This is a genomic window from Micromonospora zhanjiangensis (assembly GCF_042650605.1).
Taxonomy (GTDB): Bacteria; Actinomycetota; Actinomycetes; order Mycobacteriales; family Micromonosporaceae; genus Micromonospora_J; species Micromonospora_J zhanjiangensis.
This window is the reverse complement of the sequence record NZ_JBHSBN010000007.1, coordinates 114,396-170,807: the sequence shown is the minus strand read 5'-3', so window position 1 is coordinate 170,807 and position 56,412 is coordinate 114,396. Positions and strand designations below refer to the sequence as shown.

55 protein-coding genes and 4 pseudogenes (2 of these 59 running past the window's edge) are annotated in these 56,412 nt (G+C 71.7%); 31 read left to right on the top strand and 28 right to left on the bottom strand.

The window, feature by feature from the left end:
- From ACFOX0_RS13110 to ACFOX0_RS13080, 7 genes and pseudogenes are all read left to right on the top strand, one after another.
- Positions 1-175, top strand: partial view of a Uma2 family endonuclease gene (locus ACFOX0_RS13110; RefSeq protein ID WP_377545181.1) — the 3' portion only. Its footprint begins 380 nt before the window's first position; 175 of the gene's 555 nt are visible here — the last part of the coding sequence; its start codon lies beyond the left edge, outside the window; its stop codon occupies positions 173-175.
- A gap of 105 nt (positions 176-280) precedes the next feature.
- On the top strand, positions 281-1,717 hold the full coding sequence (locus ACFOX0_RS13105; RefSeq protein ID WP_377545179.1) for a TldD/PmbA family protein: 1,437 nt from the start codon (positions 281-283) through the stop codon (positions 1,715-1,717).
- Positions 1,714-3,099, top strand: coding sequence for a TldD/PmbA family protein (locus ACFOX0_RS13100; RefSeq protein ID WP_377545177.1), 1,386 nt, complete (start codon positions 1,714-1,716; stop codon positions 3,097-3,099). The genes ACFOX0_RS13105 and ACFOX0_RS13100 overlap by 4 nt, the downstream gene beginning before the upstream one ends.
- A gap of 298 nt (positions 3,100-3,397) precedes the next feature.
- Positions 3,398-4,219, top strand: a complete 822-nt coding sequence (locus ACFOX0_RS13095; protein WP_377545175.1) for a hypothetical protein — start codon at positions 3,398-3,400, stop codon at positions 4,217-4,219.
- A 14-nt stretch (positions 4,220-4,233) separates the two neighbouring features.
- Positions 4,234-6,159, top strand: coding sequence for a fumarate reductase/succinate dehydrogenase flavoprotein subunit (locus ACFOX0_RS13090; RefSeq protein WP_377545173.1), 1,926 nt, complete (start codon positions 4,234-4,236; stop codon positions 6,157-6,159).
- Positions 6,159-6,911: pseudogene (locus ACFOX0_RS13085) on the top strand (succinate dehydrogenase/fumarate reductase iron-sulfur subunit); the annotation flags it as partial. The gene ACFOX0_RS13090 and the pseudogene ACFOX0_RS13085, both read left to right, overlap by 1 nt.
- A 75-nt stretch (positions 6,912-6,986) precedes the next feature.
- Positions 6,987-7,217 (top strand): annotated as a pseudogene (locus ACFOX0_RS13080) (succinate dehydrogenase/fumarate reductase iron-sulfur subunit); the annotation flags it as partial.
- Between the two features lie 70 nt (positions 7,218-7,287).
- Here the strand turns inward: ACFOX0_RS13080 and ACFOX0_RS13075 are convergent.
- Positions 7,288-7,704, bottom strand: coding sequence for a (deoxy)nucleoside triphosphate pyrophosphohydrolase (locus tag ACFOX0_RS13075; RefSeq protein ID WP_377545454.1), 417 nt, complete (start codon positions 7,702-7,704; stop codon positions 7,288-7,290).
- Positions 7,705-7,949: 245 nt separating this feature from the next.
- Here ACFOX0_RS13075 and ACFOX0_RS13070 point away from each other — a divergent pair, with 245 nt between their 5' ends.
- Positions 7,950-8,264: a 4a-hydroxytetrahydrobiopterin dehydratase gene (locus ACFOX0_RS13070; protein ID WP_377545171.1), complete on the top strand. Its 315-nt coding sequence runs from the start codon at positions 7,950-7,952 to the stop codon at positions 8,262-8,264.
- A 68-nt stretch (positions 8,265-8,332) separates the two neighbouring features.
- Positions 8,333-8,695 carry a PH domain-containing protein gene (locus ACFOX0_RS13065; RefSeq protein ID WP_377545169.1) on the top strand — a complete coding sequence of 121 codons (363 nt, stop codon included), beginning with the start codon at positions 8,333-8,335 and terminating at the stop codon, positions 8,693-8,695.
- A gap of 55 nt (positions 8,696-8,750) precedes the next feature.
- Here the strand turns inward: ACFOX0_RS13065 and ACFOX0_RS13060 are convergent, their stop codons facing one another.
- A complete protein-coding gene (locus tag ACFOX0_RS13060; RefSeq protein WP_377545167.1) occupies positions 8,751-9,491 on the bottom strand; it encodes a Type 1 glutamine amidotransferase-like domain-containing protein in 741 nt (246 codons plus the stop codon).
- A gap of 53 nt (positions 9,492-9,544) precedes the next feature.
- Positions 9,545-11,308, bottom strand: coding sequence for a sulfatase (locus ACFOX0_RS13055; RefSeq protein WP_377545165.1), 1,764 nt, complete (start codon positions 11,306-11,308; stop codon positions 9,545-9,547).
- Positions 11,309-11,757: 449 nt separating this feature from the next.
- On the opposite strand from ACFOX0_RS13055, the gene ACFOX0_RS13050 reads away from it, so the two are divergent.
- The 3 genes from ACFOX0_RS13050 to ACFOX0_RS13040 all read left to right on the top strand — a co-directional run bounded on the left by ACFOX0_RS13050 (position 11,758) and on the right by ACFOX0_RS13040 (position 14,108).
- Complete coding sequence (locus ACFOX0_RS13050) at positions 11,758-12,528, top strand: class I SAM-dependent methyltransferase (RefSeq protein ID WP_377545163.1); 771 nt, start codon at positions 11,758-11,760, stop codon at positions 12,526-12,528.
- A gap of 52 nt (positions 12,529-12,580) precedes the next feature.
- Positions 12,581-12,742 (top strand): DUF1877 family protein, encoded by a 162-nt coding sequence (locus tag ACFOX0_RS13045; protein WP_377545161.1) that lies wholly within the window; start codon positions 12,581-12,583, stop codon positions 12,740-12,742.
- A 157-nt stretch (positions 12,743-12,899) separates the two neighbouring features.
- Positions 12,900-14,108: a PP2C family protein-serine/threonine phosphatase gene (locus ACFOX0_RS13040; protein WP_377545159.1), complete on the top strand. Its 1,209-nt coding sequence runs from the start codon at positions 12,900-12,902 to the stop codon at positions 14,106-14,108.
- A 68-nt stretch (positions 14,109-14,176) separates the two neighbouring features.
- Here the strand turns inward: ACFOX0_RS13040 and ACFOX0_RS13035 are convergent, their stop codons facing one another.
- Entirely contained in the window at positions 14,177-14,704 is a 528-nt protein-coding gene (locus ACFOX0_RS13035; protein WP_377545157.1) for a GNAT family N-acetyltransferase, read from the bottom strand.
- 103 nt (positions 14,705-14,807) lie between these two features.
- On the opposite strand from ACFOX0_RS13035, the gene ACFOX0_RS13030 reads away from it, so the two are divergent.
- Both ACFOX0_RS13030 and ACFOX0_RS13025 read left to right on the top strand, forming a co-directional pair.
- Entirely contained in the window at positions 14,808-15,326 is a 519-nt protein-coding gene (locus tag ACFOX0_RS13030) for a GNAT family N-acetyltransferase (protein ID WP_377545155.1), read from the top strand.
- A gap of 65 nt (positions 15,327-15,391) precedes the next feature.
- Positions 15,392-15,973, top strand: a complete 582-nt coding sequence (locus ACFOX0_RS13025; protein WP_377545153.1) for a Uma2 family endonuclease — start codon at positions 15,392-15,394, stop codon at positions 15,971-15,973.
- 10 nt (positions 15,974-15,983) lie between these two features.
- On the opposite strand, the gene ACFOX0_RS13020 is transcribed toward ACFOX0_RS13025, so the two are convergent.
- Positions 15,984-16,289 carry a GntR family transcriptional regulator gene (locus ACFOX0_RS13020; protein WP_377545151.1) on the bottom strand — a complete coding sequence of 102 codons (306 nt, stop codon included), beginning with the start codon at positions 16,287-16,289 and terminating at the stop codon, positions 15,984-15,986.
- 174 nt (positions 16,290-16,463) lie between these two features.
- On the opposite strand from ACFOX0_RS13020, the gene ACFOX0_RS13015 reads away from it, so the two are divergent.
- Positions 16,464-17,318, top strand: a complete 855-nt coding sequence (locus ACFOX0_RS13015) for a hypothetical protein (RefSeq protein WP_377545149.1) — start codon at positions 16,464-16,466, stop codon at positions 17,316-17,318.
- A gap of 153 nt (positions 17,319-17,471) precedes the next feature.
- Here ACFOX0_RS13015 and ACFOX0_RS13010 read toward each other — a convergent pair whose 3' ends face one another.
- The 6 genes and pseudogenes from ACFOX0_RS13010 to ychF all read right to left on the bottom strand — a co-directional run bounded on the left by ACFOX0_RS13010 (position 17,472) and on the right by ychF (position 20,260).
- Positions 17,472-17,867, bottom strand: a complete 396-nt coding sequence (locus tag ACFOX0_RS13010; protein ID WP_377545147.1) for a PIN domain-containing protein — start codon at positions 17,865-17,867, stop codon at positions 17,472-17,474.
- Positions 17,864-18,049, bottom strand: coding sequence for a hypothetical protein (locus tag ACFOX0_RS13005; RefSeq protein WP_377545476.1), 186 nt, complete (start codon positions 18,047-18,049; stop codon positions 17,864-17,866). The genes ACFOX0_RS13010 and ACFOX0_RS13005 overlap by 4 nt, the downstream gene beginning before the upstream one ends.
- Positions 18,050-18,143: 94 nt before the next feature.
- Positions 18,144-18,425, bottom strand: a pseudogene (locus tag ACFOX0_RS13000) (DUF933 domain-containing protein); the annotation flags it as partial.
- Between the two features lies 1 nt (position 18,426).
- Positions 18,427-18,720: a HigA family addiction module antitoxin gene (locus ACFOX0_RS12995; RefSeq protein ID WP_377545144.1), complete on the bottom strand. Its 294-nt coding sequence runs from the start codon at positions 18,718-18,720 to the stop codon at positions 18,427-18,429.
- 13 nt (positions 18,721-18,733) lie between these two features.
- Positions 18,734-19,015, bottom strand: coding sequence for a type II toxin-antitoxin system RelE/ParE family toxin (locus ACFOX0_RS12990; RefSeq protein ID WP_377545142.1), 282 nt, complete (start codon positions 19,013-19,015; stop codon positions 18,734-18,736).
- A gap of 159 nt (positions 19,016-19,174) precedes the next feature.
- The gene (gene ychF / locus ACFOX0_RS12985; protein ID WP_377545140.1) at positions 19,175-20,260 is read right to left on the bottom strand and encodes a redox-regulated ATPase YchF; all 1,086 of its coding nucleotides are present in this window, start codon (positions 20,258-20,260) and stop codon (positions 19,175-19,177) included.
- A gap of 135 nt (positions 20,261-20,395) precedes the next feature.
- Between ychF and ACFOX0_RS12980 the strand changes: the two genes are divergently transcribed.
- Genes ACFOX0_RS12980 through valS form a run of 5 tightly spaced genes read left to right on the top strand, consistent with a single transcriptional unit; the run spans position 20,396 to position 28,971 of the window.
- The gene (locus ACFOX0_RS12980; protein WP_377545138.1) at positions 20,396-21,886 is read left to right on the top strand and encodes an AlkA N-terminal domain-containing protein; all 1,491 of its coding nucleotides are present in this window, start codon (positions 20,396-20,398) and stop codon (positions 21,884-21,886) included.
- Between the two features lie 55 nt (positions 21,887-21,941).
- On the top strand, positions 21,942-22,454 hold the full coding sequence (locus tag ACFOX0_RS12975; RefSeq protein WP_377545136.1) for a methylated-DNA--[protein]-cysteine S-methyltransferase: 513 nt from the start codon (positions 21,942-21,944) through the stop codon (positions 22,452-22,454).
- Between the two features lie 37 nt (positions 22,455-22,491).
- Entirely contained in the window at positions 22,492-24,354 is a 1,863-nt protein-coding gene (locus tag ACFOX0_RS12970; protein WP_377545134.1) for an ABC transporter ATP-binding protein, read from the top strand.
- Positions 24,351-26,273 (top strand): ABC transporter ATP-binding protein, encoded by a 1,923-nt coding sequence (locus ACFOX0_RS12965; protein ID WP_377545132.1) that lies wholly within the window; start codon positions 24,351-24,353, stop codon positions 26,271-26,273. The genes ACFOX0_RS12970 and ACFOX0_RS12965 overlap by 4 nt, the downstream gene beginning before the upstream one ends.
- A 52-nt stretch (positions 26,274-26,325) precedes the next feature.
- Positions 26,326-28,971, top strand: coding sequence for a valine--tRNA ligase (valS, locus tag ACFOX0_RS12960; RefSeq protein WP_377545130.1), 2,646 nt, complete (start codon positions 26,326-26,328; stop codon positions 28,969-28,971).
- Between the two features lie 8 nt (positions 28,972-28,979).
- Here valS and ACFOX0_RS12955 read toward each other — a convergent pair whose 3' ends face one another.
- Positions 28,980-29,648 carry a hypothetical protein gene (locus tag ACFOX0_RS12955; protein ID WP_377545128.1) on the bottom strand — a complete coding sequence of 223 codons (669 nt, stop codon included), beginning with the start codon at positions 29,646-29,648 and terminating at the stop codon, positions 28,980-28,982.
- Between the two features lie 220 nt (positions 29,649-29,868).
- Positions 29,869-30,624: a hypothetical protein gene (locus ACFOX0_RS12950; RefSeq protein WP_377545452.1), complete on the bottom strand. Its 756-nt coding sequence runs from the start codon at positions 30,622-30,624 to the stop codon at positions 29,869-29,871.
- Between the two features lie 128 nt (positions 30,625-30,752).
- Between ACFOX0_RS12950 and ACFOX0_RS12945 the strand changes: the two genes are divergently transcribed.
- Positions 30,753-31,964, top strand: coding sequence for a DNA recombination protein RmuC (locus tag ACFOX0_RS12945; RefSeq protein WP_377545126.1), 1,212 nt, complete (start codon positions 30,753-30,755; stop codon positions 31,962-31,964).
- Between the two features lie 159 nt (positions 31,965-32,123).
- A complete protein-coding gene (locus ACFOX0_RS12940) occupies positions 32,124-35,414 on the top strand; it encodes a S8 family serine peptidase (protein WP_377545124.1) in 3,291 nt (1,096 codons plus the stop codon).
- A 100-nt stretch (positions 35,415-35,514) separates the two neighbouring features.
- Here ACFOX0_RS12940 and ACFOX0_RS12935 read toward each other — a convergent pair whose 3' ends face one another.
- Positions 35,515-35,955: a hypothetical protein gene (locus ACFOX0_RS12935; RefSeq protein WP_377545122.1), complete on the bottom strand. Its 441-nt coding sequence runs from the start codon at positions 35,953-35,955 to the stop codon at positions 35,515-35,517.
- A 90-nt stretch (positions 35,956-36,045) separates the two neighbouring features.
- Positions 36,046-37,077, bottom strand: coding sequence for a 4-hydroxy-3-methylbut-2-enyl diphosphate reductase (locus tag ACFOX0_RS12930; protein WP_377545450.1), 1,032 nt, complete (start codon positions 37,075-37,077; stop codon positions 36,046-36,048).
- A 105-nt stretch (positions 37,078-37,182) separates the two neighbouring features.
- Between ACFOX0_RS12930 and xseA the strand changes: the two genes are divergently transcribed.
- Complete coding sequence (gene xseA, locus ACFOX0_RS12925) at positions 37,183-38,466, top strand: exodeoxyribonuclease VII large subunit (RefSeq protein WP_377545120.1); 1,284 nt, start codon at positions 37,183-37,185, stop codon at positions 38,464-38,466.
- 31 nt (positions 38,467-38,497) lie between these two features.
- Complete coding sequence (locus ACFOX0_RS12920) at positions 38,498-38,758, top strand: exodeoxyribonuclease VII small subunit (RefSeq protein ID WP_377545118.1); 261 nt, start codon at positions 38,498-38,500, stop codon at positions 38,756-38,758.
- Positions 38,759-38,814: 56 nt separating this feature from the next.
- Here ACFOX0_RS12920 and ACFOX0_RS12915 read toward each other — a convergent pair whose 3' ends face one another.
- Positions 38,815-39,636 carry a hypothetical protein gene (locus ACFOX0_RS12915; RefSeq protein ID WP_377545116.1) on the bottom strand — a complete coding sequence of 274 codons (822 nt, stop codon included), beginning with the start codon at positions 39,634-39,636 and terminating at the stop codon, positions 38,815-38,817.
- Positions 39,637-39,731: 95 nt separating this feature from the next.
- Positions 39,732-40,340 carry a DUF4245 domain-containing protein gene (locus ACFOX0_RS12910; protein WP_377545115.1) on the bottom strand — a complete coding sequence of 203 codons (609 nt, stop codon included), beginning with the start codon at positions 40,338-40,340 and terminating at the stop codon, positions 39,732-39,734.
- A gap of 184 nt (positions 40,341-40,524) precedes the next feature.
- Between ACFOX0_RS12910 and glpX the strand changes: the two genes are divergently transcribed.
- Both glpX and ACFOX0_RS12900 read left to right on the top strand, forming a co-directional pair.
- Positions 40,525-41,556, top strand: a complete 1,032-nt coding sequence (glpX, locus tag ACFOX0_RS12905; RefSeq protein ID WP_377545114.1) for a class II fructose-bisphosphatase — start codon at positions 40,525-40,527, stop codon at positions 41,554-41,556.
- Positions 41,553-42,530 carry a DMT family transporter gene (locus ACFOX0_RS12900; RefSeq protein ID WP_377545112.1) on the top strand — a complete coding sequence of 326 codons (978 nt, stop codon included), beginning with the start codon at positions 41,553-41,555 and terminating at the stop codon, positions 42,528-42,530. Before glpX ends, ACFOX0_RS12900 begins: the two co-directional genes overlap by 4 nt.
- Positions 42,531-42,655: 125 nt before the next feature.
- On the opposite strand, the gene ACFOX0_RS12895 is transcribed toward ACFOX0_RS12900, so the two are convergent.
- The 6 genes from ACFOX0_RS12895 to ACFOX0_RS12870 form a co-directional block, all read right to left on the bottom strand.
- On the bottom strand, positions 42,656-43,624 hold the full coding sequence (locus ACFOX0_RS12895; protein ID WP_377545110.1) for an NAD(P)/FAD-dependent oxidoreductase: 969 nt from the start codon (positions 43,622-43,624) through the stop codon (positions 42,656-42,658).
- Between the two features lie 123 nt (positions 43,625-43,747).
- Positions 43,748-44,404 carry a rhomboid family intramembrane serine protease gene (locus ACFOX0_RS12890; RefSeq protein ID WP_377545108.1) on the bottom strand — a complete coding sequence of 219 codons (657 nt, stop codon included), beginning with the start codon at positions 44,402-44,404 and terminating at the stop codon, positions 43,748-43,750.
- A 127-nt stretch (positions 44,405-44,531) separates the two neighbouring features.
- Positions 44,532-45,209 (bottom strand): aggregation-promoting factor C-terminal-like domain-containing protein, encoded by a 678-nt coding sequence (locus ACFOX0_RS12885; RefSeq protein WP_377545107.1) that lies wholly within the window; start codon positions 45,207-45,209, stop codon positions 44,532-44,534.
- A 290-nt stretch (positions 45,210-45,499) separates the two neighbouring features.
- Positions 45,500-46,939, bottom strand: a complete 1,440-nt coding sequence (locus tag ACFOX0_RS12880) for a PhoH family protein (protein ID WP_377545105.1) — start codon at positions 46,937-46,939, stop codon at positions 45,500-45,502.
- Between the two features lie 363 nt (positions 46,940-47,302).
- A complete protein-coding gene (locus tag ACFOX0_RS12875; protein WP_377545103.1) occupies positions 47,303-47,629 on the bottom strand; it encodes a hypothetical protein in 327 nt (108 codons plus the stop codon).
- The gene (locus tag ACFOX0_RS12870) at positions 47,626-47,970 is read right to left on the bottom strand and encodes a hypothetical protein (RefSeq protein WP_377545101.1); all 345 of its coding nucleotides are present in this window, start codon (positions 47,968-47,970) and stop codon (positions 47,626-47,628) included. The genes ACFOX0_RS12875 and ACFOX0_RS12870 overlap by 4 nt, the downstream gene beginning before the upstream one ends.
- A gap of 202 nt (positions 47,971-48,172) precedes the next feature.
- On the opposite strand from ACFOX0_RS12870, the gene ACFOX0_RS12865 reads away from it, so the two are divergent.
- From ACFOX0_RS12865 to otsB, 3 genes are all read left to right on the top strand, one after another.
- Positions 48,173-48,676 (top strand): helix-turn-helix domain-containing protein, encoded by a 504-nt coding sequence (locus ACFOX0_RS12865; RefSeq protein ID WP_377545099.1) that lies wholly within the window; start codon positions 48,173-48,175, stop codon positions 48,674-48,676.
- A 160-nt stretch (positions 48,677-48,836) separates the two neighbouring features.
- A complete protein-coding gene (locus ACFOX0_RS12860; RefSeq protein ID WP_377545097.1) occupies positions 48,837-49,205 on the top strand; it encodes a hypothetical protein in 369 nt (122 codons plus the stop codon).
- Positions 49,206-49,256: 51 nt separating this feature from the next.
- On the top strand, positions 49,257-50,081 hold the full coding sequence (gene otsB / locus ACFOX0_RS12855) for a trehalose-phosphatase (RefSeq protein ID WP_377545095.1): 825 nt from the start codon (positions 49,257-49,259) through the stop codon (positions 50,079-50,081).
- A 31-nt stretch (positions 50,082-50,112) separates the two neighbouring features.
- On the opposite strand, the gene ACFOX0_RS12850 is transcribed toward otsB, so the two are convergent.
- From ACFOX0_RS12850 to ACFOX0_RS12840, 3 genes are all read right to left on the bottom strand, one after another.
- Entirely contained in the window at positions 50,113-50,883 is a 771-nt protein-coding gene (locus ACFOX0_RS12850; RefSeq protein WP_377545093.1) for an isoprenyl transferase, read from the bottom strand.
- Positions 50,884-50,918: 35 nt separating this feature from the next.
- Positions 50,919-51,809 (bottom strand): hypothetical protein, encoded by an 891-nt coding sequence (locus tag ACFOX0_RS12845; RefSeq protein ID WP_377545091.1) that lies wholly within the window; start codon positions 51,807-51,809, stop codon positions 50,919-50,921.
- A 70-nt stretch (positions 51,810-51,879) separates the two neighbouring features.
- The gene (locus ACFOX0_RS12840; protein ID WP_377545089.1) at positions 51,880-53,757 is read right to left on the bottom strand and encodes a phosphoenolpyruvate carboxykinase (GTP); all 1,878 of its coding nucleotides are present in this window, start codon (positions 53,755-53,757) and stop codon (positions 51,880-51,882) included.
- 392 nt (positions 53,758-54,149) lie between these two features.
- On the opposite strand from ACFOX0_RS12840, the gene ACFOX0_RS12835 reads away from it, so the two are divergent.
- Positions 54,150-54,689: a GtrA family protein gene (locus tag ACFOX0_RS12835; protein ID WP_377545087.1), complete on the top strand. Its 540-nt coding sequence runs from the start codon at positions 54,150-54,152 to the stop codon at positions 54,687-54,689.
- A gap of 70 nt (positions 54,690-54,759) precedes the next feature.
- Positions 54,760-55,206, top strand: a pseudogene (locus tag ACFOX0_RS12830) (GtrA family protein); the annotation flags it as partial.
- Positions 55,207-55,487: 281 nt separating this feature from the next.
- Here ACFOX0_RS12830 and ACFOX0_RS12825 read toward each other — a convergent pair.
- Together ACFOX0_RS12825 and ACFOX0_RS12820 are read right to left on the bottom strand one after the other, a co-directional pair.
- Entirely contained in the window at positions 55,488-56,060 is a 573-nt protein-coding gene (locus ACFOX0_RS12825) for a PH domain-containing protein (RefSeq protein WP_377545085.1), read from the bottom strand.
- 178 nt (positions 56,061-56,238) lie between these two features.
- Positions 56,239-56,412 carry the end of a biotin--[acetyl-CoA-carboxylase] ligase gene (locus tag ACFOX0_RS12820; RefSeq protein WP_377545083.1) on the bottom strand. It continues 774 nt past the right edge of the window, so the window shows 174 of its 948 coding nt (coding positions 775-948); its start codon lies beyond the right edge, outside the window; the stop codon is at positions 56,239-56,241.

Sequence of the window (56,412 nt, the reverse complement as noted above, 5' to 3'; positions counted from 1 at the left end):
CGCCGGCATCCCGTGGTACCTGCTGGTCGAGCAGGACACCGGCACCCTGCACCTGCACCGGCGCTCCGGCCCGCACTACGTCGCGCACTCGGTGACCAAGCCGGGCACCGTCCTGCGGCTCACTGAACCGGTGACCGTGGACCTGGATCCCGAGCGGCTGCTGCCCGGCCGCTGACCGCGACACCCGCCCGGCCGCCGACCGCGGGACGCGGGGTCGCCCGCCCGGTTCGTCGCGCTCGCCGGGCCGCCGGCGGTCCGGATCTCGCATAGGGTCGCAGCCATGACCCACTTCGACGTGGCCACCGCCGCGGTGCAGGCGGCGCTGGACGCCGGCGCCCGATACGCCGACGCGCGGGTGATGCACCGCCGGTACGAGTCGATGTCCGCCCGCAACGGCGAGATCGAGGAACTGGCCCAGCACGAGGACGCCGGCATCGGCGTACGGGCGCTGGTCGGCTCGGGGTGGGGCTTCTCCGCCGTACCCGATCTCACCGACGCCGCGGCCCGCGCGGCCGGCACCCGGGCCGCGAAGATCGCCGCCGCGAGCGCCCGGGTGCCCGGCCCCGGCACCGGGCTGATCCCGGCCACCGGGGTCACCGGCAGCTGGTCCTCCGACTGCCGGATCGACCCGCTCGGCGTGCCGCTGTCCGACAAGGGCGACCTGCTCACCGGCGCGACCAGGACGATGACCGAGCACGGCGCGGACCTGGCCGAGGGGATCTACCAGGTCTGGGACACCGGCAAGTGGTTCGTCTCCAGCGAGGGGCACCGGATCGACCAGCACATCCGGGAGTGCGGCGCGGGCATCTGGGCCACCACCGTCGGCGACGGTGAGACCCAGCGGCGCTCCTACCCGAGCCACCGCGGCCAGTACGGCACCGCCGGCTGGGAGCTGGTCGACTCGCTCGACCTGACCGCGCACGCGGCCCGGATCGCGCAGGAGGCGCGCGAGCTGCTCACCGCGCCGCAGTGTCCGGCCGGTGAGACCACGCTCATCCTCGGCGGCGAGCAACTCGCCCTGCAGATCCACGAGTCCGTGGGGCACGCCATCGAGCTGGACCGGATCCTCGGCTGGGAGGCCGCGTTCGCCGGCACCTCCTGGCTCGACCTGGCCCAGCTCGGCTCGCTGCGCTACGGGTCCGAGCTGATGAACATCACCATCGACCCGACCATCCCGGGTGCGCTGGGCAGCTTCGGCTTCGACGACGAGGGCACCCCGGCCGCCAAGCGGGACGCGGTCCGCGAGGGGCGCTGGGTCGGCGTGCTCGCCGGCCGGGACTCGGCCGCCGTCGCCGGGCTGGACTACGCCGGCAGCGTCCGGGCCGACGGTTGGTCCCGGCTGCCGATGGTGCGGATGACGAACGTCGGGTTGGAGCCCGGCCCGCACACTCTGGACGAGATCATCGCCGCCACCGACGACGGGGTGCTGATGGACGTCAACCGGTCCTGGTCGATCGACGACAAGCGGCTCAACTTCCAGTTCGGCTGCGAGATCGGCTGGGAGGTCAAGAACGGCCGGCGCGGCCGGATGCTGCGCAACCCCACCTACACCGGGATCGGCCCGCGGTTCTGGCGGTCGATGGACATGCTCTCCGCGGAGAGCGTCGCCTGGGGCACGCCGAACTGCGGCAAGGGCCAACCGGGCCAGATCGGCCACACCGGGCACCCGGCGGCGCCGGCCCGGTTCACGAACGTACGGGTGGGGGTGCGCGGGTGACGACCGAACTGGAGCTCGCCGGGCAGGTGGTGGAGTTGGTCCGCCGGCTGGCCGGCCCGGACGCGCAGGCCGAGGTGTCGGCCCGTCGGTCGGAGCTGGCGCTGACCCGGTTCGCCAACTCGGCCATCCACCAGAACGTGGCCGACGTGACCACCGCGGTCCGGCTCCGGCTGCACCTCGCCGGCCGGACCGCCACCGGTTCCAGCACCGTGGTCGACCCGGACGGGCTGCGTGCCCTGGTGGAGCGCACGATCGCCGCCGCCCGGCTCTGCCCGCCCGATCCCGGCTGGCCGGGCCTGGCGCCGCCCGTCCCGGTCGGGCACGCCGGCCTGTTCGACGAACCGACCGCGCAGGCGTCGCCGGACGAGCGGGCCGAACGGGTCCGCGCCTTCGTGGCCGCGGCCGGCGGGCTGGAGACCGCGGGCTTCTGCCGGACGACGTACCGGGCCGGCGCGTTCGTCAACTCGGCCGGCCAGGCGGTGACCGGCCGCGGCGCCGACGCGGCGATGGACGGGATCGCCCGGGCCACCGGCGCGGACGGGGTGGCCCGGCTCTCCGCCGACCGGCTGGCCGACCTGGACGGCGCGGTGCTGGGGGCCCGGGCCGCGGCGAAGGCGCGCGCCGGCGTCGACCCGGTCGAGCTGCCCGCCGACCGGTACGAGGTCCTGCTCGAACCGGCGGCGGTCGCCGACATCCTGCAGAACCTCGCCTACTACGGCTTCAACGGCAAGAACTTCAACGACCGGCAGTCCTTCGCCGAACCCGGTACCGAGCAGTTCGACCGGCAGCTCACCCTGGTCGACGACGGGGTCGGCACACCGGCGTTGCCGTTCGACAACGAGGGCACGCCCCGAGGCCGGGTCACCCTGGTCGACTCGGGTGTCACCGCCGCGGTCGCGCACGACCGGCGGACCGCCGCCGAGGCCAGGGCCGCCTCCACCGGCAACGCGCTGGCCGCGCCGTCGTTCGGGCCGCTGCCGCTGAGCCTGCGGCTGGAGCCGGCCGGCGATCCGGTCACCGCGCCGCCGGTCACCGAGGTGGCCGGTCCGGTGGTGGACTCGGCCACCGCCGCCCTGCTGCCCGGGGTACGCCGGGGGCTGCTGGTCACCGACTTCTGGTACACCCGGGTGCTGGACCCGAAGCGCCTGGTCGTCACCGGCCTGACCCGCAACGGTGTGTGGTTGATCGAGAACGGTGAGGTCACCCGGCCGGTCCGCGACCTGCGGTTCACCCAGTCGTACCCGGCCGGGCTGGCCCCCGGCGCGGTGCGGGCGGTCGGCCGGCAGGCCACCCGACAGCCGGACAGTTGGGACAGTGCGTACTGGACCGCCCCGGCCCTGCACCTCGCCACCTGGAACTTCACCGGCACCGCCTCCGGCTGACCCGGCCATCGCTGATCCGCCGACCCGGCCATCGCTGATCTTCGGAGTGAAGTTCTCCACAACCACCCGCAAAACGCCCGCCAGGGCCTTCCCAACGGGCATGGCACACGCGACACTCCCTTGCGCATACGGCCGTCGACGTGCGGCGTAACGTGTGCACCGGACTGCGCCGGGTGGCCCCGGTGCGGTGCGCCAGCGCGTAGGTGACGCGGCCGCGGGTCTCCCCTGCCCCGCGCGCCCCGCCGGAGGAAACGTTCGCGCCCGTCAGCCAGACCGGGCCCCGTCAGGGAGTTTTCACATGACAACGAAGTCGGCCACTCCGCCGGCCCTGCAGCCGGGGCGGGTGCGACCACGCGCCGCCATCGCGGCGAAGACGTTGCGTACCGACCGTTGGTGGTTCGCGCCGCTGATCACGGTGGTCGGACTCAGCGCCTGGGTCGCGTACGCCACCGTCCGGGTCTTCATGCACAACAACTACTGGGTCGAGGCGTACCACTACCTCACCCCGTTCTACTCCCCCTGCGTCACCGCGCGGTGCGTGCCGGAGGCGGCCCACTTCGGCCAGCTGCTGCCCGGCTGGTGGATCATCCCGGACGCGGCGCTGACCCTGCCGTTCCTGCTGCTGTTCCGGCTGACCTGCTACTACTACCGGAAGGCCTACTACCGGTCGTTCTGGCTGTCGCCGCCGGCCTGCGCGGTGCCGGACGGGCACAAGACCTACACCGGCGAGACCCGGTTCCCGCTGCTCGGCCAGAACCTGCACCGGTACGCCTTCTACGCCGCGGTGATCATCTCCCTGATCAACACCTGGGACGCGGTGCTGGCGTTCCACAGCCCGAAGGGCTTCGGCTTCGGCCTGGGCAACGTGATCCTGCTGGGCAACGTGGTGATGCTGTGGGCGTACACGGTCTCCTGCCACTCCTGCCGGCACATCGCCGGTGGCCGGCTCAAGCACTTCTCCAAGCACCCCGTGCGGTACCGGTTCTGGACGTTCGTCTCCAAGCTCAACGTCCGGCACATGCAGCTGGCCTGGATCACCCTGGGGACGCTGGCGCTGACCGACTTCTACATCATGGCGCTGTCCGCCGGCTGGTTCCCCGACCTGCGGTTCATCAACTGAGGGCCTGAAACGACATGACTACGCGAATCGAACGACACCACTACGACGTCGTCGTCATCGGTGCCGGTGGCGCCGGCCTGCGGGCGGCGATCGAGGCCCGGCTGGCCGGCAAGAAGACCGCCATCATCTCCAAGTCGCTGTTCGGCAAGGCGCACACGGTGATGGCCGAGGGCGGCGCCGCCGCCGCGATGGGCAACGTGAACAGCCGGGACAACTGGCAGGTGCACTACCGGGACACCATGCGGGGCGGGAAGTTCCTGAACAACTTCCGGATGGCCGAGCTGCACGCGAAGGAGTCGCCGCAGCGGATCTGGGAGCTGGAGACGTACGGGGCGCTGTTCGACCGGACGAAGGACGGCAAGATCTCGCAACGCAACTTCGGCGGGCACGAGTACCCCCGGCTGGCACACGTCGGTGACCGGACCGGCCTGGAACTCATCCGTACCCTGCAGCAGAAGATCGTCTCGCTGCAGCAGGAGGACAAGGCCGAGTTCGGCTCGTACGACGCGCGGATCAAGGTGTTCGCCGAGACCACGATCACCGAGCTGCTGCTGGACGGCGACCGGGTGGCGGGCGCGTTCGGCTACTACCGCGAGTCCGGCGAGTTCGTGCTCTTCGAGGCGCCGGCGGTGGTGCTGGCCACCGGCGGGGTGGGCCGGTCGTACAAGGTCACCTCGAACTCCTGGGAGTACACCGGCGACGGGCACGCGCTCGCCCTGCGGGCCGGCGCGACGCTGATCAACATGGAGTTCCTCCAGTTCCACCCGACCGGCATGGTCTGGCCGCCCTCGGTGAAGGGCATTCTGGTCACCGAGTCGGTCCGCGGCGACGGCGGCGTGCTGAAGAACTCCGACGGCAAGCGGTTCATGTTCGACTACGTCCCCGACGTCTTCCGCAAGCAGTACGCGGAGACCGAGGAGGAGGCGGACCGCTGGTACACCGACCCGGACAGCAACCGGCGCCCGCCGGAGCTGCTGCCCCGGGACGAGGTGGCCCGCGCGATCAACAGCGAGGTCAAGGCCGGCCGCGGTACGCCGGCCGGCGGCGTCTACCTGGACATCGCCTCCCGCAAGTCGGCCGAGGAGATCCGCCGCCGACTGCCGTCGATGTACCACCAGTTCAAGGAGCTGGCCGACGTCGACATCACCAAGGAACCGATGGAGGTCGGCCCGACCTGCCACTACGTGATGGGTGGCGTCGAGGTCGACCCGGACTCCGGCGCGGCGGCCGGCACCGTACGCGGGCTGTTCGCCGCCGGCGAGGTCTCCGGCGGAATGCACGGCTCCAACCGGCTCGGCGGCAACTCGCTGTCGGACCTGCTGGTCTTCGGCAAGCGGGCCGGCGAGCACGCCGCCCGGTACGTGGACGAGCTGCCCGCCCGCCCCACGGTCGGCGTCACCGCCGCCGAGGCGGCCGTGGAGACCGCGCTCGCCCCGCTGAACCGGGAGACCGGCGAGAGCCCGTACAAGCTGCAGCAGGACCTGCAGGCGGTGATGGGCGACCTGGTCGGCATCATCCGGCGCAAGGGTGAGCTGGAGGACGCCCTGGTCCGGCTGGCCGAGCTGCGCGAGCGGGTGGCGAAGGTGAGCGCCACCGGCGGCCGCCGGTACAACCCGGGTTGGCACCTGGCGCTGGACCTGCGCAACATGCTGGTCGTCTCGGAGTGCACCGCCAAGGCGGCGTTGGAGCGGGAGGAGTCGCGCGGCGGTCACACCCGCGAGGACTTCCCGACGATGGTGCCGGACTGGCGCAAGGTCAACCTGGTCTGCTCGCTCGACGGGGAGAAGGTGCACCTCGCGCACCAGCCGTTGCCGAAGATGCGGGCGGAGCTGATCCAGCTCTTCGACCGGGCCGAGCTGGCCAAGTACCTGACCGACGAGGAGCTCGCCGACTTCGACGCCCTCACGCAGGACGCTCTCGCTGAGGAGGCGGGCAAGTAATGGGTACCAAGCGCCAATTCCGGATCTGGCGGGGCGACGAGTCCGGCGGCGACCTGCAGGACTACCAGGTCGAGGTGAACGAGGGCGAGGTGGTCCTGGACGTCATCCACCGGTTGCAGGCCACCGAGGCACCCGACCTCGCCTGCCGGTGGAACTGCAAGGCCGGCAAGTGCGGCTCGTGCTCGATGGAGATCAACGGCATGCCCCGGCTGGGCTGTATGGCCCGGATGTCGACCTTCGAGGAGTCCGAGACCGTCACGGTCACCCCGCTGCGGACCTTCCCGATCATCCGGGACCTGGTCACCGACGTCTCGTTCAACTACGAGAAGGCCCGGGAGACCCCGGCCTTCGCGCCGCCGGCGGACCTGGCACCGGGCGAGTACCGGATGCAGCAGGTCGACGTGGAGCGGTCGCAGGAGTTCCGCAAGTGCATCGAGTGCTTCCTGTGCCAGAACACCTGCCACGTGGTGCGTGACCACGAGGAGAACAAGCAGGCGTTCGCCGGGCCGCGGTTCTTCATTCGGGCCGCCGAGCTGGACATGCACCCGCTGGACGCCAAGACCGACCGCAAGGAGTACGCCCAGGCGGAACAGGGTCTCGGGTTCTGCAACATCACCAAGTGCTGCACCGAGGTCTGCCCCGAACACATCAAGATCACCGACAACGCCATCATCCCGATGAAGGAACGCGTCGTCGACCGCAGGTACGATCCAGTTGTGTGGCTAGGCAGCAAGATCTTCCGACGCGGCAAGGGCGAGCACGCCCACGACCAGGGCACTCGCCGTGACCCGAGCGACCTCGGGGCGGTTCACGCGCCCGGCGGGGCGCACACCCACGGCGCGTCCCACGACGTTGTCGCGGAGGAGCAGGCCGAGCGCGGCGTGAACTGGCACCGGCAGGTGCCGCAGCCGCAGAAGCCCCCGGTGGACGGGACCGGCAAGCTCCCGATCACCGAGCTGACCTTCGACCGGCCGGCCGCGCCGTCCCCGTTCGGGGAGGATGTCCAGTTCCCGCTGCCCAGTCACGGGCTGAACTACGCGCACCCCGACCAGGACTGATCCGCCTCTCGACGGGTTGTCCGTTCTCACCGGTCAAGGACCGGCGGCTTTCAGGTCGCCGGTCCTTGGGCTATCCGCCGCCGGCCCGGTCCGGGCGCTCCGGCTCGGCGGTGAGCAGGGGGCGCAGGGCCGCCACCACCGGCACGTCGGCCGGCAGCCAGGTGACGCTGTCCAGTTCATCGGCGGCCAGCCAGCGCATCCCGGCGTGCTCCAGCGCCCGCGGCCGGTCCGCGCCGACCAGCCGGGCCAGGTACACCCGGAGCACCGCGCGGCCGTGCGCCATCGACACGTCCCGGCCGACCCGGCCGGCCACCTCGACCCGTACGTCGAGTTCCTCGGCGCACTCGCGGACCAGGGCCGCCGTCTCGGTTTCGCCCGGTTCGACCTTGCCGCCGGGAAACTCCCACTTACCTGCTACTTCGGGGGGATTGACCCGGGCACAGGCCAGCACCCGGCCCGCGGCGACGATCGCCGCACCCACCACCACCTGCACGGACCGATCCTCCCGCCGGCGGCCGCCGCCATCCTTCGCCCGTTCGGTGTACACGGCGGTCAAGGGTGCCAGATCAATCGCCGGTTCGGGTACCGGAATCATCCTCATGGCCAGCACAACCCGGAAGTGTGGGCCTTGGCACTGACACGGTCACCCGACAGACTAGAGTTCACCGGTCAAGACAACGACATGGCGACGATTTGGCCACGAGCCGGCAACGACGCCCGGGAGGTGCGGTGGTGATACGCGCTCTGTGGAGCAGGGCCGAGCGGGATCACCTCGACGACGCGCTCGCGCAGTTGGACGGTTGGATCCGCGAGGGGTGCCTGATCAAGCGCACTCTGGTGCTGACCGACGCCCAGCACGCCGAGCTGACCGAACGCACCAAGATCGCGGCGGACGTGCTGAACCTGCGGCCGGAGATCCGCCGGCTGGACGGGCGTACCCAAATCAAGATCACTCCCCGGGACTGCGACGAGCTGACCGACCGTGAGGTCACCCTCGCGGCCCGGATCGAGGACGTCCACCGCGCCCTGACCCACGACGAGGACTGATCCTCCGGCACCACCGCCGTCCGCGCCACCCGGGCCGGCACTGGCACGGACCTCCTACCCTCGCGGACATGGCTAACGTGACCTATGACCGGCGGGAGCAGTTCCAGCAGATCCAGAGCGGTCTGCTCGACGGCGAGGAGATCATCGCGGTCTACGACGCGATCGGCACCGGCACCGGGTTCATCGGCCTGACCGATCGGCGGGTGATCATCCAGGACAAGTCGTTCGTCGGCAAGCGGTTCGCGATCACCAGCATCCCGTACTCGAAGATCACCAGCGTGAGCGTGGTCAGCAACAAGTCCTGGGGCGGGTCGTTCTTCTCCACCGGGGCGATCGCCATCCACGTCGGCGCGCACACCTACGAGGTCGAGTTCCGCGGCGACCAGAAGAGCCACCACGTGCACAACGTGATCCTGCACTACATCTCCTGACCGGGCCCGCCGCCCGGCCGGGGATCGGGGAACGGCCCCGGCCGGGCGGCCGGGCTCAGCCGAGCAGGCGCGGGGTGATCACCGTCTCGGTCACCGTGCCGTCGGCGGCGCGGCTCACCTCGTACGCGAAGACGCCCTCGCGGTCCGCGACCGCCTCGGCCAGTCGGGTCCCCCGGTAGACCAGCCCCACCCCGTCGTCGGTGCAGTGCGCGACCGGGAAGACCTCGGCGTTGACCAGCAGGTGCATCAACGGCCGGCGTTGCTTCTCGCTGTCGTAGTGCACCCCGTTGCCGTACGGCAGCCACCCCAACCCGTCGGTGAACGGGCGCAGCCGCGGGCCGAAGCTGTCGGTCGGACCGCCGGTGTGCCAGCAGATCGAGCCGGCCGACACGCCGCCCAGCACCACTCCGGCCTGCCAGCAGTCGTGCAGGATCTCGTCCAGCCCGTGCACCCGCCAGAGCGCCATCAGGTTGGCGACGCTGCCGCCGCCCACCCAGATCACGTCCTGGTCGAGCAGGTGGGCGCGGATGTCGGCCAGGTTCGGCATGGGGAACAAATTGAGGTGGGAAACCCGGAACCGGGTGCCGGCGAACGCGCCGTAGACGGCGGTCAGCCAGCTCGTCGACTCACCGCTGGCCTGCCCGAGACAGCAGAGCTTCACCGGCTCGTCGGCGCCGGCACCGGCCAGCTCCGCGAGACAGTCGAAGACCCGACCCGGGTCCAGGTCGTACGGGCCTCGACCGCGCCGGTCGAAACCCATGCTGGTAGCGAGGATGGTCGGTTCGGCTGCGGGCATCGCGGACGCTCCTCGTGATCGTGGACCTCTGCCCCATCCTGCCCGACCCGCTTTCAGTGCCGGGAACGGGCGGCCGCGCCGGGCGTCCCGAAGGCGGTCAGGAACCGGTCCCGGAACGCATCCATCCGCCACACCGGTGACTGCGGCGACGGTTTCAGGCCGTCCTGCCAACCCCAGCCGGCGATCCGGTTCAGCACGGCCGGATCCCGGGCGACGATGGTGATCGGTACGTCCCGGCCGGCACCGGCCCCGGTCACCACCGGCACCGGCTGGTGGTCGCCGAGAAAGACCAGGACCAGGTTGTCGTCGCCGTACTTCTCCACATAGGAGACCAACGTGTCCAGCGAGTACTCGACGGACTTGGCGTACTCGGCACGGATCTTGTGCGGGTCCGGCCAGACGTCGTCGATGTTCTTCCCGGCGGCTTCCATCGGCCCGTAGATCGAGCCGTCGCCGACCTCGTGCCAGTCGACCGACCGGGGCAGCGGCACCCAGGGCGCGTGGCTGGAGGTGAGCGGGATCGCCGCCATCAGTGGCGGTCGGTCCGTCCGCCCGCGCTCGGCCCGCTGGAACGTGGCGAGGGTGTACTGGTCCGGCATCGGCGACCAGCCGAAGCTGGGTCCCTTGTAGCCGAGCTTGCGGCTGTCGTAGACCTGGTCGTAGCCGTAGAAGGACCCCTCCGGCCAGGCCGCCGTGATGCCCGGCATCACCCCCACCGTCCGCCAGTCCGCCTTCTTGAAGGCACTGGTCAGGGTGAGCCGGTCGCTGGTGACGAGGTCGTTGAACCGCTGCTGGTTGTCGATCCACAGCCCGGACAGCAGGGTTGCCTGGGCCAGCCAGCTCCCGCCGCCGGCGGTCGGCGAGGTGAGCCAGCCGCTGCGGGACGCGTACCCCGCGGCGTTCAGCCGCTCGGTCCCGGCGGCCAGCGCGGCGTCCACCCGGGGCGAGATCTCCGGGTCCTCGACCGCCGACCGTCCGTAGCTCTCCACGAACGAGACGATGACGTCCTTGCCGCGCAGGCCGGACAGCAGCCGGTCGGTGTCGGCCTCCTTGAACGCGTCCACCGCCGCCTCGCCGGCGAACACCTGCCGGTCGCGCAGGCCGTCCCGGACCTGGAGGGTGCGACCGTAGGCCAGGCCGGCCGCGCTGCTCGCGGCGACCGGCGCACCCGGCACGAGCTGCGCGCCGAACACCGCGCAGACCACCCAGGCGGCAGCCAGGGCGCCCGCCGTACCGGCCGCCGGCCGCCGGTGCCGCCGCACCACCCGGGCCAACCGCAGCGCCGCCAGGGTCATGAGCACGGGTACGCCCACGGCCAGCACGACCGCCGCGGTCGCGGCGCCCACCGCGCCGAGCTGGCCGAACGAGTCCCGGACGAAGCCGTACCCGTCGGCGAACAGGCTCCAGTCGCGGACCAGGTCGAACGGCCGGACGAGCACCGAGTAGAAGCCGAAGTCGACGATCTTCACGACGGTCAGCACGCCGAGCACCGCGCCGAACAGCGCCGCCAGCACCGTGCGCGGCGTCCCCGGCAGGACGAGCAGCAGCGCGACGACGACCAGCCCTTCGACGGGGATGCGCAGGAACGCGCCGAGCGACAGGGGCACGCCCGCGTTCGGCAGGACCAGCGCGGCCAGTACGAACACCGCCGCGAGCACGGTGGTCGACCGGGTGACCACGAGCCGCGCCCCCCGCCGGCCGCCGCCGGTGTCCGCGTCGGTGCCGGTACCGGCGACCGCGTCGGTGGCCGCGGTGGCGAGGGCTGCCGTGTCCGTCGGCGGACCGTCGCCCGGCGTCACCGGGGACGCGTCCGTCACCGGCGGATCGCCGTGCGTGGACGGCCGGCTCCGGAACGACAACTGCCAGGAACGCGGGTTGAACGACAAACCAGGGGCCCCTTTGGGTGCGAAGGCTGGCAACGCGGGTCGTTGCCCGTGGCCACCGCGAGCGCCGGGCGTACGGTGTCGCGGTGCCGATCCGTTATACGGCTGATCAGCCGCGTTCGGTTCAGGCGCCGCCAGTTAACCCTCGTATCCCGTACGCGACAACCGTGACTCATGGTGGCTTTCCGACAGTCCACCCGGGACACGTTCCGGGCGCCCTCGCGGGAGGCGTGGGACCGCGGTGACCGGGGAGTCCGGTGCTTCTACTGGTCGGGTGGTCCGAACGTGACCGGCTCCTTGCGGACCTGAGCCTCCGCGGACGGTCCGATGGCCGCGCGAAAATACCTGGACAGCGGACCGCGCGGCCGGTGATCGTGGGCGACATGCAGCAGGCGAAGATCTGGGACACCGACACGGCCCGGCGCTATGACACCCCGGGCACCGGCATGTTCGCGCCGGACGTGCTGACACCGACCGCGCGGCGCCTCGCCGAACTCGCCGGTGCCGGACGGGCGCTCGAGTTCGCGATCGGGACCGGGCGGGTGGCCGTTCCGCTGGCCGAACGTGGGGTGCCGGTCACCGGCATCGAACTGTCGGAGCCGATGATCGAGCGACTGCGCGCCAAGGTCGACGAGGCGACCATCCCGGTGATCGTCGGCGACATGGCGACCGCCTCCGCCCCCGGCGAGTACACCCTCGTCTACCTGGTCTACAACACCATCTCCAACCTGCTGACCCAGGCCGAGCAGGTGGCCTGCTTCCGCAACGCCGCCCGGCACCTGCGTCCCGGCGGTCGGTTCGTGATCGAGCTCTGGGTGCCCGAGCTGCGCAAGCTGCCGCCGGGCCAGCGCGCCACCGTCTGGCACTGTGAGCCGGACTACATCGGCCTGGACACCTACGACGTGCTGAACCAGCACGTGGTGTCGCACCACTTCCGGTTCGGCGAGGGCACCGAGGCACAGCTGTTCCGCAGCCCGCACCGGTACATCTGGCCGGCGGAACTCGACCTCATGGGGCAGTTGGCCGGTTTCGAGCTGGAGAGCCGGCACGCCGACTGGTCCGGCGCCGAGTTCACCGCCGACTCGCGCTCGCACGTCTCCGTCTACCGCCTGTCCGCCGGTCCCTCGGGGACTGACCGTCCGCCTCCCTCCTGACGCGGCACGCGTCGCGGATCCCGATCCGACCGCGCGACCGCGCATCCCGGAGGTGTCGTATCCGGGTGCCAGAATCCGCTCACCGGTCTACCCCCGGTTCTGGGACGGTGACGGTGACCTCGACTACCTGGAGCCTTACTACCAGAGCCTGGTCGCCTTCTTCGTGGAGACGGCCGGCGAGGGCGCGGCGGCGATCCGCAGCTTCGACTTCTGATGCACCGCGGTCGCCAGCGGGATGTCCGAGTTGGCCGCCGGCGGACCGGTCATGCCCCGTTCGCCCGCCATGACCCACATGTGGTCGTGACGCCGCCTCCCGAGAGCATCTCGGCCGTCACGAGCAGAAATTGCCGCGACGCAACTACGATCCTGGGGTGGTCCGTACAGAAGCACCAGGAGAAGAGCAGCGGTTACGTCGCATCGAGGCGGTGACCGACGCCACGCTGTCCCGGCTCGACGTCGCGGACCTCTTCGACGAACTGCTCGACCGGGTACGCGACCTGCTCCAAGTCGACACCGCCGCGATCCTCCTGCTCGACGTACGCGCCCAGCAACTGGTGGCCACCGCGGCGAAGGGCCTGGAGGAGGAGGTCCGGCAGGGTTTCCGGGTCTCGGTCGGTCGCGGGTTCGCCGGTCAGGTGGCCCTCACCCAGCGACCGGTGATCATCCAGGACCTCACCTCGGACAGGGTGGTCAACCCGATCCTGCTGGACACCGGCATCCGGTCTTTGCTGGGCGTGCCGATCACCGCACAGGGGCAGTTGGTCGGCGTGCTGCACGTCGGCTCGCTCACACCCCGCCGGTTCACCCCGGACGACGTACGCCTGCTGGAGCTGGTGGCCGACCGGGTCAGCCTGGCCAGCCGGGCCCGCGCGAACAGCCTGGACCACGCCGCCGCGCTGGCCCTGCAACGGAGTCTGATTCCCACCGAATTGCCGGACCTGCCGGGCCTGGAAATGACCGGACGGTACGTGCCCGGCCACGCCTCCGGGGTTGGTGGCGACTGGTACGACGTCTTCACCCTGCCCTCCGGCGGGGTGGGCCTGGTCGTCGGCGACGTCTCCGGACACGGGCTCCAGTCCGCGGTGGTGATGGGTCGGGTCCGCAGCGCGCTGCGCGCGTACGCCCTGGTCTGTGACGACCCGGCGGAGGCACTGACCCTGCTCAACCGGAAGGTGGTCCACTTCGAGGCCGGCAGCCTCACCACCGCCCTGTACGTGATGATCTCGCCGGACCGGTCCACCATGCGCGTCTCGCTGGCCGGGCATCCCCGACCGGTGCTGGCCGTGCCGGGGCGACCGACCAGCGTGGTCGCCGCGCACATCGACCCGCCGCTCGGCATCGGCAACCGGGACCCCCGCCGGCAGACCACCACGGTCGACTTCCCGCCGGGCGCGGTCCTGGTCGCGTACACCGACGGGCTCGTCGAGCGGCGCGGCGAAGTCTTCGACGACGGCGTCGCCCGGTTGGTGGCGGCCGTACCGCAGGCCCCGGTCGACACGGTGGCCGCGACGGTGATGGCCACCCTCGACGCCGAGCACCCGGCCGACGACATCGCCCTGCTCGCCCTGCGCAGACTCTGATCGCCTCCCGAACGTGGCGTGGAACAGCCCCTCGGCGCCAGGATCGCGCCGATCGTTACGGTGCCGCGTCAGGTGTCGGTGGCGAGGCGGGCGTGCAGGTGCTCGTCGTGGCGGCGACCGTCGCCGTAGCGGTGGGATTCGCGCATGGTGCCTTCGAGGCGGTAGCCGGCGCGGGTGGCGACGCGGCAGGACGCCTCGTTTGCGACCGCATGGACGATCTCGATCCGGTGCAGACAACGCTCGCCGAAGGCCCAGGTGGTGAGGGCGTCGACCGCCCGCGAGGCGACGCCACGACCCCGGGCACCGGCGGCGGTCCAGTATCCGACCGCCGCGTTGTCACCGCGGATCTGGTGCAGCGAAACCGCCCCCGAGAGCGTTTCACCGCTCGGATCGGTCACCGCCAGCGACACGTGGCTGCCGTCGCTCCAGTCCGCCCGGCGGCGGATCCAGTCCGTCGCCCGCTCCAGGTCGGTGACGCCCTGGGCGTTCCACCGCTCGACGGCCGGGTCGGTCAGCGCCGCCAGGACGGCCGGCGCGTCGTCCACCCGCCAGGGCCGCAGCAGCAGCCCCGGAGCGGGAATCTCGACGTCGTCCACGCCCGGAGTTTGGCACGGGCACCGCGGCGGCGCGCCGCCTTTTTCCGGCGCCGCGCACGTGCCCGGTGCGCGCCATGACGGTCCGGACCGCGAGGATGGCCGGATGGACGACCTGACCATCCGGGACCGGGAACCGGCGGACCTGCGCCGGTGCCTTCCGGTTCTCGGCGACGTACACCGCCTCGACGGCTATCCGCTCAACTGGCCCGCCGACCCGCTTCGATGGTTGGCCCCGGAAAACGCCCTGCACGGGTGGGTCGCCGAGACCGGCGACAACACCGTGGTCGGCCACGTCGCCGTCCACCGTGTGGTGTCCCCAGGCGCCGTCCCCGCGACCGGGGCCGAGGTCAGCCGTCTGTTCGTCGCACCGACCGCCCGGCGCTACAACCTGGCGACCAGGCTGCTGCACAAAGCCCGCGAATGGGCCGCCGAGCACCGGTCCGACCTCACCCTGGAGATCGTCGATGCCCCCCGGTCGGCCGCCGCCGTCGTCCTCTACGAACGGACCGGCTGGCGGCACACCCACTCCACCACCGCGGCATGGACCAGTCCCGAGGGCCGACCCGTACGGCTGCGCCACTACGCCCTGGTCGACAGCACGCCGCCGACCCCGCCCAGCTGAACGGACGCAAGACACCGCTGAGCCAGCAGCCCAGGAAGCTATTTACCGAACGCTACGGTGACAGCATGACCGCGGTGCCCGAGTGGATGCGCCCGCCTCGGCCTGAGGGATGGCTCGCCGACGACCTCGACCACCTTCCCCAAGCGCCGCGTCACACCGAGTTGATCGACGGTGCCCTCGTCTTCATGCTGTCCCCTCAGCGGTCCTGGCATGCTCGGATCGTCACCGCGCTGGTGCTCTCCCTCGCGGAACAGGCGCCGGCCGGGATCGAGGTCGAGCGGGAGATGACGATCCGGCTCGACGAGTGGAACCGCCCCGAACCGGATGTTCTTGTCACGACGGCGCCCTACGATCCGGACCGCACCTGCTACACGCCCGAACAGGTTCTGCTGGTCGTCGAGGTGGTCTCGCCGGAGTCGGCGCACCGTGACCGGACGGTCAAGCTACGCAAGTACGCGGAAGCCGGTATCGGGCACTACTGGCGCGTCGAGGACGAGGGTGGGTCTCCGGTCGTCCACGCGTACGAACTCGACGGTCCGACGCTGTCCTACGCGCCGACGGGGATTCACCGCCAGGAACTGTGCAGTTCCGCCCCGTTCCCGATCAAACTCGACCTGAACAGGCTGGTGCCCGGTCGCAGGAGCTGAGTCTGGACAGTTATTGGGCGCCAGGATCCCCGGTGGCCTCGGGCGTGACGAACGTGCCGCGCCCCGTGAAGGTGACCACCCGACCCTCTTCACGCAGCAGATCGAGCGCGGCCCGCACGGTGCCGCGCGCCACCTCGTAGGTCTGCGCCAGGGTGACCTCTCCGGGAAGTTTGCGTCCAGGCGACCACTCACCACTGTCGATCTTGGCCCGTAGCGCATCGGCCAACTGCTCAGCGAACGAGCGAGGTGACCAAGGATCGATCATGTCGTCACGGTGCCACCTGTCCAGCCACACCATGCTGTCCAGCCTGTTCATTCAATAGACAGGATGAACAGGTTGGCCTACTGTGACAGAAGAGCTCGCAGTCGACCCTCGATTCACGTCGCCGGACCTTCACGGACTACCTGCGGACTATCCGTCCCCTCTGACAGACGGAGACGCGGTGACTGCAACACCGGCCGGGCCCTTGATCGCCTCTGGAGGCGACCCATGCACATCATCCCTGAACTGCCCGGCTGCGGGCAGTCGGCCACCATCCGGATCGAGATCTGCAGCCGGGCCGACGGCAGCCCTGACGGCTCGGTGCACGCGTGTCAGGCACACGTCGCGGCCATCGAGTCGGCCATCACGGCGGCCGGCCTCACCCCGTACCGAACGGCCGGTGACGGCGGCGGCATGCGGTGCGGCGACGGCTTCGACCTCACTCGTCCCGGCGCTTGGCCGATCGGGCCGGGCGGCCCGCCGGTCCGGCGCATCATCCCGGACCTGCCCGGGTGCGGTCAGCCCGGAATGCAGATGATCGAGGTCTACCGGCCCACCGGCGCCGACGCGTATGCGTCGCTGGTCGGTCACGGCTACGCCTGCCGCGAGCACCTGACCGACCTGATCGCCGCGGTGATCCGGACCGGCCTCACCCCGCTGCACATCCCGGCCGGTCCGTTGGCCGCTCGACCGTGCGGCAGCGCGTACGAGTTCGACACGGCCAGCCTGCCGGACCGGCCGCAGGTGACCCACCAGATCCCCGTACCGGGCATCCCGCCCGTTGAGGTGCCGCTGACGCTGGCCGGGGCGCCGGACGGTCCGGAGCATCCGCAGTGGTGCACGCGGGCCGCTATCTGCCGGATGGAGGGGATCCACTGCTCGGCGCCGTACCCGGTTGCCCTGCCCGGTGTGGCCGTCCAGTTGCGGCTGTGGCTGGAGCAGCCCGCCACGGCACCGGCGCTCCCGGTGGTGCTCTTCGAGTTCACCGACGAGCGGTCGGTCGAGTACCTGCTCACCGTCGAGCAGACCCGGCTACTCATCGAACAGGCCCGGCTGGTGCTCGCCCTGGTCGGTGAGCGGTGAGCCGGCCGGGCCTCGGTGAGACCCGGAGGACAGCCGTCGCCCCGGGCTACGCGGACACGATGTACGAAACGCCGAGTGCCGTTGCAGCGAAACTCCACCAGATTGCGTCGCCGATCAAACAGACGTGAAACACCTGCGCCGTCGAAAGCCCACCTACAGCCCGATGACCCGAACCCGCTGCCCGCACAGCTTGACGATGTCATCGACATCGGATGTCAAAACCGCCACCGGCGCGGGTAGTCGCAACGCCACCTCGGCGACCATGGCATCTATGGCGTACTTGTACCCATGAAGCCCTGCCGCTTTCAACAGCTCCGCACTGCGGCGGGCGCTTTCCTTCGTCACCGCCTCCACCCTGATCCGAGATAGCAGCCAGGTCAGCCGCGCGACGTCCACGCCGGAGTGGGAGACCTCGATGATCATGGCGGCCGACATGGCAAGATCGACCCCATCACGCTCCGCCTGCTCCAGCAGTCGCATCACCTTGCGGTCCCGTTCGATCCACATTGTGAAGCCTTGCGAGTCGAACACCAGCGACTCAAGGCTCACGCCGCACGCCCGATCTCCTCTGCCCCGTGCAGGAGCGCCCGAGCCTCGGCCATCTCCTCGTCAGTGAACGTCCCGAATTCGCCCTGGTAGCGGTCCAACTCCTCGCGGAGAAGTCTGCGCCGCTCGGCCCGCTCGGCCAGCTCGGTGAGGTAGCCGGAGACGTTGTCGGTATGTGTCTTCATGCTCTCCAGCAACTCTGCCGGCAGCGTGATCGTGACCTTCTTCGTCCTCGCCATTTCGCGACCATACCATGGTGTTACCACTGCTGAGCGAACCCTTGCCCTCGATCCGGACCCGGCCGGCGGCCTTCGCGGCGGCCATCGAACCGGCGTTCATCAGGTCCTCGTACGAGACGATCTCGGCCTTGATGAAGCCGCGCTGGAAGTCGGAGTGGATGACCCCGGCGGCCTCCGGCGCGGTCGCGCCGACCGGGACGGTCCAGGCCCGGGCCTCCTTCGGCCCGGCCGTCAGGTACGTCTGCAGGCCCAGGGTGCGGAAGCCGACCCGGATCAGCTGGTCCAGACCCGGCTCGGCCTGGCCGATCAACTCCAGCAGCTCATCACGCCGATTTAAGCGGTTGGATGCTGTCGAGGGAATCGCCAAGGGCGTCCCTCTCCACCTCAAGGTCGAACCGGTTCTGCAAGTTGATCCAGAACAGGTCCGTGGTGCCGAAGTAGCGGGCGAGACGGAGGGCTGTATCGGCCGTGATCCGCCGCTTCCCGTGGGCGATCTCGTTGATCCGGCGAGGCGGCACGCCAACGGCCAGTGCAACCTTGTTCTGAGTGAGCCCGAGTGGGGTGATGAAGTCTTCCATCAGCACCTCCCCGGGGTGAATTGGGGCCAGCTTGCTCATCTGATCCACCTCCCTAGTGGTAGTCCACGATCTCGACGTCCTCCGGGCCGGTTTCCGTCCAGACAAAACAGATCCGCCACTGGTCGTTGATCCGGATGCCGTGTTGACCCTTACGGTCACCAGCGAGCGCCTCCAGGCGATTGCCCGGCGGAACGCTCAGGTCACTCAGGGTGACAGCAGCGTCGATCAGCGCGAGCTTTCGCAGGGCGTTCCGGAGCAGTCGAGAATCGAGGGTCCTGACTCGCTCGCGTTGCCATAGTCGCTCCGTGTCCCGGTTCCCGAATGAACGGATCACGGACCGAGTCTAACGCGCCGCGTTAATAACGCCACCCGTTAAGCGTAGATCCGGCTCTGCGCCGACGACTTCGACCCTGCGGGACAGCGTGCGGGCGACCACGTCACCGCGCCCCTCCGCCGCACCCGGACGCCGAGCGGCAGGCCGTTGGAGCGCAGGTCAGACGTTGAAGCGGAACTCGACCACGTCGCCGTCCTGCATGACGTAGTCCTTGCCCTCGATCCGGACCCGGCCGGCGGCCTTGGCGGCGGCCATCGAACCGGCGTTCATCAGGTCCTCGTACGAGACGATCTCGGCCTTGATAAAGCCGCGCTGGAAGTCGGAGTGGATGACCCCGGCGGCCTCCGGCGCGGTCGCGCCGACCGGGACGGTCCAGGCCCGGGCCTCCTTCGGCCCGGCCGTCAGGTACGTCTGCAGGCCCAGGGTGCGGAAGCCGACCCGGATCAGCTGGTCCAGACCCGGCTCGGACTGGCCGATCGACTCCAGCAGCTCGCGGGCCTCGTCCTCGGGCAGCTCGATCAGTTCGGACTCGACCTTGGCGTCCATGAAGACCGCCTCGGCGGGGAAGACCAGCGCCCGCAGCTCGTCGAGGAACTCGGCGTTGGCCAGCTCGTCCTCGTCGACGTTGAAGACGTACAGGAAGGGCTTGGTGGTGAGCAGGTGCAGCTCGCGCAGCTCGGCGGTGTCGATGCCGGCGTCCATGGCCCCCGCGTACAGGGTGGTGCCGGTGTTGAGCAGCTCGGCGGCCTGCCTCGCGGCGGCGGCCATCGCCGCGCGGTCCTTCTTGAGCTTGGCTTCCTTCTCCAGCCGGGGCAGCGCCTTCTCGATGGTCTGCAGGTCGGCCAGGATCAGCTCGGTGTTGATCGTCTCGATGTCGTCGGCCGGTGAGACCTTGCCGTCGACGTGCACCACGTTCGGGTCGGAGAAGGCCCGCACCACCTGGCAGATCGCCGACGCGTCCCGGATGTTGGCCAGGAAGGCGTTGCCCCGGCCCTGGCCCTTGGACGCGCCGCGGACCAGGCCGGCGATGTCGACGAACGACACCGGCGCGGGGATGATCTTTTGCGAGCCGTGGATCTCGGCGAGCTTGGCCAACCGCTCGTCCGGCAGCCCCACCACGCCGACGTTCGGCTCGATCGTGGCGAACGGGTAGTTCGCCGCGAGGACGTCATTTTTGGTCAAAGCATTGAAAAGGGTGCTTTTCCCGACGTTGGGCAGGCCGACGATGCCGATGGTGAGACTCACGGCGGGCAAGTCTACGCGGCTCGACCGGCCCGCCGACGAACGGTCACGAGCGGCGGGACCGTCTATCGACCGCGAGCATGGTGACGTCCGATTTCCGCGAGCCAGGGCGGTGCCGGCGGGGGCATCATCGATCGCGTGGAGTTGGATTTCGAACGGTGCTACCGCGCGGTCGACAGCCGTGACCTGCGCTTCGACGGGTGGTTCTACACGGGTGTGACCTCGACCGGCATCTACTGCCGGCCGTCCTGCCCGGCGACCACCCCGAAGCGGCAGAACGTCCGGTTCTACCCCTCGGCGGCCGCCGCCCAGCGGGCCGGCTTCCGGGCCTGCCGCCGGTGCCGCCCGGACGCCGCACCCGGCTCGCCGGAGTGGGACGCCCGCGCCGACCTGACCGGCCGGGCGATGCGGCTGATCGGGGACGGCGTGGTCGACCGGGAGGGGGTGCCCGGACTGGCCAGCCGGCTGGGCTACACCGAACGGCACCTGCACCGGATGTTGACCGACCAGCTCGGGGCCGGGCCGCTGGCGCTGGCCCGGGCGCAGCGGGCGCAGACCGCCCGGATCCTGGTCGAGACGACGGACCTGGGCCTCGCCGAGATCGCGTTCGCGGCCGGCTTCGGCAGCGTGCGTCAGTTCAACGACACCATCCGCGAGGTGTACGGGGTGCCGCCGTCCCGACTGCGCGCCGCGGCACCCCGGCGCTCCGACGGGCCGGGGGGCGGGACGATCTCGCTCCGGCTCGCGTACCGGCCGCCGCTGCACGTCGACGCGCTGCTGGGCTTCCTCGCGCCGCGCGCCGTACCGGGGGTGGAGCAGGTCGCCGACGGGACGTACCGCCGGGGGTTGCGGCTGCCGCACGGCGGCGCCGAGGTGGCGCTCACGCCGCTGCCCGGCCACGTGGCCGCGACCCTGCGCCTGACCGACCTGCGGGACCTGGCGCCCGCGGTGGCCCGCTGCCGCCGGCTGCTCGACCTGGACGCCGACCCGGCCGCCGTGGACGCGACGCTGGCCGCCGACCCGGCCCTGGCCGCGCGGATCACCGCCGACCCGGGGGTACGGGTGCCCCGCTCGGTGGACGGTTTCGAGATGGCCGTCCGGGCGATCGTCGGCCAGCAGATCTCGGTCGCCGGCGCGCGTACCGTGCTGGCCCGGCTGACCGCCGCGGCCACCACCCGGACGGACCTCCCCACCGGCCCGGCGGCGGACGGGGCGGAGCCGGCCGGGGCGGAGCCGGCCGGGGGGACGCCGTTGCGGGCGTTCCCGTCGGCGGCGGAGGTGCTGGAACTGCCGGATTCGGCGTTCGGAATGCCGGCCGCCCGCCGGGAGAGCATCCGGGCGGCGGCCCGGGCGGTCGCCGACGGGCACCTGCACCTCGACCCGGGCGCCGACCGCGACGAGGCCGTCGCCCGGCTGACCGCGTTGCCCGGCATCGGCCCGTGGACCGCCGGTTACGTGGCCATGCGCGGCATCGGCGACCCGGACGCGTTCCTGGCGACCGACCTCGCCGTCCGCCAGGGCGCCGCGGCGCTCGGCCTGCCCGACGACCCGCGCGCCCTGGCCGACCACGCGCGGCGCTGGCGGCCCTGGCGTTCGTACGCGGTGATCCGGCTCTGGGCCGCGCGCTGACCGACGGTCCGACGCGCCCCGACGACCGGGCACCACAACCGGAAAGAGAGATCCCATGAACCACCTGTACGGCACGACGATGACCACTCCCGCCGGTCCGTTCACCGTCCTGGTCAGCGCCGACGGCGCGGTCCGGGCCGCCGCGTTCGACGGCGACACCGAGGCGCTGCTGGCCCGGGTGCATCCGCGGCTGCGCGCGCCGGTCCGGCTCCGGTCCGACCTCGGGCCGATCACCGCGGCGGTACGGTCCTATCTGGACGGTGAGTTGGCGGCGCTCGACCCGGTGCCGGTCGAACAGCACACCGACGGCGCCTTCATGACCCACGCCTGGCGGGTGCTGCGGGACGTCAAACCCGGCGAGCCGATCACGTACACGGCGTTCGCCACGCTGGCCGGGCGGCCCGCGGCGGTCCGGGCGGCGGCCACCGCCTGTGCCCGCAACGCCGTGGCCCTGTTCGTGCCCTGCCACCGGGTGCTACGCACCGACGGCGGCCTCGGCGGCTACCGGTGGGGGCTGGATGTGAAGAAGTGGCTTCTCGGTCACGAACGGCGGTTGACGGCAAGCTGACTGTTACGACTCGGGCATTCACCGTTACCGTGCACAGGTGCCTCCCGATCGGGACCACGACGCCACCCCACCGGTCGTCACGGGTCCGCGCCACCTGCACAACCTCTGGCGCCTGCGGCGCTACGTCCGTCCCTATCTGGGGCAGCTGAGCTGCCTGCTGCTGGCCGCCGTCGCCGCGACGGCGGCCGGCATCGCCGTGCCGATGGTGGTCCGCCGGGTGGTGGACGGTCCGATCGCCCACCACGAACCGGGCGGGCTGCTTCGCCTCGGGGCCCTGGCGTTGCTGCTCGGACTCGCCGAGGCGGTGCTCATCTTCGTCCGTCGCTGGACGCAGTCGTCGGCGGCGGTGGACCTGGAAGCCACCATCCGCAACGAGCTCTACGCCCACCTGCAACGGTTGCCGGTCTCGTTCCACGACCGGTGGCAGTCCGGGCAGTTGCTCTCCCGGATCACCACCGACCTGGCGGTGATCCGGCGGTTCCTCTCCTTCGGGTTGATCTTCCTGATCGTCAACGTCGCCACCTACCTCACCGTGGTCGGCCTGCTGATCGGGCTGCACCCGCTGCTGGGGGCGCTGGTGGCCGCCGGCGCGGTGCCGCTGTTCCTGATCAGTCGCCGGTTCCGGCGCTCCTACCTGACCGCCAGTCGACGGTTGCAGGACCAGCAGGGCGACCTGGCCACTTTGGTCGAGGAGTCGGCGCAGGGGCTGCGCACCGTCAAGGCGTTCGGCCGGCAGGACGAGATGGCCGACCGGTTCGGCGCGGGCGCACGGGCCCTGCGGGACACCGCGGTCGGCCGGAACACCCTGCTCGCCCGCACCTCCGCCCAGTTCGACCTGGTGCCCAACCTGACCCTGGCGGCGGTGCTGGTGGCCGGCGCGGTCGCGGCGAGCCGGGGCGAGCTGACCATCGGTGAACTGGTCGCCTTCGTGTCGCTGCACCTGATGCTCATCTGGCCGATCGAGTCGCTCGGCTGGATCATCGCCAACGCCCAGGAGGCGGCCACCGCCGCCGACCGGATCCACGAGGTCCTCGACACCGCTCCGGCCATCGTCGACCGGCCGCACGCGACCGCGCTGCACCCCGGCCACGTCGGCGGGGCGCTGCGGTTCGAGGGGGTCACCTTCGGCTACCCGGGCAACCCGGAGCCGGTGCTGCGCGGCGTCGACCTGAGCATCCGCCCGGGTGAGACGCTGGCCCTGGTCGGCGTGACCGGCTGCGGCAAGAGCACGTTGCTGTCCCTGGTGCCCCGGCTGAACGACGTGACCGGCGGCCGGATCACCCTGGACGGTCGGGACCTGCGCGACATCGAACTCGCCTCGCTGCGCCGGGTGGTCGGCGTGGCCTTCGAGGAACCCACCCTGTTCTCCATGTCGGTGTGGGAGAACCTCACCCTGGGCCGCCCGGACGCCACCGAGGAGGAGGTCCGCGCCGCGCTCGCGGTGGCCCAGGCCGAATTCGTGTACGACCTGCCGTGGGGCCTGGACACCCGGGTCGGCGAGCAGGGCCTGTCGTTGTCCGGCGGGCAACGGCAGCGGGTGGCGCTGGCCCGGGCGGTGCTGCGCCGGCCCCGGGTGCTGGTCCTGGACGATCCGCTGTCGGCGCTGGACGTGCACACCGAGGCGCTGGTCGAGGCGGCCCTGGCCCGGGTGCTGCGCGGCACCACCGCGCTGCTGGTGGTGCACCGGCCGTCCACCGTCGCGCTGGCCGACCGGGTGGCGCTGCTGGCCGACGGCCGGATCGCCGCCGTCGGCACGCACTCCGAACTGCTCGCCACCGTGCCGGCGTACCGGGCGGCGCTGTCCGCCACCGACGCCACGGCGACCGCGCTGGAGGCGCCGCCGGCCCGGTCGGGCACCTCGGTCGGTGGCGTCGGGACGCTCGGGCTGGTCAGCCGATGACCGCCGGCCAGCCGACCGGCCCCTCGATCCCCGCCCCTCGGGCGGGCGAGTCGGTCGCACCGGCCGGCACCGTCACCGTCGACGTCGGCGGCTGGCGCGGGCTGGCCGTCGAACCGGACGCCGACCGGACCGCGGCGGAGGAGTCCGGCACCCGAGCCGTGGCCCGGCTGCGCAGCCGCAGCCGGCTGTTGCTCGGCTCGCTGCTGCGCCCGTACCGGCGGTCCATCGGGGCGGCGGTGGCCCTGCTGCTGGTGCAGAACGCGGCCGGGATGGCCGGGCCGTACCTGGTGATGCTCGGCATCGACCGGGCCGTGCCGCCGTTGCGGCGGGGTGACGCCGGGCCGCTCGTCGCGGTCGCCGTCGCGTTCCTGGCCGCCATCGCCGCCGAGTACGCCGGTCGGCGCGGCTTCCTCACCCTGTCCGCCCGGATCGGCCAGGCCGCCCTGCTCGACCTGCGACAGCGGGTGTACCGGCACTTCCTGCGGCTGTCGGTGGGCTTCCACGAGCGCTACACCTCGGGCCGGGTGGTGGCCCGGCTGACCAGCGACATGGACTCGATCGCCGAGCTGGTCGACGGCGGCATCGACGACCTGGTGCTGGCCGTGCTGTCGATCGTCTCGGTGGCCGGCATCCTGCTCTGGCTCGACCCGCCGCTGGCGCTGGTGACCCTGCTGGCGTTCCCGTTCCTGCTCTGGCTCTCCCGCTGGTTCGCCACCGCCTCGCAACTGGCCTACCGGCGTACCCGGGAGGCGGTCGCGCTGGTGATCGTGCACTTCGTGGAGTCGCTCGGCGGCATCCGGGCGGTGCAGGCGTTCCGTCGGGAACCCCGCAACCAGGCGATCTTCCACGCCGTCAACGACGACTACCGGCGGGCCAACCAGCGGGCGTTCCAGCTGATCGCCATCTACTCGCCGGCGATCAAGCTGATCGGCAACGTCACCATCGCCGTGGTGATCGGTTACGGCGGTTGGCGGGTGCTGCACGGGCACACCGAGGTCGGCGTGCTCGCCGCGTTCCTGCTCTACCTGCGCCGGTTCTTCGAGCCGATGCAGGAGCTGAGCCAGTTCTACAACGCGTTGCAGTCGGCCACCGCCGCGCTGGAGAAGCTCTCCGGCGTACTGGACGAGAAGCCGGCGGTGCCCGAGCCGGAGCGGCCCGTCGCGTTGCCGGTGGGTCACGGCCGGGGCCGGGTCGAGTTCCGGGGGGTGACCTTCGGCTACCGGGCGGGCGCGCTGATCCTGCCCGGGCTGGACCTGTCCGTCCCGGCGGGACAGACGGTGGCGCTGGTCGGCGCCACCGGCGCCGGCAAGTCGACGATCGCCAAGTTGGTCGCCCGGTTCTACGACCCGACCGGCGGCACGGTCAGCCTGGACGGGGTGGACCTGCGCCGGATCACCGACGCGGACCTGCGCCGGGCGGTGGTGCTGGTGACCCAGGAGAACCACCTGTTCACCGGCACCGTCGCCGACAACATCCGGTTCGGCCGGCCGGACGCGACCGACGCCGAGGTCGAGGCCGCCGCCCGGGCGATCGGCGCGCACGACTTCATCGCCGCCCTGCCCGACGGGTACGACACCGACGTGCACCGCCGTGGCGGCCGGCTCTCCGCCGGGCAGCGCCAGCTCGTCGCCTTCGCCCGCGCCTTCCTGGCCGACCCGGTGGTGCTGATCCTGGACGAGGCGACCTCGTCGCTGGACGTGCCCAGCGAACGCCTGGTGCAACGGGCGCTGCGGACCATCCTGCGGGACCGCACCGCCCTGGTGATCGCCCACCGGCTCTCGACCGTGGAGATCGCCGACCGGGTGCTGGTGCTGGAGGCCGGCCGGGTCGTCGAGGACGGCCCGCCGGCGGTGCTGGCCGCCCGGCCCGACGGCCGCTACGCCGCCCTGCACCACGAGTGGCGCGACAGCCTGGTGTGACCACCGGAAATACTCTCGCGGACCGCCCGCCGGGCCGGACTATCATCGCCGGATGACCGATACGGCGAGGACCGGGCGTGACCGGGTTCCCGAGCGGCCGTCCCTGGACGGGCTCGAGGAGACCTGGTCGCGCCGCTGGCAGGAAGCGGGCACGTACGCGTTCGACCGGTCGAAAGCGCCTATTCGGGGTCGCGGCGCGGCGTCAGACGCGCCGAGCCCGGATGGGCGTAGGGCCGACGTGTACGCGATCGACACCCCGCCGCCGACCGTATCGGGCGAACTGCACGTGGGACACGTCTTCTCGTACACGCACACCGACACCGTGGCGCGGTTCCAGCGGATGCGCGGCCGCACCGTCTTCTACCCGATGGGCTGGGACGACAACGGGCTGCCCACCGAGCGCCGGGTGCAGAACGTCTACGGCGTGCGGTGCGACCCGGCGTTGCCGTACGACCCGGACTGGCAGCCGCCGGACGCCCCGGTCGACGACGCCCGCCGGGCCGACCCGACCGCGATCTCCCGGCGCAACTTCGTCGAGCTGTGCGAACGGCTCACCGCCTCCGACGAGCAGGTGTTCGAGGCGTTGTGGCGGCGGCTCGGGCTGTCGGTGGACTGGTCGTTGACGTACACCACGATCGGCCGGGCGGCCCGGGCGACCAGCCAGCGGGCGTTCCTGCGCAACCTGGCCCGGGGGGAGGCGTACCAGGCCGAGGCGCCGACGCTGTGGGACGTCGGCTTCGGCACGGCGGTGGCGCAGGCCGAGCTGGAGGACCGGGAACGGCCCGGCGCGTACCACCGGTTGCGGTTCGCCGGCCCGGGCGGCACCGCCGTCCAGATCGACACCACCCGGCCGGAGCTGCTGCCGGCCTGCGTCGCGCTGGTCTGCCACCCGGACGACGAGCGGTACGCCGACCTGGTCGGCCGGACCGTGCGGACCCCGCTGTTCGGCGTCGAGGTGCCGGTGCACGCGCACCGGCTGGCCGACCCGGAGAAGGGCACCGGCATCGCGATGGTGTGCACCTTCGGCGACCTCACGGACGTGACCTGGTGGCGGGAGCTGCGGCTGGCCACCCGGGTGATCATCGGCCGGGACGGCCGGCTGCTGGCGGGTCCGCCGGCCGGGGTGCCGGCGGAGCCGTACGCCGCGCTGGCCGGGGTGCCGGCGGAGCCGTACGCCGCGCTGGCCGGGAAGACCGTGAACGCCGCCCGGCGGGAGATCGTCGCGCTGCTCGCCGGCTCGGGCGACCTGCTCGGCGAGCCGCGACCGATCGTCCACCCGGTCAAGTTCTACGAGAAGGGCGACCGCCCACTGGAGATCATTTCCAGCCGGCAGTGGTACATCGCCAACGGCGGCCGGGACGCCGACCTGCGCGCCGACCTGCTGGCCCGGGGCCGCGAGCTGACCTGGGTGCCGACCCACATGCACCACCGGTACGAGCACTGGGTGGGCGGCCTGACCGGCGACTGGCTGGTCAGCCGGCAGCGCTTCTTCGGCGTGCCGGTGCCGGTCTGGTACCGGCTCGACGACGCCGGCGACCCGGATTACGCCGACCCGATCACGCCGGACGAGGCGCTGCTGCCGGTGGATCCGGCCTCGGACGTGCCGGCCGGGTTCACCGCCGACCAGCGGGGCGTCCCGGGCGGCTTCACCGCCGACCCGGACGTGCTGGACACCTGGGCCACCTCGTCGCTGACGCCGCAGATCGTCGGCGGCTGGGAGACCGACCCGGACCTGTTCGCCCGGGTGTTCCCGATGGACCTGCGCCCGCAGGGGCAGGAGATCATCCGTACCTGGCTGTTCTCCTCGGTGGTCCGGTCGCACTTCGAGCACGGCACGCTGCCCTGGCGGGACACGGTGCTGTCCGGTTGGATCCTGGACCCGGACCGCAAGAAGATGTCGAAGTCCAAGGGCAACGTGGTCACCCCGATGGCGCTGCTGGAGCAGTCCGGCTCGGACGCGGTGCGCTACTGGGCGGCCAGCGGCCGGCCCGGGACCGACCTCGCCTTCGACCCGGCGCAGATCAAGATCGGCCGGCGGTTGGCCACCAAACTGCTCAACGCGTCGAAGTTCGCGCTCGGGCTGGGCGCCGCCGAGGCGGCCAGGTCCGAGGTCACCGAGCCGCTGGACCGGTCCATGCTCGCCGGTCTGGCCGCGGTGGTGGAGCAGGCCACGTCCGCCTTCGACGGGTACGACCACACCGCCGCCCTGCAGGCCACCGAGGCGTTCTTCTGGACCTTCTGCGACGACTACATCGAGTTGGTCAAGAACCGGGCCTACGGGGACGGGCCGGCCGCGGTGTCGGCCCGGGCCGCCCTGGCCACCGCCCTGTCCACGCTGCTGCGACTGTTCGCGCCGATCCTGCCGTACGTGACCGAGGAGGTCTGGTCCTGGTGGCGGTACGACTCGGTGCACCGTTCGCCGTGGCCCACCCGGCCCGAGGTGGCCCGGTCGGCGGTCGACGGTGACCCGGAGCTGCTGCGGCTGGCCGGGGCGGCGCTGACCCAGGTCCGTCGGGCCAAGTCGGAGCGGAAGCTGTCGATGCGTACCGAGGTGCCGCTGGCCGAGGTGCTCGGCCCGGCACCGATGCTGGAACGACTCGCGCTGGTCGCCGACGACCTGCGGTCCGCCGGCCGGATCACCAAGCTCGACTACCTCCCCGACCGCACCCCCGAACTGGTGATCGCCTGCGCCTTCTGACCGCCGGGTTACCAGCCGCGGAGGAAGCGGAGGCCGAAAAGGAGGGTGACGACGGCGGGGCCGAGGGAGAGGGTGACTGCCTGGAGGCGGTAGGGCATGCGGTGGCGGGCCAGCTCGATCGCGTTGGCGACGACCACCGCACCGGCGGCCATCATGTGCGCGCCCCACCAGCCGGTCGCGCCGAAGTCGACCCAGCCGGCGCGCAGCAGCAGGAAGGTCGGGCCGAGGGTGGCGGCCACCAGCGCCAGCAGGGCCACCGACCGGTGCAGGCCGCGCACCAGGGGATGCGTCGACCGCCAACCGTAGGTGCCGGCCACCGCCAGGCAGGGCAGCGTGATCATCAACGGCCAGCCGCGACCCATCGCCCCGGCCATCAGCAGCGCGCCGACCACGAGGACCAACCCGCCGATCCAGGCCACCAGGTAACCGAAGAAGGCCGCACCGCGGCCGCGGATCAGCAACGGGCCGGCGCAGGCCGCGATGAGCGCGCCGGGCACCAGGATGAACCCGGCCCACCAGTGGTACTCCCCGACCGCCTGGGCGATCGTGTTGGCCAGCGCCGCCGAGACGGCCGCGACGACCAGGCCGATCAGCCAGGCCCGGCGGTTCCGGGCCGGGTCGGCCAACTGCTGCCCGTCCGGGGTGGTCTCGGCCGGCGTTCCTGTCTGCACGCTCACGCCGTCAACTCTGCCCCGGCGCGGGTCCCCGGTACATCCGGCCACCCCTACCATCGGGCCACCGGCTGCCCCTCCCTTGCCGGGCGGGCCGCCGCACCACGCGCGGCGCCGCACCCCCGGTCGGGCGGGTCGCCGTGCCCGGCGCGGACATCAAGCCTGCCGGGCCGCGCCGGGCACGGTGGCCCGCCCCCGACCACGGATTAGCGACGGCGGGACCCGATCAGAAGTCCCCGCCACCGAAGTCGCCGCCACCCCAGTCGCCACCGCCGCCGAAGTCGCCGCCGCCGCCCCAGTCACCGGGGTCACCGCCGCCGCCGAAGCCCTGGTCGTCGCCGTAGCCGCCGTCGAACCCGCCGCCGTCGCCGTCGAAGCCCTGCCCGTCGGCGAAGCCCTCCTGGTAGCCGTCGCCCCAGCCGCCGAACCCCGGGTCGGCGAAGGCCGGCGAGAACAGCGCGTCGGCGATCAGCATGCCGCCGAGCACGCCGGCGCCGGCACCCAGCGCGGTCTTCCACCACGGGGTGGAGTACCAACCGGCCGGCACCGGGCGACCCTGGTAGCGGCCGCCCGGGTAGTAGTAGGGGGTGTCCCGGCCGGGTTGCGGGCCGGCCTTGAAGGTCTGCCCCTGCACGTCGACCGAACGTTCCTTGGTGAGCGTGCCGGCGCCCTGCGCGGCGGCAAGCTGCGGCAGCTCCGGGCCCGGGTCGATGCCGAGGGCGGTGCGCGCCGCGCGGACGTAGCTCAGACCCTCCAGCGCGGTCTCCCGGGCGAGCTGGTACTGCCGGGCCGTCCGGGCCTGTTCCAGCTGGCTACCGGCCGCGTTGTACCGCTCGCCCGCGTCGACCAGGGCCTGACGCACCGCCGGCTCGTCGCCGTGCAGGTTCATCACCTGGCCACCGAGCCGCTCGTACCAGCGTTGCGCGTCGGCGCGGGCGTCGGCCAGCTCCCGCTCGGTGCGCGCCGCGCTCTCCCGGCGCATCCAAAGCAGGCCGCCGACGAGCAGGACCACCAACAGGAGCAGGATCAAAGTCACGGTTACGACGATAGCTCCGCCGGCCAACAGCCGCCCGGAACGTGTCTGAGGTGCTCCCGTCGTACCCGTTTGGCATGCTCTTTGACGTGGATCCTTCGACGCTGGCCGTGGTGGTCGTCTGCCTCGGCGTCGGCGGGGCGGTGGGCTGGTACGCCGCCCGCGCCCGGTCGGCGGCCGAGATCGCTCGGCTCGACGCGACCCTGGCCGCCACCCGCGAGGGCGAGGGTCGGCTGGAGCAGTCCATGCGGGCGCTGTCCTACGAGGCCACCGCCCAGTCCCAGGAGGCGGTGGCGCGCGCGGTGGCACCGCTGCACGAGACGCTGCGCCGCTACGAACAGCGGATGACCGAGTTGGAGCACGACCGGGTCGACGCGTACGCGGAGCTGCGCGAGCAGGTCCGGGCCATGACCGGCGTCTCCGGCGAGCTGCGCACCGAGACCCGGCAGCTGGTGGCGGCACTGCGCGCGCCGCAAGTGCGCGGCCGGTGGGGCGAGCACCAGCTGCGCCGGATCGTCGAGGCCGCCGGCATGCTGGAGCACTGCGACTTCGCCGAGCAGGTCACCGCCGCGACCGACCATCAGGTGGTACGCCCGGACCTGGTGGTCCGGTTGCACGGCGGACGGAGCGTGGTGGTCGACGCGAAGGCGCCGTTCGACGCGTACCTGAGCGCGATGGAGGCGCGGGACGAGGCCACCCGGGACCGTCACCTGGACGGGCACGCCCGCCAGTTGCGGGCGCACGTCGACGCGTTGGCCGCGAAGTCCTATTGGACCGCATTCGAGCAGACGCCCGAATTCGTGGTCCTCTTCGTGCCGGCGGACCCGTTCCTCGACGTGGCCCTGCAACGCGACCCGACGCTGTTGGAGCACGCGTTCACCCGCGACGTGGTGCTGGCCACCCCGGCCACGCTGGTCGCGCTGCTGCGCACGGTGGCGTACGCGTGGCGGCAGGAGGCGCTGGCCCGCAACGCGGTGGCGGTGCACTCGCTGGCCCGCGAGTTGTACGGCCGGCTGGCCACCCTCGGCGACCACGTCGGGAAGCTGGGCGGGGCACTGGGCTCGGCGGTGACCGCGTACAACCGGGCCGTCGGTTCGTTGGAGGCGCGGGTGCTGGTCAGCGCCCGCAAGCTGGCCGACCTGGGGGTCTCCGGCGGCGAGTTGGGTACGCCCGCCCAGGTCGAGGTGGCGCCCCGGCAGCCGCAGGCCCCGGAGCTGATCGATCAGCCGGTGCTCGTACCGGAGTCCGGAATGGACCGGATCCGGTCGGTCGGGCCGGACCGAAATTGATGACAATTGGCCGAACGGACAATTAGTCAATTCGCATTAGTCAATATCACGGCCTCATTACAACGAGGTCCTGACTAGTGACACGGGGCGAGCCGCCCACACAGGATTCGCTCACGTGTGCCCCACATCGCAGGGCCCTGTTCTCTGGAGGAAGAGAACGTGATCAGACCCTCATCCCGGGGCCGGCGCACCTCCGCCGGTCTCCTCGCCTCGGCCGTGGCCGTCGGCGCCGTGACCCTCGCGGGCGGCGGCACGGCCAGCGCGGCGCCCGGACCCTCCGACCAGGACACACCCAAGTCCGCGCCGGCCGACACGCTGGGCTCGCACGACCTCGACCTGCTCGCCGAGGCCAAGGCCAAGGGCGCCAAGGACGTCGTGCTGATCGTCGCCACCGACAAGGGCAAGGCCGGGAAGGTCGCCGACGAGCTGCGCAAGCTCGGCGGCCGGATCGGCAACCAGGTGGACGGCGTGGGCTACCTTCGCGTCCAGGTCCCCACCGGCAACGTGCTCAAGGCCGCCAAGCTGCCCGGCGTCGCCGCGATCGACCTGAACGAGTCCATCCCGCTGCCCAAGCCGGAGCCGTTGGCCCGGCCGGACGGCGCGACGGCGGCGGCGCAGGCGGTGGCCGGACCGGGCAAGGACACCCCGGCCGTCAACCCGTACATGCCGACCAACGAGACCGGCGCGGTCGCCTTCAGGCAGGCGCACCCGACCTGGGACGGTCGCGGGGTCACCATCGGCATCATGGACTCGGGTGTCGACCTGGACAACCCGGCCCTGCAGACCACCTCCACCGGCGAGCGGAAGATCACCGACTGGTTCACCGCCACCGACCCGCTGGAGGACGCCAGCTGGCGGGCCATGCTGACCGAGGTGACCGGCCCGTCGTTCGCGTACGCGGGTGCCACCTGGACCGCGCCGGCCGGGACGTACCGGATCAACCAGTTCTCCGAGTCCATCACCGCGGCCAGCGAGCCCGGCGGTGACGTCAACCGGGACGGCGACAAGACCGACCGGTTCGGCGTGCTCTACGACCCGGTCACCCACGACGTGCGCGTCGACGCCAACCAGAACCGCGACTTCACCGACGACCCGGTGATGCGGCCCTACCGGGAGAGATACGACGTCGGGCACTTCGGCACCGACAACCCGGCCACCGCGGTCCGCGAGCAGATGCCGTTCGTCGTGGACTACCGGACGAACGTCGACACCACCCCGGTCGGACTGCCCGGCACCGCCGACTTCGTCAACATCGGCATCGTCGAGGCGCAGCACGGCTCGCACGTGGCCGGCATCACCGCCGCGTACAACATGATGGGCAACCCGAACTTCAACGGCGCGGCGCCCGGCGCCAAGCTGGTCTCCGCGCGGGCCTGCTCCTGGGGCGGCGGCTGCACCGCCGCCGCGCTCACCGACGGCATGGTCGAACTGGTCGTCAACCGAAAGGTCGACGTGGTCAACATGTCGATCGGCGGGCTGCCCGCGCTGAACGACGGGCACAACGCCCGGGCCCGGCTCTACGACCGGCTGATCAGCGACTACGGCGTGCAGATGTTCATCTCGGCCGGGAACTCCGGCCCGGGGGTCAACACGGTGGGCGACCCATCGGTCGCCGACAACGTGATGAGCGTCGCCGCCGGGGTCAGCAAGGACACCTGGTTGGCCAACTACGGCTCGGTGACCCGCACCCCGTACCAGTTGTTCAACTTCTCCTCGCGGGGACCGCGTGAGGACGGCGGGTTCAAGCCGAACATCACCGCGCCCGGGTCGGCCATCTCGACCACCCCGCTGTGGCAGTCGGGCACGGCGGTGCCGGAGACCGGCTACACGCTGCCGCCGGGCTACTCGATGTTGAACGGCACCTCGATGGCCGCGCCGCAGGCCACCGGGGCCGCCGCGCTGCTGCTGTCGGCCGCCAAGGCCACCGACAAGGGCGTCACCCCGGCCGCGCTGCGCGGCGCGCTCAACTCGTCGGCGAAGTGGATCGACGGGGTGCCGGCGCACGGGCAGGGCAACGGCCGGCTGGACGTGAACGGCGCGTGGAAGCTGCTCGCCGGTGGGGTGACCACCAACGGCTACACCGCGCAGGCGCCGGTCTGCACCCCGCTGTCCGGCTTCCTGACCACGCTGAACCCGGCCACCGGCCAGTACGAGTCGACCCCGAACGTGGGTTCCGGCGTGTACAACCGGTGCGCCGCCGGCGCGGGCGGCCAGCAGCCGGGTGCCTCGAAGAGCTACACCGTGAAGATCACCCGAACCGGCGGATCGGCGAAGAGCGTCAAGCACAACCTGAGCCTGGTCGGCAACGACGGCACGTTCAGCGTCTCGTCGAAGTCGGTCAACCTGCCGCTCAACAAGGCGGTCTCGGTCACCGTCAAGGCCAAGGGTGACGCGGGCGTGCACAGCGCCATCCTGCGGGTTGACGACCCGGCCACCTCGACGGTCGACTTCTCGGTGCTCAACACCGTGGTCGTGCCGAACACGCCGGCCAAGCCGAACTTCTCGTTCAGCACGTCCGGCTCGGTCGACCGCAACCTGTTCAAGTCCTACTTCGTCACCGTGCCGGCCGGCGCGACGGCGCTGCAGGTCAACCTGTCCGGCATCGCGACCGGTTCGCAGACCCGGTTCATCGCGATCAACCCGTACGGCGTACCGGTGGAGAGCACGGCCAGCACGGCGTGCTACACCAACTTCTCCGACGCGGCGGTCTGCAAGCCGCAGGAGCGGGACTACCAGAGCCCGCTGCCGGGCGTCTGGGAGATCGAGGTCGAGTCCCGGCGCACCTCGCCGGCGCTGGAGAACCCGTTCCAGTTGACCGCGCGGGTGCAGGGCGTCGCGGTCCAGCCGGCCGTGGTCGAACTGCCCGCCGTCACGGCCGGCCAGCCGACCGCGGTGAGCTGGAAGCTGACCAACACCTTCGGCCCGGTCACCGTGACCGGCAAGGGCGGCGCGCTGGGCAGCTCGGCCAGCAGCCGGCCGACCATCTCCACCGGCCAGAAGCACACGTACCAGGTCACCGTCCCGGCGGGGGCGAGCCGGCTGGACGTGTCCATCGGCAAGACCAGCGACCCCAGCGCCGACCTGGACCTCTTCGTCCGCAAGGACGGCGCCGAGGTGGGCCGGTCCGCCGACGGTGACTCGGAGGAGGCGGTCTCGCTGACCAACCCGGCCCCCGGCGTGTACGACATCGAGGTCGACGGGTACTCCGTACCGGCCGGCTCGACCCAGTACGACTACCGGGACGTCTTCTACTCGGCGTCGCTGGGCTCGATCTCGGTGCCGGCCGCGGCGGTGACGCTGGTCAACGGCGCGACCGCCACCATCACCGGCTCGGTGACCGCCCAGTCCGCTCCGGCGGCCGGTCGGCAACTGTTCGGCGAGATGGTCGTGGTGACCGACGAGGGCGCGGTCGTCGGCCGCGGCAACGTCGCGATCGGCACGGTCAACTAGTTCGTACGCGACGGCGCCCGTCCCCGGTCCATCGGGGGCGGGCGCCGTCGTGTCCCGGCCCAGCCGGACCGGCCGGCCCGGCAGGACCGGGCAACGCGGCTCAGGCGGGCCGGGCGGACTCCACCATGAACGGGGTGCCCTGTTGGCAGGTGGTCATCAGGTCGGACCGGACCCGGCCGGTGACGGTCACCCGGGCGCCCGGCTTGACGACGTCCCGTGGACCGTTGACCAGCAGGTAGTTGTCCAGCAGGAGGCAGTTGGGCCCGACCCCGGCGGTCACCGTCCCGGTCAGCGTCACCGGCGCGGCCGGGCTGCCGGCCGGCGTCGGCGCGGCCGACCTGCCCGACGGCAGGGGCGGGATGTCACCGGGATTACCGGGGCTGGTGGTGGGGCTGGTGCCGGCGGATTCGCCCGGGGTGGGTGAGGTGGTCACCGAGGGTCCTCCCGGTACGGTCGGGGACGGGGTGGATCCGCTCTGTCCGCACGCGGTGAGCGCCAGACAGGCGATCGCGGCGGACGCGGCAATCCGGATCTTCCTCATGACCGGTATGACGCGGACAGTTCCGCCCACGTTCCCTCCGCGCCGCCTTCGGTGGGCCTCGACGGGACCCGCGGCAGCTGGCGCCGCCGGTCAGGGTCCGTCGGGGGCGGCGGTGGCGGCGAGCGCGGCGGCCTGCTGCGCCCGGGCCGCCGCGGCGGCCTTCATGTCCCGCTTCAGCTCCTGCGGCAGCGAGAAGGTGAGCCGCTCGTCGGCGGTGGTCACCTCGGCCACGTCGGTGAAGCCGTGCCCGGCGAGCCGGTCCAGCACCTCCATCACCAGGTCGTCCGGGACGCTGGCGCCGGAGGTGACGCCGACCGTGGTCGCGCCGGCCAGCCACTCGTCGGCGATCTCCGACGCGTAGTCGACCAGGTGCGCGGACCGGGCGCCGGCGTCCAGGGCCACCTCCACCAGGCGGACCGAGTTGGAGGAGTTGCGCGAGCCGACCACGATCACCACGTCGCAGTCCGGGGCGATCTGCTTCACCACGTGCTGCCGGTTGGAGGTGGCGTAGCAGATGTCGTCGCTGGGCGGCGACTGGAGCATCGGCAACCGGCGCTTGAGGCGGGCCACGGTCTCCATCGTCTCGTCCACGGAGAGGGTGGTCTGGGACAGCCAGACCACCTTGTCCGGGTCACGGACGGTGATCTTGTCGACGCCGTCCGGCCCGTCCACGAGCTGGATGTGGGCGGGTGCCTCACCGGCCGTGCCGATGACCTCTTCGTGGCCTTCGTGCCCGATGAGCAGAATGTCGTAGTCGTCGGCCGCGAACCGCCTGGCCTCCTGGTGCACCTTCGTGACCAACGGGCAGGTCGCGTCGATCGCCCGCAGCGAACGGCTCTTGGCCTGCTCGTAGACCTCGGGCGCCACGCCGTGCGCGGAGAAGATCACGATGGCGCCCTCGGGGACCTCCTCGTTCTCCTCGACGAAGATCGCGCCCTGCCGTTCCAGCGTCGACACGACGTGCTTGTTGTGCACGATCTGCTTGCGCACGTAGATCGGCGCGCCGTAGAGCTTGAGCGCCTCTTCCACGGTCTGCACCGCACGGTCGACCCCGGCGCAGTAGCCCCGGGGCTTGGCCAGCAGCACGCGCTTGTGGGCCTGGGGAGTCGCCTGATCCTCGATCACGAGGCCAGTCTACGTGGGCCCGCCGTACGCCACCCGGGGCCGCGACGACCACGGCGGGTGCGCCCGGTCACGTCGCGGCCGTACCGCCCGTAGGCTGTCCGGATGACCGAGGCCGGCGCACCGCGCAGCACCCCCGAGGACCCCTGGCCGGTACGGGTGGTCAGTCAGAAGGTCGGCGCCTGGATCGCCAAGCTCGGCTGGGTCTGGGTCGACGGCCAGGTGGCCCAGATCAGCCGCCGCCCGGGGGCCGGCACCGTGTTCCTCACCCTGCGTGACCCGTCGGCCGACCTGAGCCTCACCGTCACCACCAACCGGGACGTCCTGGACATGGGTGCCCCGGAGCTGGCCGAGGGGGCCCGGGTGGTGCTGCACGCCAAGCCGGAGTTCTACGCCGCGCGCGGCACGCTGAGCCTGCGCGCCGACGAGATCCGCCAGGTCGGCCTCGGCGAGCTGCTGGCCCGGCTGGAGAAGCTCAAGAAGCTGCTCGCCGCCGAGGGCCTGTTCGACCGGTCCCGCAAGCGCCGGCCGCCGTTCCTGCCGCACCGGATCGGCCTGATCACCGGCCGCGCCTCGGCCGCCGAGCGGGACGTGCTGACCAACGCCCGACGGCGCTGGCCGGCGGTGGAGTTCCGCACCGTCAACGTGGCCGTCCAGGGACCGACGGCGGTGCCGCAGATCATCGACGCGCTGAAGGTGCTGGACGGCGACGACGCCGTCGACGTCATCGTCATCGCCCGGGGCGGCGGCGGGGTCGAGGACCTGCTGCCCTTCTCCGACGAGGCACTCTGCCGGGCCGTGTTCGGCTGCCGTACGCCGGTGGTCAGCGCCATCGGCCACGAGACGGACGCCCCGCTGCTGGACTACGTGGCGGACGTACGGGCCTCGACGCCCACCGACGCGGCCAAGCGGGTGGTGCCGGACCTGGCCGAGGAGCTGCGGCTGATCCGGCTGGCCCGGCACCGGCTGGACCGGGCGGTGCTCGGCCTGATCGACCGGGAGACACACCGGATCGAGTCATGGCGGTCCCGGCCGGTGCTGGCCCGACCCGGCCTGATGCTCGACCAGCGGAACGCCGACGTGACCGCGCTGACCGACCGCGCCCGGCGCTGTCTGGACCATCGGCTCGGTGCCGCGGTGGGTGAACTCGGCCACACGGTGGCCCGGCTGCGGGCGCTGTCGCCGGCCGCGACCCTCAATCGGGGGTACGCCATCGTGCGCGACGCCGACGGTGGGGTGGTCCGGTCGGCGGCCGAGGTGGCGGCCGGCGACCGGCTGCGGCTGCGGCTGGCCGAGGGCGAGCTGACCGCCACGGCGGACGACCCGGCCGTCACCACCGGCGCCGTACCCGGCAAACCGACCGTGACCACCGGCGCCGGGCGGTCCTGACCACCGAACGGTGTGCTGAGATGGGAGCACCATGACTGACCAGAAGATCGCCGCGACCGGGCGGACGAAGAAGCCGGCCGGGTCGGACGAGCGGCCGAGCTACGAGCAGGCCCGCGCCGAGCTGGCCTCGGTGGTGGAGCGGCTGGAGGCCGGCGGCGTCTCGCTGGAGGAGTCGCTGGCGTTGTGGGAGCGTGGCGAGCGGCTCGCCGAGATCTGCCAGGGCTGGCTGGACGGCGCCCGCGAGCGGCTGGACACGGCCCGCCGGTCCCGGGAACCCGCGACCGAGGGCTGAATCGAACCGGCTCCGGGGACGGTCGGCCGCGCCGCCGTCCCCGTACCGGGCCGGGCCTACTTGTTGAAGTAGTCGTACACCTGCTGCGGCGCCTCGACGGTGTCGGTGGTCGCCGGCTTCGCGGGCTGGCTCGCCGCGTCGTAGTCGGAGTAGCTGACGGTCAGCTCGTGCGCCTTGCTGTCCTGGGTCGCCGGCACCTGGACCGTGAACTGGCTGAGCCGGCCCTGCGGGTCGACCTTCGCGGTGAACGGCAGCGAGTTGGCCTGCACTCCGAGCGCGGTGACCAGTTGCGGGTCGATCATCGTCGCCTCGCCCGCCTTGGACACGTCGATGGTGCCCGCGTAGCTGCCCTCGCCGGTCTTCTTGACGTCCGTCACCGACTTGGTCAGCAACGTGCTGCCGGCCGGGTCGACGTTCGAGAAGTCGAACCGCAGGTCCTTGATGTCCTTGGCCTTGGTCTGGTCGAGGTGCATGTACTTGCCGGTGTTGAGCTGGTCCAGGCCGGGGATCTTGGACAGGTCGGTGCCGTTGAACTTCAGCCGCACCCAGCTGTCCGGCTCGATGTAGATGAAGTCCATGTCCATCGAGTATTTCGCGCCGGGCTGGGCGAACGTCAGCTTGAGCTGGGCGCTCTTGCTGGGCATGTGCACCACGCCGCCACCGGTGGAACCGTCGGCGGTCATCGAGTAACGGAAGTTGCCCTTGCTGATCTCCTTCGTGGAGTCGAGCAGGGCCTGCTTCGGGTCGTCGGACGCTGCCGTCGGTGACGCCGAGCCCGCCGCCTTCGGTTCGGCGCCCGGCATCTTGCAGGCCGAGACGCCGGACGTGAGCAGCGACGCGGCGACGAGGCCGACGATGCTCCACCGTCGAATCTTCACGAGTACTCTCCAGTGAGGTCGTCCGGCGAACGGTGCTGCCGGAGGCTGCGCGACGCAACCCGGGGCGGTTGGTCGCCTGTCCGCTCGCGGCCGGGTCAACGCAGGGCGTCGGCCAGGTCGCTCAGTTCTTGTTCCCCGGCGGAGCCCACCACAATCACGGTCCGCTTCGGCTCCAGCAGAACCAGCGCCCGTTCGCCGGCCCGGACCGCGTACCACTGCCACTCCCGGCCGTTCACCGACACCCGACCCTCGGGCCGGGCGCGGCCGGTCAGTTCGGCCGGCAGCAGCCGGTCCGGCGGTACGGCGCTCTCCACCAGTTGCGCGCCGGCGCCGGAGGAGGTGACGTACCCGATCCGCAGGGTGCCCTCCGCCCGGTTGAAGGTGGCGCTGACCGGGTGCCAGTCCGGGCCGAGGCCGACCGGTTCCAGCACCGGGAAGGCGCCGGACCGGCGGGCCTGGTCGATCGCCGGGGCCGGGTCGGTCCGGACCGGCTGATCCCCGCCGAAGACCACCCGGTAGACCCCGATCGCCAGGGCGATCGGCACCAGCAGCACGAGTAGCGAGATCGCCATGTCCCGGGGCCGCCGGCCCGATCCGGCCGGCACCGTTTCCTCCGTGCGCACCTCGCCGGCCGCCCGTTCGGCGGTACGGTCAGGGGGTGTCCGGTCGTCGGGGACGGGATCGGCGGGCTGAACGTCTTCCACCCGGCCATTCTCGCAGCCCGACCGGCCGGACCCGGCAACCGGACCGGTCCGGCCCACCTGGGCCGCCGGTGACCCGAACCAGCGTTAAGGTGCCCTTCGTGCCAGGATTCCTGGCAGAGCCGGCGGCGGCAGCGGGCAGCGCCGTCCGTCCGGTCACCCCGCACCGCCGCGAGGAGGAGCCGTCATGACCAACACCAGGACCCGGATTCCGCAGGATCTGGATCGAAACCTGGCCCTGGACCTGGTCCGGGTGACCGAGGCCGCGGCGATGGCCGCCGGTCGCTGGGTCGGCCGGGGCGACAAGGAGGGCGGCGACGGCGCGGCCGTCGACGCGATGCGCAAGCTGATCAACTCCATTCCGATGCGCGGCGTCGTCGTGATCGGCGAGGGCGAGAAGGACAACGCCCCGATGCTGTTCAACGGCGAGGAGGTCGGCGACGGCAGCGGACCCGAGGTGGACGTGGCCGTCGACCCGATCGACGGCACCACCCTGATGAGCAAGGGCATGCCGAACGCCCTCGCCGTACTCGCCGTCGCCGAACGCGGCGCGATGTACGACCCGAGTGCCGTCTTCTACATGGAGAAGCTCGCGGTCGGCCCGACCTACGCCGACGTGGTCGACATCAACGCCGGCGTGGCGGAGAACCTGCACCGGATCGCCAAGGTCAAGCAGACCGACGTCTCCGAGGTGACGGTCTGCGTGCTCGACCGGCCCCGGCACGCCAACCTGGTCAAGGAGATCCGGCGGGCGGGTGCCGCGATCCGGTTCATCTCCGACGGGGACATCGCCGGCGCGATCGCCGCGGCCCGCGGCGAGTCCGATGTGGATGTGCTGATGGGCATCGGCGGTACGCCCGAGGGCATCACCGCCGCCTGCGCGCTGAAGTGCATGGGCGGCATGCTGCAGGCGAAGCTGTGGCCGCAGGACGACGCCGAGCGGGAGAAGGCCGTCGCGGCCGGCCACGACCTGGACCGGGTGCTCTACACCGACGACCTGGTCACCGGGGACAACTGCTTCTTCGTGGCCACCGGGGTCACCTCCGGCGACCTGCTGCGCGGGGTGCGCTACCGGTCCGGCGGGGCGTACACCCAGTCGATCGTGATGCGCTCCAAGAGCGGGACGATCCGGGTCATCGACTCGTACCACCGGCTGGAGAAGCTGGCGCTGTACTCGGCCGTCGACTTCGACGGCCGCCCCCTGGCCGAGCAGGAGTGAGCCGGGCGGACACCGAGCCACGTACCCTCTCCCCGACCGCGCGCCGGATCTTCGGCGTCACGTTGGGCGTGGTCTCGGGTGTCACCGTGGCCGTACAGTCCCGGATCAACGGTGAACTGGGCGTACGGCTCGGCGACGGCATCGCCGCGGCGGTTGTCTCCTTCGGTGTCGGCCTGGTGCTGCTGGCCGTGCTGGTGCCCGCGATGCCGGCCGGTCGGCGCGGGCTGCGGGCGCTACGCGCGGCGCTGGCCGGGGGTGAGCTGCGCCGCTGGCAGTGCCTGGGCGGGGTGTGCGGCGCCCTGTTGGTGGCCTCGCAGGGGCTGACCGTGCACCAGCTCGGGGTGGCCGTGTTCACCGTGGCGGTGGTGGCCGGCCAGTCGACCAGCAGCCTGGCGGTCGACCGGGCCGGGCTCGGTCCGGCCGGCCGGCAGCCGCTGAGCGGCACCCGGCTCGCCGGCGCGGCGCTGGCCGTCGTCGCGGTGGTCGTCTCGGTCTCCGACCGGATCGGCACTCCGTCGACGCTGGCGCTGGCGGCGCTGCCCGCGCTGGCCGGCGTCGGCGCGGCCTGGCAGCAGGCGGTCAACGGCCAGGTCGGGGCCGCCTCCGGCAGCGCGCTGACCGCGGCCGCGGTCAACTTCACCGTCGGTACGGCGGCGCTGCTGGCCGCGTACGCGGTGCAGGTCGCGATCCGGGGCTGGCCGACCGGCGACTGGCCCGACCAGCCCTGGCTCTACCTCGGCGGCCCGGTGGGGATCTTCTTCATCGCGGTGGCCGCGGTGCTGGTCCGGTTCACCGGCGTGCTGCTGCTCGGGCTGGCCACCATCGCCGGTCAGGTGATCGGGGCGGTGCTGATCGACCTGGTCGCGCCCGCGGCCAGCGGCGGTCCGACGGCGCACACCCTGGGCGGCGCGGCGCTGACCCTGGTCGCCGTCGCGGTCGCGGCGGCCCGCCCGAGCCGTCGCGGACCGCCGTAGGACGGCCGCGGCCCGCCCTGAGCCGGCCCGCCCCCTGGGCCGGCGCAGCCGCCGTCCGGGGACGGGCCGGCCGACCCAGCCGTTGTCCGGCCCGGCCGACCCAGCCGCCGTCCGGCCCGGCCGGCTCAGCCGTTGTCCGAGGAGTGGCCGGGGAACAGGTGCGCGGCCGGGTCGATCGTCACGGCGGCGTTGTTGACCGCGGTGGCCGCCTCGCCGAAGCCGGTGGCGATCAGCCGGACCTTGCCCTTGTACTCGGTGATGTCGCCGGCCGCGAAGACCCGGGGCAGGTTGGTGGCCATGGTGCTGTCCACCAGGATGTGCCGCCGGTCGAGGGCGATGCCCCACTCGGCCAGCGGACCCAGGTCGGCGGTGAAGCCCAGCGCCGCGACCACCGTGTCCGCCGGCACCAGCTCGGGGGCGCCACCCCGCACGGCGATCTCGGCACCGGTCACCGCGCCGTCCCCCGTCAACCGGGTCAGTTCGGCGTTGACGATGATCCGTACCGGCAGCGCCCGGACCCGCTCGACCGTGGCGGCGTGCGCCCGGAACCGTTCCCGCCGGTGCACCAGGGTGACCGAGCGGGCCAGCGACTGCAGCGCGAGCGCCCAGTCGAAGGCGGAGTCGCCGCCGCCGACGATGAGCACGTCCTGGCCGGCCAGGTCGGCCAGGTGCGGGACGAAGTAGACGACCCCGGTGCCGGTGAACGCGTCCGCGGCCGGCAGCGGCCGGGGCGTGAAGCTGCCCAGCCCGCCGGTCACCAGCACCGCGCCGCAGTGCAGCCGCGCGCCGTCGGCCAGGCTGAGCACCGGCCGCTCGTCCAGGTAGGAGAGCTTCTCCGCCCGTACGCCGAGCCGGTACTCCGGGGCGAACGCGGCGGCCTGCTCGACCAGGTTGGCCACCAGCTCCCGTCCCTTGATCGACGGAAAGCCGGCGACGTCGTAGATGACCTTCTCCGGGTACATCGCGGTGACCTGTCCGCCCGGCTCGGGCAGCGCGTCCACCACCGCCACCGACAGCCCGCGGAAGCCCGCGTAGTAGGCCGCGAACAGGCCGGTCGGGCCCGCTCCGATGATGGCGACATCCACCTCGCGCATGTGCCCACCGTCGCCTTCCACCCGCCGGTCAACGTCCGCTTGGGGGAGACGGTAAGCGGCGCCGGAGGGTGAGGGCAAGGATCCGGACCGCCAGGATCACCGGGAGTCGCCATCCCGGCACGGTCAGGGCAGGGTCAACGTGGAGTCGGACGCCGGGTACGAGTTGTCACGGTCCCGTCGGCGCCGCCGGAACAGGATGGCCGCCACCACCCCGCCCAACAGCCCGAAGAGGTGGCCCTGCCAGGAGATCTGCGGGTCGGACGGCAGGATGCCGAACAGCTGCCAGCCGTAGAGCAGCCCGACCAGCAGCACCACGCCGAGATTCCACCAGCTCCGCTCGACGATGCCCCGGGTGAACAGCAGGCCCAGGTAGCCGAAGATGACTCCGCTCGCGCCGACCACGATCGAGTTGGGCGAACCGGTGAACCAGGCGCCCAGCCCGCTGACGATCATGATGAACAGGGTCGACCAGAGGAACCGCCGGGTGCCGGCGGCCAGGACGAAGGTGCCGAGCAGGATCAGCGGCACGCTGTTGCTGTAGAGATGGTCGAAGCCGTGGTGCAGGAACGGTCCGAAGAAGACGCCGTCCAGCCCGTAGATGTGGTGCGGGATGATCCCGGCGGCCTCGTCGAAGCCGGCGTGCAGCCAGACGTCCAGTCCCTCGATCGCGAACAGCACGGGGACCACGGCGCACATCGCCACGAACGCCCGACCGAGCGCGGCGTAGAACGCCTCGGTGCCGAAACGGTGGGGGTCGCCGTCGCGGTCGGGGAACGTCACCCTCAATTTGGTATCAGCTATCGCCCACCGGCGCCACCGGCGGTGCGGTGCCGTTCACCACGCGAGACGGCGGGGGCGCGGACCGAACCGGTCCGCGCCCCGTGTCACGTCGTACCGCGTGTGACCCTCAGTAGTGGCCGTTGGCCTGGAAGTAGCTCCACGCGCCACACGGGGTGTCGTACCTGCCCTTGATGTAGCCGATACCCCAGGTGATCTGCGTGGCCGGGTTGGTCTTCCAGTCGTCCGCGACCGTGCCCATCTTGCTGCCCGGCAGCGCCTGCGGGATGCCGTAGGCGCCGGAGCCGGAGTTCTCGGCCTTGTGGTTCCAGCCGCTCTCCTTGGTCCAGAGCTTCTCCAGGCACGGCATCTGGTCGATGCCGAATCCCTTCTGCAGCAGGATGGCGCAGCCGGTCTTGCGGTTGCCGCTGTACTCGTTGCAGGAGGCCGGGATCGGACCGTCGTACGGCTTGGTCTCGGCCGACTTCGCCTTCTCCCGCGCCTTGCGGTCCGCCGCCGCGGCGGCGGCCTTGCGGGCCCGTTCGGCCTCCGCCTTGGCCGCCTCGGCCGCCTGCTTCGCGGCCTCCTGCTCGGCCACCCGCTTCTGCGCGACGGCGAGCTCGTGGGCGGCGTGCCGCTGATGCATGAACGCCAACTCGGCCTGCTCGTTGGCGACCGCCACGTCGGCCTTGAGCGCCTGCTGGCGGGTCTCTTGGTTGTCTGCCAGGTAGTACCCGCCGACGACGCCCACGGAGAGCAACGCGACGGAGAGTGTCCTGACACCGAACCGGCTCCACAGCCGACTCACGAAGTGGTCCCTTCGTCGGGGGCAAGGACACGGCGCGCGTACCGGCAGCACGGCCGGCGAGGTCACGCGCCGCGAGCGCCCCGATCCTCGCGGGATCGCGACCCGGCGGTCGTCCGGACCGTCGGGACCGTCCGCTCGCCGGGCATCCGTGTCGATGACCTCCCGGTGCGCGGGCGCTCGTTGGACACCATTGCGCACGGTGGGACTGGTGGGAAATCAGTGGCGAAAAAAGTGACTCCCGTCACAGGATTTAACGCCACAAACAGGGACAAAAGAGACAGCAGGCCGGACTAGAGCTGGATATCCTCCAAGAGGTCCGTCACCATCTCCGCGATCGGCGACCGTTCCGACCGGTTCAGCGTCACGTGGGCGAACAGCGGGTGCCCCTTGAGCGCCTCGATCACGGCCGTCACCCCGTCGTGCCGGCCGACCCGCAGGTTGTCCCGCTGGGCCACGTCGTGGGTGAGCACCACCCGGGAACCCTGCCCGATCCGGGACAGCACGGTGAGCAGCACCCCGCGCTCCAGCGACTGGGCCTCGTCCACGATGACGAAGGCGTCGTGCAGGCTGCGCCCGCGGATGTGGGTCAGCGGCAACACCTCGAGCATCCCGCGGCCCAGCACCTCCTCCATCACGTTCTCGTGCACCACCGCGCCGAGCGTGTCGAAGACCGCCTGCGCCCAGGGCGACATCTTCTCGGACTCGGAGCCGGGCAGATAGCCGAGTTCCTGCCCGCCCACGGCGTAGAGCGGGCGGAAGACGACCACCCGCTTGTGCCGGCGGCGCTCCATCACCGCCTCCAGGCCGGCACAGAGGGCCAGCGCCGACTTCCCGGTGCCGGCCCGGCCGCCGAGCGACACGATGCCGATCGACTCGTCCAGCAACAGGTCGAGGGCCACCCGCTGCTCGGCGGAACGGCCGCGCAGGCCGAACGCCTCCCGGTCGCCGCGGACCAGCCGTACGGTCTTGTCGGGCAGCACCCGGCCCAGCGCCGAACCGCGGGCCGAGTGCAGCACCAGGCCGGTGTGGCAGGGCAGCCCGGCGGTCTCGCCCAGGTCCAGCGTCTCGCCGGCGTAGAGCTGCCCGATCTGCTCCTCGCCGAGGGTCGCCTCGGCCATCCCGGTCCAGGTCGGGTCGCTGGCCTGCCCGTGCCGGTACTCGTCGGCGGTGAGGCCGACCGCGGCCGCCTTTACCCGCAGCGGCATGTCCTTGCTGACCAGCGTGACGCCGCGCCCCTCGGCCGCGATGCTGAGCGCCACGGAGAGGATCCGGGCGTCGTTCGAGTCGGTACGGAAGCCGGGCGGCAGCGCCGCCCCGTCGGCGTGGTTCAGCTCGACCCGCAGCGTGCCGCCGTGCTCGTTGGCCGGCACCGGGCGGTCCAGCCGACCGTGCCGGACCCGCAGGTCGTCCAGCATCCGCAACGCCTGACGGGCGAACCAGCCGAGTTCCGGATGGTGCCGCTTGCCCTCCAGTTCGGAGATCACCACCAGCGGCAGGACCACCTCGTGCTCGGCGAAGCGGTGGAACGCCGCCGGGTCGGACAACAGGACGGAGGTGTCCAGCACGTACGAGTGACCGGCGGTCGCGGGCGGCGCGAGGTCGGCGGGCGTGGGCTCCGCGGCCGCGGCGGGCGCGGCCCGGCCGGTACGGCGACGGCCACGGCTCGTGCCGGGTGCTCCGTCGGCGGTCGGCTGCTGGTCTGCCCGGGGGGTGGTACGACGAGTCGTCACAGGGCTGCTCGTTCCGGCGGGCGGGCACCCGGACCACCCGCATGCCGACTCGTCCGTCGGCCCGGTCACGGGGTCGGGTGCTGGCCCCCGTGCGTGCGCGTGCAGGGTCCGGGCCGGCCGGTTGGTCCGGGACGCCCCCGGATCATGCCCATGACGCTAGCCGCCACATGCCCGCAGCACCAGCAACAGCGGGTGATCTTCACCCGCCGGCGGCACGGGCGGACCCGGCCGGGACGCATGCCCCCTGCGCGCGTCCCGGCCGGGTGGGGCCGCCGTCACCGGTCTGACGGGACCCCGCCGGTGCGCGTCCGCCGCGGACTGCGCACCGTGCTGTGGCGGGCGGTGGGCTCCGCCGGCGGCGGCTCAGCTCCTGTCGGCGAGCGCGTCGGTGGAGTGCCGGCCACCGTTGGCCTCGCCGCCCGCGAAGGAGGAGCCGGTGTACGTCGTACCCCCGCTTCCGACGGCGCGGGCCCGACCGGGCGTGCCCGGCGGTTTCGCCAGCACCGAGGCGATGGCCGCCTGGGCCTCGCGCCGGCGGCGGTTCCAGGCGCCCCGGTCACCGTCGAAGTACCCCTGCCGGTAGCCGAACCGGTAACCGGTCCGGTAACTGAGCTGGCCGTGCAGGCGGCCGGCGGCGTAGCAGGAGGAGCCGAGGACCAGGACCAGCAAGATGGCGAAGTAGGGGCTCACCTGTCCTCCGAACCGAACGGCGAGCCGTCACCGGCGAGCAGCCGGTCGAGATCGCCGGTGCCCACCTCCTCGACCAGCTCGACACTGACCCGACACCCGTCGATGACGACCTCGGCGATGGATGCCCGCCGGATCTCGCCGGCGGAGTCGTAGACCCGGACGCTCAGCTCCGGGCAGCCCAGGTGGGCCCGCCACGCGTTCCACTCGTCCCGGTCGCCGACGTTCAGCGAGACGTAGCGGCAGCCGCGGGCGAGGTAGAGGCGCCAGGGAGCGCTCAGGCCGGCGGCGACGCCCTCGGCGATGAGGCCGAACGCCTGGGCCCGGGTAGCCACTTCGGTCACCGGTGCCCTCCCATCCCGGGAAAGTATCCCATTTGGGTACAGAACGTATCAACCACGCGACCCACGCTAGAACGTCTCGCTGGCGTGACAGTATCGGCTATTCGGCTGATTACTCCCACCGGCCGACCACCCTATCCTTCACCACCCAAATCATCCTCACCAGGCAATACCCGACAACCGGGCACCCCGGACGGTGTCACACATGCGAGACAACACCGTGTCGGGCCGGGCGGATACGGCCGACTCGCCGTACCGTCACCGGGTGCCGGACACCCCTCATGGCCGCAAGATCGCCTTCGCCGCCTTCGTACGGAGAGCACTCGACGACGCCCGGGCCGCGCGGGCCTGGACCGGCATCGAGGTGGCCCGCCGGACGGGCGTGTCCCGGCAGACCATCAACCGGTGGGTACGCGGCGACTGGTCCAGCGATCCGGCGGCCGAACGGGTGGTGGCCTTCTGCACCGGCCTGGGTCTCGACCCGGGTACGGCGTTCGCGGCGCTCGGCTGGGACCGGCCCGCACCGGGCCGTCCGGAGACCCCGCCACCCCCGCCGATGGACCCGGACGTCGAGGCGCTGCTGCGTCGCCTGGTCGACCCGGAGGTGTCCGACGCGGAGAAGTTCCACATCCGGGAAACCGTCCGTTACCTCGCATATCGACCAAGCATTTCGGTCGATGTCCGAAAAGATGGTAAACGAGCTGTCTAGATCGGCAAATGGCGCAAGTTTGGGCGGTAGCCTCATCCGTCTCGCACCGGGACAAGAAACCACCGGCTAACGTGCCAATCCGTACTGCTTGGGCTCGACGTCGGCGGGGGGACGGACAGCGCCGCACCCAGCCCTGCGGGGACAGAAGGAGGGGTCATTCATGACCCTGAAATGGATGGCAGTCGTGGTCGCGGCGGTGTCGGCGACGCTCTGCGTGACGGCGAACGTCGTGGTCGGCACGGTGCAGGGTCAGCAGGTCCCGGTCATCGTGAACCTCGTCGCGGTCGTCGGTGCCGGCGCCGGCACCGTGCTCGCCGTCGTCGCCGATCTGCACGAACGGCTCGACGGCCGGATCACCGCGCTGACCGAGTTCCTCGTCGCCCGGCTGAACGACCTGGACGACCGGACCGGCGACCGCAACACCGGCTTCGTCGAGGGATACCTGCTCAGCCACGGTCAGGACGCAGCCGTGGTGCCGATCGCGCCCCGGATGCACGGTCGCCGTGCCATGATCGGAAGCGACGACTGACGTCCTGACACCCGCAACTTTCACGGCCCCGCGCCGGGTACGCTGACGCCCGTGCCGCCGTCAAACCTGGGTGACCAGCGCCCTACCTCTCCCTGGAACGCCGAGCAGGCCTGGCGGGCGACCGCCGAACGGGTCCGCCAGTGCGTGCTGTTCTTCGACTTCGACGGCACGCTGGCCCCGGTCCGGGACGACCCGACCGCGGTGCAGCCCGCGCCGAAGGTGCTCGCCGCGCTCGACGCGCTGGCCGGCAAGGTGCAACGGGTCGCCATCGTCTCGGCCCGACCGGTGGACTTCCTCCGCGAGCAGTTCGCCGGGCTGGAGGAGGTCGACCTCTACGGGCTCTACGGCCTGGAGCACTGTCACGGCTCCGGCGAGACGGTGACCGAGCCGGCCGCCCTGCCCTGGGTGCCGACCATGGCCGACCTGGTCGAGCTGGCCCGGGCCGAGCTGCCCGAGTCGATCCTGGTGGAGTACAAGCGGCTGTCCGTGGCGCTGCACTACCGCACCGCGCCGCAGCACGCCGGGACCGTCGAGGCGTGGGGCCGGGCCCAGGCCGACCGGCTGGGCCTGCGGGTGCAGGGCGGGCGGATGGTGCTGGAGCTCAAACCACCGGTCGACCAGGACAAGGGCCTGGTCATCGGCGAAGCCGTCCGGTCGGCCCGGTGTGCCTGGTACTTCGGCGACGACGTCTCCGACATCAAGGCGTTCGCCGCGCTGCGGGCGCACCAGGAGAAGGAGCCGGACTTCTTCGGCGTCTGCGTCGCGGTGGCCAACCCGGAGACCGGCCAGGAGGTCGCCTCGGCCGCCGACCTGACCATCGACTCCCCCGAGGCGCTGGGTGACTTCCTGACCGACGCCGTCCACCTGCTCGGCTGACCGCGCGCCCCGCGGGGCATGGCCGCGCGGGTCAGGCGCCGTAGCGGCGTTGGCGGTTGCCGTACGCGCGCAGCGCCCGGAGGAAGTCGATGTGCCGGAAGTCGGGCCAGTTCACGTCGCAGAAGTAGAACTCCGAGTGGGCCGACTGCCACAGCAGGAAGCCGGACAGCCGCTGCTCGCCGCTGGTGCGGATGACCAGGTCGGGATCCGGCTGACCGCGGGTGTAGAGGTGCTCCGCGATGTGCTCGACGTCGAGGACCTCCACCAGTTCCTCGATGGTGCCGCCGGCCGCGGCGTGCTCCTGCAGCAGGGACCGGACCGCGTCGGCGATCTCCCGCCGGCCGCCGTAGCCCACCGCGATGTTCACCTGCGCGCCGCCGGTGCGGTCCCGGGTCCGTTCCTCGGCGGCCTTCAGCCCGGCGGCGGTGGCGGCCGGCAGCACGTCCAGCGCGCCCACCATCCGCAGCCGCCAGGGGTGGCCCTCCTCTGCCAGCTCGGTGACCAACGTCTCGATTATCGCCAGCAGCGGGTCCAACTGGCTGGCCGGCCGACGCAGGTTGTCGGTCGCCAGCAGGTAGAGCGTCACGTGTCCGACGCCGGCCTGATCGCACCAGCCCAGCAGGTGTTTGATCTTGGCCGCGCCGACCCGGTGACCGTCGTTGGGGTCGACGTACCCCATCTCCTTGGCCCAGCGGCGGTTGCCGTCACACATGACGCCGACATGCTGCGGCACGGGCTTGCCGGCCAGCTTGGCCGTCAGCCGCCGCTCGTACACCGAATAGATCAGGTTCCGCACGTCCATCCCCTGCAGCGTAGCGACCGCGGCTACCCGGCGCGCTACGCCGGGCGGCCGGCGAGTCCCGGATCGGCATCGGCGCGCCGGGCCGTCCGGCCGGCGCGCCACAGGGCGTACAGCGCCAGCGCCGCGGCGGCCAGCAGCGGACCACCGTCGCGGACCAGGCCGTCCGGCCCGAGCAGCGCCCAGCACAACGGCAGGTCCACCAGGAGTACGGCGACGGTGACCACGACCAGCACGACCCGTGCCCAGCGTTTGCCGCGCAGCAGGAAGAACGCGCAGAACAGCACCACGTAGCTGACCGCGAAGCCGGCGGCCAGCCAGACCGCCACCGCCGGTACGAAGGCCAGCCGCCCGTCGAAGATCGCGCCGATCGCCACCAGGGCGGGCACCAGCATCAGCGGGCTGTAGGTGAAGGTGGCGACCCGGGCGGTGAGCAGCCAACCGGCCACGGCGGGCCGGCGCGGTGCGGACTCCTGCCAGGTGATGCCCTGCCGGTCGAACACCAGCCGGCCGGGCTGCCGGACCAGGTGCTCCGCCACCACCGGGGACCGGTACAGCAGCCAGACCACCGCGAGGCAGAGCCCGCTCAACAGCCCGAACCCGAGCAACCCGGGCAGCGGCGGTGTCCCCTGCCGGGGCACGATCAGCCGGCCGACCGCGAAGATCGTCGTCACCGTGAGGATCAGCCCGAACGGCCGGGCCGCGGCCCGGCCCCGCCGGACGTGCCCGATCAGCAACAGGAAGCCGAGCGACCGCAGCAGCGCCCAGCCGGTACGGACGGACAGCCCGACCCCCGCCTCCGGCGCGTACCACCAGTTGAGCACCTCGACCGCGACGCAGACCACCGCGGTCGTGGCCAGCAGGCCGGACAGCGCGCGGACGGCCGGCGGCCGCCGGACCTCGGGGGTCGCGGCGGCCGTCGTCGTCATGCCGTCGATAGTGCCCGCCGTCGCCCGTCCGCACACCACCCGGCGGGGCGGACGGGCGACGGGTGGGCGGTCAGGCCCGGTGCGTCTCGGGCTGCGCCGACCGGATCCGGTTCTCCTCCAGGTCGAGCCGGGCCTTCAGGGCGTCCAACTCGGCCCACAGCACGCCGGGCAGCTTGTCGCCGAACTTCTCGAACCACTCGGTGACCAGCGGCAGCTCGGCCCGCCACTCGTCGACGTCGACCTTGGTGGCGATCCGCATGTCCTCGGCGGAGAAGTCCGCCAGGCCCTCGGTGTCCAGCGCGTCCGGCGCCGGCACGAACCCGATCGGCGTCTCCACCGCCTCGCCGCGCCCCTCGACCCGCTCGACGATCCACTTCAGCACCCGGGAGTTCTCCCCGAAGCCCGGCCACAGGAAGTTGCCGTCGGCGTCCTTGCGGAACCAGTTGACGTAGAAGATCTTCGGCAGCTTGGCCTCGTCGCCGTCGGTCCCCTTGCCCATCTCGATCCAGTGCCGGAAGTAGTCACCGGCGTGGTAACCGATGAACGGCAGCATCGCCATCGGGTCCCGGCGCACGACGCCAACCTGGCCGGACGCGGCGGCGGTGGTCTCCGAGGAGAGCGTCGCTCCGAGGTAGACACCGTGCACCCAGTCCCGGGCCTCGGTCACCAGCGGGACGGTGTCCCTGCGCCGGCCGCCGAACAGGATCGCGTCGATCGGTACGCCCTTCGGGTCGTTGTACTCGTCGGCCACGATCGGGCACTGGGTGATCGGGGTGCAGAACCGGCTGTTCGCGTGCGAGGACAGCTCGTCGCTGTCCGGCGTCCAGTCCCGACCCTTCCAGTCGATCAGGTGGGCCGGCGGCTCGCCCATGCCCTCCCACCAGACGTCCCCGTCGTCGGTCAGGCCGACGTTGGTGAAGATGGAGTTGCCCCGGTCCATCGTCCGCATGGCGTTGGCGTTGGTCTTCCAGCCGGTGCCCGGCGCGACGCCGAACAGCCCGTACTCGGGGTTGACCGCGTACAGCCGGCCGTCCTCGCCGAACCGCATCCAGGCGATGTCGTCGCCGATGGTCTCGACCTTCCAGCCCGGGATGGTCGGCTCCAGCATGGCGAGGTTCGTCTTGCCGCAGGCGGACGGGAACGCGCCGGCGATGTAGTGCACGCTGCCCTCGGGCGAGGTCAGTTTCATGATCAGCATGTGCTCGGCGAGCCAACCCTCGTCGCGGGCCATCGCGCTGGCGATCCGCAGCGAGTAGCACTTCTTGCCGAGCAGCGAGTTGCCGCCGTAGCCGGAACCGTACGACCAGATCTCCCGGGTCTCCGGGAAGTGCGAGATGTACTTGGTGTCGTTGCAGGGCCAGGCCACGTCCTGCTGTCCCTCGGCGAGCGGGGCGCCGACCGAGTGCAGCGCGCGCACGAAGGCCGCGTCGTCACCCATGCCGCGCAGCACCTTCTCGCCCATCCGGGTCATGATGCGCATCGAGGCCACCACGTACGGGCTGTCGGTGATCTCGACGCCGAACATCGGCGACTCGGCCTCCAACGGGCCCATGCAGAACGGAATGACGTACATCGTCCGGCCGCGCATCGAACCCCGGTAGAGCGCGGTCATCTCCCGCTTCATGTCGGCCGGGGCCATCCAGTTGTTGGTCGGACCGGCGTCGGCCTCGTCAACCGAGCAGATGAACGTCCGGTCCTCGGCGCGGGCCACGTCGGACGGGTCGGTCCGTCCCCAGAACGAGTTGGGCTTGCGTTCCGGGTCGAGTCGCACCAGCGTGCCGGCGTCGACCAGTTCGGTGGTGAGACGGTCCCATTCGGCGTCCGAGCCGTCGACCCACACCACCTGGTCCGGCGTGGTCAGTTCGGCGATTTCGCGTACCCAGGCAAGCAGTTCGGGATGGGAGGTCGGAGCCTGATCGAGCCCCCGGATGGTAGCCGGAGCAGCCATGGCGATTCTCCTTGTGGTCGACACTGACCGATGTGAGGGGTGCACAGCACCGGCGAGCCGTAACGCTTCGCCTTCGCAACACCTGGGATTTCCCGTCAGCGTAAACCGAGTAACCCTCGCGAGCAGCGAGACTTCTTGTGAAGAACTGCACAAGGTACGGCCATCTTGCCGACAGTCGAGCTTTTCCGCGTCGCAGCGCGCAGTTTCGCGCAAATTCTTTCTCGGCGCCGGGAGCGGGCCGCTGGCATCCCAGAGGCACTGATCCAGACAATTGCGACAGTCGGTGTTTGGTGCGTATTAATGGTGTTTTGCTGGCTACTGTCGCCCGGCCGACCGGTGACGACTCGCCGTGGGGCGCTTGGCGGCGGACCGGAACCGGTACTCTCGAAGCCGTGCCCGTGACCATTACTGGCGACCAGCCCTCCGCACCGGGCACCCGCCACGGACTCATCCGCCGCCTGTTCGACCGGTTCGGCCACCTGATCCGCGAGGTCGGCAAGTTCGGCGTCGTCGGAGCGGTCGCCTACGTCGTCGACATCGGCCTGTTCAATGTCCTCATCAGGGCGTGGGGCGTGGAGGAGCTGACCGCCAAGACGATCTCCACGATCGTCGCCGCCACGGTCGCCTTCATCGGCAACCGGTTCTGGACCTGGCGGCACCGGGAGCGGTCCGGGATGGCCCGGGAGTACGGGCTCTACTTCTTCTTCAACGCGGCCGGTCTCGGCATCGCCCTGGCCTGCCTGGGCATCAGCCGCTACGGCCTCGGCAGCATCTGGCCCGGCGTCTTCAAGACCCTGCTGGCCGACAACATCTCCGCCAACCTGGTCGGCGCCGCCCTGGGCACGCTCTTCCGGTTCTGGTCCTACCGGCGGTTCGTCTTCGTCGGCCCGGCCGCACAGGACGCCCCCGACGTCATCACCAATCGTGACTGAGGACGTGAGCTACCGCCCATCCCGGCCCCGCCCGGCCGCGTCCGACCGTTCTCTCCCCTAAGGTGACCGAATGCGTCCTGCCCACATGCTGCCGGACCGATGGCGGAAGTTCGTCCACGAGGCCCTGAAATTCGGCATCGTGGGTGGCATCAACACCGCGATCAACTACGCGGTGTTCATCACGCTCGCACTGACCGTCTTCCACCGCGGTGAACTCAAGGCAACGGTCGTCGCGACCATCGTCGCCGCCATCACGTCGTACCTGATGAACCGGCACTGGACGTACCGGGACCGGCCGAAGGCGGCGATGCGCCGGGAGTCCATGCTGTTCTTCGTCTTCAACGGCGCGGGCCTCGCCATCGAACTGGGTCTGCTCGGCTTCGCCAAGTACGGCCTCGACGTCACGAGCCTGACCGTCATCACCGGGGTCAAGACGCTCGGCCTGGTGATCGGCACCATCTTCCGGTTCTGGGCCTACCGGACCTTCGTCTTCCGGAAGGCCCCGGAAGGTCCGACGCCGGCCGAGCCGGCGGGCCAGCCACCGGTCGGCCCCGAACCGGTGGGCGCCGAACCGCGGCGGCACCCGCACGAGCACCACCTGGTCGCCGAGCTGGACCCGGTGGCCGAGCTGGCCGAGGCGGTCACCGAACTCGAACACTCCCAGGACGTCACCGAGGCCGTCCGCGCCACCCGCTGACCGGCCGGCACCACCAGCCGGCACCGGAATAACCGGCCGGGGTCGCCGCGTCGGGTCCGTCGCCGGACCCGGAACCACCGCGACCCCGCGCCGGCCGCTCGTCACCGGGGCTGCTGGCGCAGCGGTTTACCGTCCCGCATGTCCTCGAGGATGTCCCGCATCTCGTCGTCGCCGAGCGAGTGCTTGTCGTGGTTCGCCTCCACCAGTTCGTACAGGGTGGTCTGCACCTTCTCCACCCGCGGGATGTCGGTGAGCACCGACTGGCCCCGCTCACCGGCCGACTCGATGGTCAACGTGCCGCAGCCGAGCATCCGCTCGACGAAGTGCTGGTTCATCGAGTGGTCGTTGATCCGGCCGAGCGGGATGTCCCGCCGGTCGCGGGAGAGCACGCCGGTCTGCAGCAGCACCCGCTCGTTGGTGAACAGGTAGTGCGTCGTCTTCCAGACCAGGAACGGCCACAGGCTGAGCCAGAGCACCAGCACCAGTCCCACCGCCGCGATCACGTACACGCCGATCGTGCCGGCACCGCCGTCCGGCAGCAGGACCAGTCCGGCCACCACCGCGGCGACGGCCAGCACCACGATCAGGACCGGCCGGATCAGCGCCTTCCAGTGCGGGTGCAGGTGCAGAACGACGTGCTCGTCCGCCGTGAGCACGTCATCGGGAAATGCCACGCCAACCTCCTTGCGTCGCGATCCTCGCCCGGTCCGCCGGAGCGGTCGCGGCGGGTCGCCGGAAACGTCGATGTCGCGCTGACCGTACTGGCTCGACGCCACCGCCGACGCCCGCCGCGCGCTGGTTTTCCTCCCGGCTTTTCGGGTGGTCGGCTCAGCGCAGGCGCAAGCGGTCGGCTCAGCGCAGGTGCAACACGTCGCCGGCGGCGACCCGATGCTCAGTGCCGGCGGCGACGCCCGCGTCCGTGCCGGCGGCGACGCCCGCGTCCGTGCCGGCGGCGACGCCCGCGTCCGTGCCGGCGGTCGTGACGACGAGGCGGCCCTCGTGGTCCACCGTGGTCGCCGCGCCCAC

Excerpts from the sequence above, each read along its gene's own strand:
- ACFOX0_RS13105 (WP_377545179.1), top strand. The coding sequence starts at position 281 with ATGACCCACTTCGACGTGGCCACCGCCGCGGTGCAGGCGGCGCTGGAC.
- ACFOX0_RS13095 (WP_377545175.1), top strand. The coding sequence starts at position 3,398 with ATGACAACGAAGTCGGCCACTCCGCCGGCCCTGCAGCCGGGGCGGGTG.
- ACFOX0_RS13090 (WP_377545173.1), top strand. The coding sequence starts at position 4,234 with ATGACTACGCGAATCGAACGACACCACTACGACGTCGTCGTCATCGGT.
- ACFOX0_RS13065 (WP_377545169.1), top strand. The coding sequence starts at position 8,333 with ATGGCTAACGTGACCTATGACCGGCGGGAGCAGTTCCAGCAGATCCAG.
- ACFOX0_RS13060 (WP_377545167.1), bottom strand. The coding sequence starts at position 9,491 with ATGCCCGCAGCCGAACCGACCATCCTCGCTACCAGCATGGGTTTCGAC.
- ACFOX0_RS13050 (WP_377545163.1), top strand. The coding sequence starts at position 11,758 with ATGCAGCAGGCGAAGATCTGGGACACCGACACGGCCCGGCGCTATGAC.
- ACFOX0_RS13030 (WP_377545155.1), top strand. The coding sequence starts at position 14,808 with ATGGACGACCTGACCATCCGGGACCGGGAACCGGCGGACCTGCGCCGG.
- ACFOX0_RS13025 (WP_377545153.1), top strand. The coding sequence starts at position 15,392 with ATGACCGCGGTGCCCGAGTGGATGCGCCCGCCTCGGCCTGAGGGATGG.
- ACFOX0_RS13020 (WP_377545151.1), bottom strand. The coding sequence starts at position 16,289 with ATGAACAGGCTGGACAGCATGGTGTGGCTGGACAGGTGGCACCGTGAC.
- ACFOX0_RS13015 (WP_377545149.1), top strand. The coding sequence starts at position 16,464 with ATGCACATCATCCCTGAACTGCCCGGCTGCGGGCAGTCGGCCACCATC.
- ACFOX0_RS13005 (WP_377545476.1), bottom strand. The coding sequence starts at position 18,049 with ATGAAGACACATACCGACAACGTCTCCGGCTACCTCACCGAGCTGGCC.
- ACFOX0_RS12995 (WP_377545144.1), bottom strand. The coding sequence starts at position 18,720 with ATGAGCAAGCTGGCCCCAATTCACCCCGGGGAGGTGCTGATGGAAGAC.
- ACFOX0_RS12975 (WP_377545136.1), top strand. The coding sequence starts at position 21,942 with ATGAACCACCTGTACGGCACGACGATGACCACTCCCGCCGGTCCGTTC.
- ACFOX0_RS12965 (WP_377545132.1), top strand. The coding sequence starts at position 24,351 with ATGACCGCCGGCCAGCCGACCGGCCCCTCGATCCCCGCCCCTCGGGCG.
- valS (WP_377545130.1), top strand. The coding sequence starts at position 26,326 with ATGACCGATACGGCGAGGACCGGGCGTGACCGGGTTCCCGAGCGGCCG.
- ACFOX0_RS12950 (WP_377545452.1), bottom strand. The coding sequence starts at position 30,624 with ATGCGCCGGGAGAGCGCGGCGCGCACCGAGCGGGAGCTGGCCGACGCC.
- ACFOX0_RS12945 (WP_377545126.1), top strand. The coding sequence starts at position 30,753 with ATGCTCTTTGACGTGGATCCTTCGACGCTGGCCGTGGTGGTCGTCTGC.
- ACFOX0_RS12935 (WP_377545122.1), bottom strand. The coding sequence starts at position 35,955 with ATGAGGAAGATCCGGATTGCCGCGTCCGCCGCGATCGCCTGTCTGGCG.
- xseA (WP_377545120.1), top strand. The coding sequence starts at position 37,183 with ATGACCGAGGCCGGCGCACCGCGCAGCACCCCCGAGGACCCCTGGCCG.
- ACFOX0_RS12920 (WP_377545118.1), top strand. The coding sequence starts at position 38,498 with ATGACTGACCAGAAGATCGCCGCGACCGGGCGGACGAAGAAGCCGGCC.
- glpX (WP_377545114.1), top strand. The coding sequence starts at position 40,525 with ATGACCAACACCAGGACCCGGATTCCGCAGGATCTGGATCGAAACCTG.
- ACFOX0_RS12895 (WP_377545110.1), bottom strand. The coding sequence starts at position 43,624 with ATGCGCGAGGTGGATGTCGCCATCATCGGAGCGGGCCCGACCGGCCTG.
- ACFOX0_RS12865 (WP_377545099.1), top strand. The coding sequence starts at position 48,173 with ATGCGAGACAACACCGTGTCGGGCCGGGCGGATACGGCCGACTCGCCG.
- ACFOX0_RS12860 (WP_377545097.1), top strand. The coding sequence starts at position 48,837 with ATGACCCTGAAATGGATGGCAGTCGTGGTCGCGGCGGTGTCGGCGACG.
- ACFOX0_RS12850 (WP_377545093.1), bottom strand. The coding sequence starts at position 50,883 with ATGGACGTGCGGAACCTGATCTATTCGGTGTACGAGCGGCGGCTGACG.
- ACFOX0_RS12845 (WP_377545091.1), bottom strand. The coding sequence starts at position 51,809 with ATGACGACGACGGCCGCCGCGACCCCCGAGGTCCGGCGGCCGCCGGCC.
- ACFOX0_RS12840 (WP_377545089.1), bottom strand. The coding sequence starts at position 53,757 with ATGGCTGCTCCGGCTACCATCCGGGGGCTCGATCAGGCTCCGACCTCC.